Below are 40,585 nucleotides of genomic sequence, written 5' to 3'. Positions count from 1 at the left end.
ATAAAATAGTTGATATAATAATTAGCAAAAATAAACCGGTTATTTAGCTATTAAACATTGCACTAATAATAGCGATTCCTGTTGTTATATATAAGATTATAAAAAACCATACAATGAGGAGAACGTCAATAAATAGTAGGTTATATAATCTAGAAAATAGGGTTAAAGAATTAGAAGATAAATATCAATCTTAAATACGATTCAGTTCACAATGGTATAATGATATACAATAAAGGTTGTTTATGGGGGTATCTATGAAAAAGAAAAGGCTTTGTTCTCTAATATTAATATTTTCTATTATAATGACTTTAGTCGCCTGTTCAAATGAGACAGATTCACCTAAAACCTTAACAAAGGAAGGGGTTATGCCATACGAATTATCAGAAAGTGAGAAACATGTATTACAGTCTTTTGGAATGGAAGGCAATTCACAAATAATTTCTTTCAATGCACCAAGAGAAGCAATAACTTTAAATGTAAACGTGTATAAGCTTGAAAACGGTGAAAATTGGAGCAGTATTGGTGGCGGAGCTATTTCAATAGGTACAGAAAGAGAGCCTATCGAGCAATTAACTGGAACTTTTACAATGCAACTAAAAGAAAATTATGCGATTGATTTCAATATAAATTCTAGTGGAAGAGCTTCATACAAAACAGATGAAATCATACTTGATACAGAAACAATGGCATCTACTAAAGGCTTTTTACAGGAATTCCAGAAGATAGAAATTAATAAGGAAATTCCTATTGCTCTTATGGTCTACGATAGCGGCACAAGTATGAGAAGCTATTCTCCACAAGACTATTTTGTTCCGTCAAAGTTCGACGGAATGGATTTAGTACAGGTAGTCACATTAACCTTTTCTGATAAACAATTGTAAATCCTGCATTAGGAGCATTATTTATTTATTCTGCTTCACTTGTTTACCTAATTTCAAGGCTATATTAAAATATAGCTATAATAAAAAATAGGGGGTAGTTAGTAATGAGATATTATATGAAATCAAAGTTTTTTAAGTTAAAAGAAGATTTTTGGATAAAAAATGAATTTGATGAAGAATGTTTCTTTGTAGATAATAAATTTATTTCATTGGGTTTGCAATTTGACATCCTAAAAAACAATAATATTATATATTCAGCAAAACAAAGACTATTGTCATTTATGGCAAACTATGAGGTTTTTGAAAGTGGAAATATAATAGCAAATGTAAGTCAAAAACTAACTTTTTTCAGTGATAAGCTAAAAGTAGATAGCAAATATGGAGAAATAAAAATCCAAGGAGATATATTTCACTATAACTACACAATAGTTAAGGACGATAGAATAATTGCAAGAGCAACAAGAGAATTATTTGCATTTACAGATAATTATACTGTAGATATAGATTTTGAAGATGAAGCATTTATATTGAGTTTAGTAGTAATAATAGATGATATAATAGATAGACATAAATCTAATTAAGTATAGAATTTTGTATAGAAAAAGGTTGTATCCAAAATGATACAACCTTTGCTTATAAGTAAATTATAATTTATCCGTTCTGTGGATAAGGTATAATTTACTACTGATAAACTTGAGCAACGGACCTGTTTCTCAAGGTCGTTGGCGACATGAGCGAAGCGAATTTTTTGTAGTTTACAGTGTTTGAGTTGCTGAGCTAACATTAATTTTTAGTGCAGCCCTAGCCCAAGGGAATCTTTCTTTAATATCATCAAACTCAGGACCTGATTTTTCAAAACTTGCAGTACCTTCTATTAAAAAACCAGTGCCTGGCCCGTTAAATCCAGCAACTTCTCGACTGCCAACTGTAACTTGCACTTTGTTATCCTTATTAATATTAGCCTCTGTTTCATTCATATAACCAGCTGGAATGGTAAAACAATTGTCAGAGAAAACCTTAATATAGCTGTTCCAACTGTTAACAAGGTGAGGCCCTTTTTCACCTTGGGTAGCTATAGCAACTACACCTTCGTGTTTTAATATCTCTAATAATTTTTCAGGTATCATATAATATCCGCCTTTCAAAAAAATTTTTCTACATTATATATTTCCCCTTATAAAAAGTTTTATTAATGATTCATTTTAAAGAAAACGTATTGACATAATATGTAAAAATATGATATATAAAATATATGGTTAGCACTCGATAAAAGGGAGTGCTAATAACACTGTATACATATAGAGTTTGAAAGGAGATGTTTAAATTGGAAACAAAACAGTTTAAGGCTGAGTCAAAAAGGCTGCTAGACATTGTGGTTAACTCGATTTATACAAACAGGGAGATATTTTTAAGAGAGCTTATTTCTAATGCAAGTGATGCAATGGACAAAATTTACTACAAAGCATTAGTAGATGAATCTATAAACTTTGAAAAAGAAAATTATTATATTAAAGTAATTCCAAATAAAGAAAATAGAACATTAAGAATTATTGATACTGGTATTGGTATGACGAAAGATGAACTTGATGAAAATCTTGGAGTTATAGCAAAGAGTGGATCATTACAATTCAAAAAAGAAAACGAATTAAGAGATGGATACGATATAATAGGTCAGTTTGGTGTAGGGTTTTACTCTGCATTCTTAGTAGCTGATAAGGTTACTGTTATAACTAAAGCTTTTGGTAGCGATGAAGCTTATAAGTGGGAGTCACAAGGGGCAGATGCGTATACTATTGAGTCATGGACAAAAGACTCAGTTGGTACAGAAATAATACTTAATATAAAAACAAACAATGAAGATGAAAACTTTGATGATTATTTAGATGAATATAGACTAAAAAATATTATTAAGAAATACTCTGACTTTATTAGATACCCAATTAAAATGGATATAAGTAAAAGCAGACTTAAAACTGGCAGTGAAAGCGAATACGAAAGTTATACAGAAGAAGAAACTATAAATAGTATGGTTCCGCTATGGAGAAAGAACAAAAAAGAACTTACTGAGGAAGATTATAATAACTTCTATTTTGAAAAGCACTATGGATTTGATAAACCACTAAAGCATATTCACTTAAGCGTTGATGGTGCAGTAAGTTATAATGCTATATTATATATTCCAGAAAAAATGCCATATGATTTTTATACAAAGGACTATGAAAAAGGCTTAGAGCTATATTCAAATGGCGTTTTAATTATGGATAAGTGTGGAGATTTACTTCCTGACTATTTTGGATTTGTTAAAGGTATAGTAGATTCAGAGGATTTATCTCTTAACATATCCAGAGAGATACTACAACACGATAGACAATTAAAGCTTATTGCTAAAAATATAAAAAACAAAATCAAAAAAGAGTTAGAAAATATGTTAAAAAATGAAAGAGAAAAATATGAAACTTTCTACGATTCATTTGGAAGACAATTAAAATTTGGTGTGTATAATGATTTTGGAATGAATAAAGAGGACTTACAAGATCTACTAATGTTCTATTCATCAAAAGAAAAGAAAGTAGTTACTTTAGATGAGTATATTTCTAGAATGCCAGAAGATCAAAAGTATATTTATTATGCTTCAGGAGAATCAGTTGAAAGAATTGAGAAAATGCCACAAACAGAAGGCGTATTAGATAAAGGATATGAAATACTATACTTTACAGATGATGTAGATGAGTTTGCAATAAGAGTTATGATGAACTACAAAGAAAAGGAATTTAAATCTGTATCTAGTGGTGACCTAGGTATAGAAAATGAAGAAGATAAGAAGTCTGAAACTGAAGAAAATGAAAACAAGAATTTATTTGAAAATATTAAGGATATTTTAGGTGGAAAAGTTAAAGCTGTTAGAGCATCAAAGAGACTTAAAAATCATCCAGTATGTTTATCAAATGAAGGTGAACTTACAATTGAAATGGAAAAGATCCTAAGATCTATGCCTAATAACGAAAACATACAAGCTGATAAAGTATTAGAAATAAACGTAAATCACGATGTATTTAATTCATTAAAAGAAGCTTATGATAATGACAAAGAAAAGTTTAAATTATATGCAGATATACTATATAATCAAGCGTTACTTATAGAAGGTCTTACAGTATCTGACCCTATAGAATTTACTAATAATATTTGTAAAATAATGAAATAGATAAAAACCCCTTAGATAAAAACTCTAAGGGATTTTTAAATTTTTTATTGCAATAAAGAGTTGTTGAGCATTAAGCTATTATAAAAATACATATACAGAAATATAAGTCAGTAGATTTAAAATTAAATTGTTGGCTATGGCGTATTTGCTTATGGTTAGAAATACGTTAAGTCTTAACGTAGAGAATATAGCAAATAAATATAATAGAAGTTATTCAAAGAAGATAAAATAGAATTGTTTAATTAATTCTATTTTTTTACATGAAAAAAGACCAGGGTTTCCGTCTGGTCTTTTCTCTTAGGATTATAAATCCTAAATAAGATTTTTAAATATCATCGAGTGAGGCTTAAAACTAAATGAGCAAAAAGTTTCAAGCTTAATTTATAATATGCGGATGTTAAAAAATGATGACATTTTTTTATTACGCTATTTATAGTATTCATATTTCGTATGGTTAGAATTAAGGATATAATATATATATCTAACTTCTCTTTCTTATTATTCGTTTTGGCTATGTGGTGGATTTACTAGATATATGATAAAGTTAAGAAATATTAATAGACAAGGAGAATTTCATAAAAATAAGGTATATTATTGTAGGTTTTATAATTATAGATTTAGGATATGCTTTAAATCATTGTTGAAATTGCTATATTTATAATACTATACAAATATAGTTTATTGCATAGTTGTAGAATATTATACATTTATGTAAGAATATAAAAAAGGGGAGATATTTATGTATTATGCATTTTTTAGTATGTATGTTGACTGGTTTATAAAATTTACAGCCATATATACGATGTATCTAGCTATAAAGGTTTTTAAAATCTATATTAAGAAGAATTCATAGTGTTTATAAACTGTGTAAATTTTTTTCTAAATAAAAAGAGTGTGTTTTTAGTTGAAAAGCACACTCTTTTTGCGTGATTTTTACTGTGATTTGGGTTGATATTCTGAGTAAGATTTAATACTTTGCACCTCAAATGTAAACCATTTATTTTAAGATATAGACTTTGTTTTTTCCTATTAAGATAAAGCATTAATAAAACTATAAATAAATTTAAAGCAAATGCTAAAAATACATATCATAGAAGGTATTTAAGAATACATTGAGGAGAAAAACATGAAAAGAATAATATTAATATTTTGTATGATAAGTATGTTTATTATGCTTGGAGGCTGCTATAATCAACCAAATTTAGAGAATGCTATAAATAAACCAAATCTAGATAATCCAACAGAAGATTCTTCTAAATTAGATTCAAAGGACTTAGTAGACATTTATAAAATTGCATTCGATTCTTTTGTACCTAAAAGAGGAGTTCTAAGTATATATGAGCGAAAGTATGATTATCTCGCAATTGATATGAGAAGTAAATCTTTTGATAAGATTTCACAAGAAGGAAAACAGCAAATCTTAGATTACTTTAAAAATAATTATAAGATAGAGGTTATGAATGAATCTCCTGAGACATTAACAGAAAAAGGATTAGCAACTATGTTTGCTTCTGATTTAACTTTGATAAATGGAGTTCTCTTAGGAATATATAACGAGAAAATTGTGTCTAAGACTGAAGTAGTTATTGAAGGATATTGGCACGTTACTCCAGTAGCAGCAGAATATTTTAGAACTACAATCGTAGTTAAAGATGGACGATGGCAGTTGCAAAAAATAGATTTTATGGGGCTTAGTTAATTATAATTCATTATACTTAAATGCAGGGTAAATACTAAGGAGCCGAAAGGCCCTTTTAAAATTGGCTATGTTTTAGACCAGTGTTGAAATTGTTATATTTATTATATAATAAATATATAGTTTAATACGCAGTTGTATAAAAACCTGAAGCAAAAATCGTATATGGTAATAATTTTGATATACGGTATGTATATACTATATTTTAACAAAAAGAGAGTGTAAAACACTCTCTTTTAATATCAACAGTTAAGCAAGCTGTTCTACCTCATTGCACATAACAGGGGAGTTATTCTTCTTTTTATCATTTAAGAAGAATGATACAACTAAAGCAATTACAGTTATAACTATAACGAATATAAATGTAGTATTCATACCTTTTATTGCAGCATCTAACATTTCTAAATTATAAAGTTCTATATTTGTTTTAGCAAGAGATTTAGCTGGAGCATTAGAAGTTGCAACATTAGACATTATAGTTATTAATATTGCAGATCCGATAGATCCTGATACTTGTTTTGCTGTATTAACAACGGCATTTGCATGTGGCAGAAGTTTATTAGGTAAATCATTCACTCCGGCTGTCTGCATTGGCATTATAACAAGGGCAATTCCAATATATCTAATTGCATATAAAACAGCAATATACATAGCTGAGGTATCATTATGCAATTTTGTAAAAGGGAAAGTTGAAATAATTAATAAAATAATCCCAGGTATTGCTAATTTTTTTACACCATACTTATCAAATAAACGTCCAGATACTACCATCATAACTGCCATTAATAATGCACCTGGTAGAAGTACTAATCCGCTTGTAAAAGCTGATTTTCCAAGTATAGTTTGAAGAAATATTGGCACTATAATACTTGCTCCTACAGATGATATACTCAAAATACTTCCTATTATAGTTGTAAGTGTAAATGTTTTTGATTTAAAAACGTCCATCTCAAGCATTGGATTTTCCATATTAATTTGACGCCATACAAATAAAGCAGTTATAACTGTTCCTAAAATTATAGTTCCAGTAACACTAATATCAGACCAACCTTTACTTCCAGCATTACTAAATCCAAACAACATTGCACCAAAACCTAATGTTGATAAAGCTATAGATAGAAAATCTATCTTAGGGTTTTTTAATGGTACAACATCCTTCATAAAGAAAAATAGAAAAATTGTATCAAAAACTATTATAGGAATTAACATATAAAATAAATAGTGCCAGCTCCATGTATCAATAACCAATCCTGCTAAAGTAGGTCCTATAGCGGGAGCAAAACATACAACTAAACCAAAGATACCCATTACTGAGCCTCTCTTTTCAGGTGGGAAAATCAAAAGAAGTACAGTATTCATCAAAGGCATCATTATTCCTGCACCAATACCTTGAACTATTCTTCCAATAAGAAGAAACTCAAAACTTGGAGAAAATGCACATATAATTGTTCCGATCCCAAACATGAACATAGAAAACATAAATAATTTTTTAGTTGAGATTTTTTCAATTAACAAAGCTGTTAAAGGAATCATTATGGCATTAACAAGCATAAATGATGTTGTTAGCCATTGCACTGTACTTGCAGGTATTTCAAAATATTGCATTATATTTGGTAACGCAGTAGATAGTATAGATTGATTTAAGATTGCAACAAATGATCCAATCATTATTGCAATCATAAGTAAAGTTCTGTTATATTCTTTTCCATAAATATCTTTGTTGGCAAATTTTTGCTGTGAAATTTTTTCTTCCATAGATTTACTTTCCTTTCTTATTTAAAGTCTTCATCCAAAAAACTGAAATCATTTTTCTTATATAGATTTCTAACCCATTCACACCATTTAAGGTTTAATATAGCCTCATTTAATATTCTTTGAGTCAATATATAACCGCCAAATATTGATGGAGGTATATCATCAGAATTCTCACAGGATCTAAGTTTAATTTTTTCTAAAGAGTTTTTGTGTTCTTCAATTTTTCTCCTATATCTTGCCTCAAGTTCATTGAGAAGTTTTTCTGCAGAATCAGAATCCATACATTTTATACAATATAATTTTAACGTCATTTCATCTCTAATAACTGGATCGCTAGTTTCAGATATGAACCATTCATGTAAAAATTCCTTACCTTGAACTGTTAAGTTATATATCTTTTTATCGGGCTTACCACTTTGCTTTTTTAATGTTAATTCAATATGACCCTTTTCCTCTAATTCTGAAAGTAAAGGATATATAGCACTATGAGTAGAGCGCCAAAATTTGTTAATTTTCAAAGTTAAATCATAACCTGACATTGAATCTGTTGATAATAGGCTAAGAAGCCCGAAAGATAACTTATTCATAAATCACAACTCCCTATGTAATATTGCCAATACATTTTATAAATGGCATATGTCAAAAGTGACATATATAAAACAACATTCTATATAATATATTAAATACATATATATGTCAATAATGACATATAAGCAATTTAGAATAATTAAACTATATATTGGTGTAGAATCGTATTTTATTGTATACTAAATTTGTATTAAAGTCTCAGGGCAAATAATGTATTATTAGGGGGAGTTACTGTGGCAAAGGTATATTTTGTACGTCATGCAAAACCAGATTTTTCAATAAAAGATGATTTAATACGTCCACTTACTGAAGAGGGAGTAAATGATTGTAAAAAGGTAACAGAATTCTTATTGAATAGAAATATCACTAAAGTTTTTTCGAGTCCATACAAGAGAGCTATTGATACAATAAATGATTTTGCAAAAATATCAGATTTAGAGATTAATATTATTGATGATTTTAGAGAAAGAAAAGTAGATAATATATGGATAGAAGATTTTGATAAATTTTCAAAAGAACAATGGAATAATTTTGATTATAAATTATCTGATGGAGAAAATTTAAATGAGGTTCAAAAAAGGAATATAACTGCTCTTCAAGAGATATTAAGGGAAAATACAAACGAAAATATTGTTATAGGCACACACGGGACTGCATTAAGTACAATTATAAATTATTTTGATAATAATTTTAATTACAATGAATTTGAGAGAATTAAAAGTTTTATGCCTTTTATTGTTTGTATTAGTTTCGATGGAGAAGATGTTATCAAAATAGAAGAGTATATATTGAAATAAAATTACAAGTAAAAGATTAATAGTTTTTGTTAGAGGAAAGATTACATACCTATGAAATGATTTTGAAGAATCACAGAAGAATACACTTTGTCAGAATATAAAGAATGGGTAAAAGAAAATTATTGACTAATATGAGAATATCAATTAAGCTAATAATAGTAACGATTACTATTATTACATAAAATATATGGGGGTAATAAAATGAATTTAAAAGGAACTAAAACTGAACAAAATTTAATGGCTGCATTTGCTGGTGAATCTCAAGCAAGAAATAAGTATACTTATTATGCATCACAAGCAAAAAAAGAAGGATACAACAAAATAGCAGCAGTATTTGAAGAAACTGCTCATAATGAAATGGCACATGCTAAAATGTGGTTCAAATTATTACATGATGGTGGAGTTCCATCAACTGAGCAAAACTTAAAAGATGCTGCAGCTGGTGAACACGAAGAGTGGACAGATATGTATGAAAACTTTGCAAAAGATGCTGAAGCTGAAGGATTTAAAGATATAGCTTTCTTACTTAGAGCAGTTGGAAAGATAGAAAAACAACATGAAGAAAGATACTTAGAACTTCTTAAAGCAGTACAAGAAGAAAAAGTATTTGAAAAAGAAGAATCAGTAGAGTGGAGATGTATGAACTGTGGACATATACATACAGGTAACAAAGCATTAGAAATGTGTCCAGTATGTGCTCATCCAAAGGCACACTTTGAAATAAAATCTGATAAATTCTAATAAATATACACTATAAAAGCCTTATTAAATAAAATCTTAATTAATAAGGCTTTTATAATATCCAATTGAAAAAGGTCCCACTTTCTCAAGGTCGTTGGAGACATGAGTGAAACGAATTATTATATGTTGATAATTATAACTTATAAATATTGATAAGTTACAATTATGAGTATATAAAGTAGAATAATATTGTATATTCTATAGATAATAAACCATATGAAAATAAAAAAGAGGGATAAATATGAAATTTTCAAAGCAAAGAAAACTAATATTAGATACGGTATTAGAAAACAAAGTACATCCGACAGCTGATTTTATATATGAACATCTTAAAAAGGAAAACCCTAATTTAAGTTTGGGAACAGTATATAGAAATTTATCTCAATTAGTTGAGCATGGGTTTATAACAAAGGTGAGTGTGCCAGGTCACCCAGATAGATTTGATGTATCTACAAAAGACCATTGTCATCTATTATGTGAAAATTGTAATGATATATACGATATAGAATCAGAATTAATAGAGAATATACCAGGTAAATTATCAGAGGAGTTAGATATTAAGATAATATCTAGTAACATTATTTTCAGTGGAATATGTAAAAATTGTAATAAAGATATAGTGTAAAAATTAATTATAAAATGTTCTCTTAAAAAAATATTTAGGGGAACATTTTTTATGTATATATTGTATAATTGTTTAGTGTTTAATAATAATAGGGGGCAGAATTTATGACAGAAGACAAAAGATATTTACCTTATTTAGCGGCTATTGGAATGGCTTTAATATTTGGGTTTTCATTTTTATTTACAAAGGAAGCTTTAAATGAAGTTGCGCCATTTCACTTACTAGCTTTTAGATTTGGTTTAGCAGCAATTGTATTATTAATTTTATATATAACCAAAGTAATTAAAGTTGAATATAAGGGCAAGCCAACTAAGAACTTAATGGCAATTGCACTGGCACAGCCTGTAGCATATTTTATATTTGAAACTTATGGTGTAAAGTTAACAACTACTTCAGAATCTGGAATGATGTTAGCCTTAGTACCTGTTTTAGTGACAATACTAGCAGCAATATTTTTAAAGGAATTTCCAACTAAGATACAGGCATTATTTGTTGGGTTTTCAGTTTTAGGTGTTATTTTTATAGTTGTAATGAAAAGTAGTGAAATAGGGTCTAGTTTTGTTGGAATAATGACACTTTTATTAGCTGTATTGTGTGCATCTATTTTTAATATACTATCTAGAAAATACTCAACGGAATTTACTTCTGTAGAAATTACTTTTGCAATGATGTGGATTGGGGCAATAACATTTAATTCAATTTCAATAATAGAACACTTAATAAATGGAAATATAAATAATTACTTTATTCCTTTGTCAAATCCTAAAGTAGTTGGAGCGTTATTTTATCTAGGAATACTTTCTTCAATTATAGCTTTCTTCTTAGTAAATTACTCTTTATCAAAACTTGAGGCTTCAAGAGCTGCTGTTTTTTCAAATCTTTCAAGTGTAGTATCAATTATAGCTGGAGTTATGATAGCAAATGAGCCATTTTATTGGTATCAAATCGTTGGTGGTATTATGATTTTAGCAGGAGTTTGGGGAACTAATTATTTTGGAAGTAAAGAAAAAATAGAAGAGTATGAAGAATAAAAATTAAACTAGCAAGTTTATTTATTATGCATATATTATATTAATACTTATTTTTAAAAGGAGAATATATATGTATAATAGACAACAACTACAAAATGGCGCACCTGTGCCACCTATATTAGAGGAGCAAGCTACATTTCCTATATCTCAGATAATAATTGCATTAAGACAAGGTAAGACTGTAAAAGTAGCGCTAAAGACAAAAGATGGATACTTTTTATCAGCTGTGAATGGTGGTGGAGGAAATATAATTGCTAATTCAATAGAAATAGGTCCAAACGAGATTTTTTTATTAATTCCACAAGGACAAAACAGAGATAAAGTTGCAATAAGAACTGCTAATGGAAATTTTATAAGTGCTATAAATGGAGGAGGAGACAGAGTAGACGCAAGAGGCACTACAATAGGTCCTAATGAACTATTTGGTCTTGGTGCTATAAGACCTGACCAAGCTAACTTCACCACACAAAGAGGCTTTTACTTGCTAACATTTGATACTGAACCTAGGATTTTAACAGGTTATGGCGTTGTACAAGGGCCTAGAACTATATACACAGTAATTCCACAGGCACAATAAATATATTGTTAAAATTAAACTTACAATTTTATTTATTATACATATATTATATTAATACTTATTTTTAAAAGGAGAATATATATGTATAATAGACAACAACTACAAAATGGAGCACCTATTTCACCTGTTCTACAAGAGCAAGTGGGGCTTCCTATAGTTCAACTATTAATAGGTTTAAGACAAGGCAAAATACAAAAGATTGCACTAAAGACTGAAGACGGATATTTTTTAACCGCTGTAAATGGTGGTGGTCAATATCTAATTGCTAACTCAGTTACAGTAGGCACAAATGAGACTTTTTTATTAATACCACAAGGATTAGATAGAAATAAATTCGCAATAAGAACTGCTAATGGAAATTATGTAAGTGCAGTAAATGGAGGCGGAGACAGAGTAGATGCAAGAAGCACTACAATAGGTCCTAATGAACAGTTTGATTTGGTTCCAATAAGACCTGATAAAGTGAGCTTTGTCACAGTTAAAGACTATTTTTTACTAACCTTAGATATTGAACCTAGGATATTAACAGGTTATGGCATAGTACAAGGGCCAAGAACTATATATACAATAATTCCTCAAGAATAATAATATATTGTTGAAAGTTGAAATAATTTCCTAGGAAATTTTCTGATTTTTTGTAATATATATGAAATAATTAGTCTTAGAAAAAATCTCTATATAATAGAGATTTTTTATTTTGTAAGCATATATATAAGTATTGATTAATATTATCAAAAGTGATAATATTATTTAAAATGATACTATAATAAGGAGGATGCTTATGGTTAGTATAAACTCTATGATAAATATGATAATATCAGCTATAATAGTTGTGATTGCAGTTGTTGGTTTAGTTATATATTTTAGAAAAAATGAAAATATTAGTTATAAACCTATTATATTTGGTGCTATATGTTTCATATTATTTTCCCAAGTATTTGAAAAGGCAATACATTATGTAGTTATAACTAATAATCTAATAAAAAATCCGGTGTTATTTGGAATATATGGAATATTAATGGCCGGAATTTTTGAAGAAGTAGGAAGATATATTGTCTACAAGAAATTCTTGAAGGGATATAGAAAGTGGAAAGATGGAGTAGCTTTTGGCCTTGGACACGGAGGAATAGAGGCTATCTTATTAGGAATACTAATTGTTGTAAACTATATGGTTATTTCTATAATGATAAACTCAGGTAACTTTGACCAATTAATAGGTACGCAAATACCTATAGAAACTGCCAATGAATTAAAACTTATGTTAACGGGACCATCAAGTGGATTTTTGGCTATAGGTTTTGAAAGATTATGTGCTTTAGTTATACAAATAGCTCTTTCAATTTTGGTTCTTTATTCTATTAATATAGAAAATATAAAATATTTATTTGTAGCAATTATTCTTCATGCTATCATTGATATACCAGCCATACTTTATCAAATGAAAGTTATTGGCAATGTATGGATAGTAGAAGGTGTTATCTTATTATTTGCTGTTGTAGCTTTTATGTATATAAAAAAATCAAAAAAAATATACAAAGATAAAAACTTAGATTTGTAATTAAAATAAATAGAAGTTTAGGAAGGGATAAAATGGAAAGTAGAGTATTTAAAAGCATTTTACATCCAATAAGGATGAAAATAATTCAGACATTATTAAAAAATGGTAAATTAACAGTTAAAGAAATATCACAGGAACTAAGTGATGTTCCTAAGGCTAGTTTGTATAGACATATAAACGCTTTAGTTAATGATAATATTATAGATGTATATTCAGAAAAGAAGATAAGGGGTACTCTAGAAAAAACTTATATAATAAAAGAAGATCCATATAGTAAAGTAAATGAAGAAGCAATTGATGGAAGTAAACAGGTAAAACTAGATTTATTTTATAATTATATGATATCTTTGTTATCAGATTTTGAAAATTATATGAGTGGAGAAAGTATTGATTTAGAAAAAGATATAGTTGGATTTAGAAGTGTTCCTATTTATTTAAGTGATGAAGAATGTTTAGATTTTCTTAAAGATTTGTCTAAAGCATTTGAGAAAGTAATAGATAATAAATCTAATGAAGTAAGAAAACTGAGAAAGTTTTCAACTATTATTATGCCAGTTAAGGACAGTAATAATTAATTTTGTATATTAAAAGCTGCATCTAATTTTAGGTGCAGCTATATTTGTGCTATAAACTGAAGTAAATACGAGTAAAATTGAGAGAAAAGAAGCAATAATTATATGAAAAATTAATAATTAAATTTAATTATAACGAATCGACAAAAATCATGAAAAATCGATAGAAAATATATTGAAAACAATAATAAAAAGTGATAAATTATAATATGCAAAATATAAAGATAGTAGTATCATATCAAGACTTACAATCAAACAAGGAGGAGACATAATGGGACAAGCAACAACTGCAAAGCACCCTAAAGGACTATATATATGTGGATTAACATTTACATTTGAAAGATTTGCATATTATGGATCAAAAACTTTACTGTTATTATTCTTAGCAGAAACAATAGCTATGGGTGGATTAGGCATTGACTATGTTGATGCAGCAGCAATAGCAGCAAACTTAACAGCATTTACATATTTAGCCCCAATATTTGGTGGGATGATTTGTGATAGATGGTTAGGAGCTAGATATTGTATAATTATAGGTACATTAATTATGGCAGCTGGCTATGTATTAGGATTCTTTGCCACAAGTATAATATGGATTCATTCAATGATAATTTTAATATCTATAGGTACAGGATTCTTTAAAGGTAACTTAAATGCATTGGTTGGAGAGCTTTATGATGATAATAGCAGAAAAGATGCAGCTTATTCTATATTATATACTTTCGTTAATTTAGGAGCATTTTTAGGTTCATTAATAGTAGGTATATTATATACTCAAACTTTTGCTGTAATAGAAAATGGTGAACTTATACAATATGGATTCAGACAATGTTTCTTATTAGCAGCTGCAATAAACGTAGTTGGAGGAATAATGTTTGCATCATCAATGAAGTATTTAGGTGATGCAGGAAAATATCCTCAAAAAATGCTTGATAAATCAGTTGAAAATAATGATAATAAAAATTCAGATAGACCATTGACTAAGAAGGAAAAAGATAGAGTTAAAGTTATATTCATATTATCGTTCTTCTCTATATTCTTCTGGGTGTTCTATAACCAAGCAGGATCATCTTTAGCATTATATATGAAAGATTTCGTTGATCTTTCAGTTGGTAACTTTGAAATACCAGTAATGTGGATAGAAACTACATTAAATGGTGTATTATGTGTTGTTTTAGGGCCAGTTATGGCTGCAATATGGACAAGATTATCTAAGAGACCACAAGGCGACTTAAGTATGCCTCAAAAAATAGCTTTAGGATTCACATTCTTAGCATTAGCGTTCGTATTTGTAATAGGTGCTGAGGTAACAAGAGGAATAGGTGCCCCTTCAACTGTAAAAGCAAGTGTATTATGGTTAGTATTCTTTGTTGTATTCCAAACAATAGGGGAGATGTGTTTCTCACCTCTTGGAAACTCATTAGTAAGTAAAATAGCACCAGCTAAATATTTATCATTACTTATGGGTGTTTGGGCAGCAGCTACATTCGTTGCAAACAAATCAGCTGGATATGTACAAGCTGTAATAGAGCAAATGGGATTAATACAAGTTTTCATAGCTATACCAATTGTATTAGTTGTTGGAACAGTTGTAATATTAGCTATTAATAAAAAGATTGTTTCAATGATGTCTGATGATGAAGAAAAAGTTGATACTTTAAAAGCAATATAAATTATATAAGATGTTAGTAAGTCTAAAAAAGCGATTGAATAAGTTCAGTCGCTTTTTTATATGCTATAATTTATAAAAAAACTTATTTATATCTGTTGACATTGACGCAACGTAAGGGTGTATAGTTATTTATGAGGAGGCGATAACATGGAATATACAGTGCAAAAGCTAGGTCAACTGGCAGGAGTTAGTACTAGGACATTGAGATATTATGATGAAGTTGGAATTCTTAAGCCGGCAAGAATTAATTCATCTGGATATCGTATTTATGGTCAAAAAGAAGTCGACATGTTGCAGCAGATACTATTTTATAGAGAGTTAGGCGTAGGATTAGATGAGATTAAAAACATAGTAACATCACCTTCTTTTGATGGAGCTAAAGCACTTATAGAACATCGTGAAAAGCTCCTTGAAAAAAGAAAACAGTTAGATATGTTAATTGCAAATGTTGATAAAACAATTGAATGTACAGAAAGGAGTGTTATTATGAGTAATAAAGAAAAATTTGAAGGTTTTAAGAAAAAACTAGTTGATGAAAATGAAAAGAAATACGGAGAAGAAATCCGTGAAAAATACGGAGATGAAGCTGTTAATAAATCAAACAATAAAGTTAAAAATATGACTCAAGAAGAATATGATGAAATTACAAAACTTACAAATGAGGTTAATGAAACTCTTAGTGAAGCATTTAAAACTGGTGACCCTGCAGGTGAATTAGCACAAAGGGCAGTAGATTTACATCGTCAGTGGCTAAGCTTTTACTGGGATAGATACACTAAAGAAGCACATGCAGGAGTTGCTCAGATGTATGTAGATGATGAAAGATTTACAGCGTATTATGACAAAGAACAACCAGGAACAGCAGAGTTTCTAAGGGATGCAGTTTTTATATATACTGGAATGCAAAAGTAAAAATAGTATTAACAAAAAAAGCGATTGGGTAACCAATCGCTTTTTTAGATATATAATCCTTTAAATTAAATGTGATATAATATAATAAATAATATTTACATCGAGGAGTGATCTAAATGAATTTAGAAAATATAAAAGATGAAATCGTTACAAAGGTATATCATATTCCACAAGAAAAGAAAGTACCTTTACATAAACATCCTAAACATGATGAAATATTTTACTGTATTAAGGGTGAAGGGTTTGGTGTTTTAGAAGATAGAGAGATAAAATTAACTGTTGGTGAGGCATTTATAGTTCCTGCAGATACAATGCATGCATTAAGATCAGATAATAATCTTTATGTTAGTTCGTTTTTAATACCTGTTGTTAATGATTAAAAATCAAAATGTAAAATTGTAGAAATACAAAGAAATATGTTGAACATACTATAAGGACATGGTATATTATCTATTATATTAAAAAGAATAAAAAGATAGAGGCGCGAGATTTATTAGTACTAGTAATGAGGTAAGCACAATGATTTACTGGGAAAGGGATGATCGCCGAAGTGTACAACTGATGCTTTAAGGTTGTATTGCTGGGGGTGCATAGAATATATGTATCACTGTCACAAATAATATTTGTGGTGAGCTATCATTTAAGGGAAATTATATTGTGCGTATTTTTTGCGTACTTATAAAAAGCCTTGGGTGAAAAGCTCAAGGCTTTTTATATTATTATTAAAGGAGGAGTAAACACATGAACAATGTAGCACAAGCAACAAAAAAGAAATTATTTATACCTCATACTTATACTATTATATTTTCCCTTATAGTTATAATGTCTGCTCTTACTTGGATAATACCAAGCGGAGAATTCTCTAGAGAAGAAGTAGATGGCAGAATGGTAGTAGTTCCAGGAACCTACCAGTCTGTTGAGAGAAATCCACAAGGAATAGACGATATATTTGTAGCTCCTATAACTGGATTTATAGATGCTGCAGAAGTAGTTGGATTTGTTTTATTTGTTGGAGGATCTTTTGGTATAGTAAATAAAACTGGGGCAATTGAGTCAGGAATAAGATCTGTTATAAGTAAGCTTAAAGGAAAAGAAGTTTTTATAATACCGGTGTCTATGATATTATTCGGACTAGGGGGAACTACATTTGGGATGGCGGAAGAAACACTACCATTTTATATGATACTCATTCCTCTTATGACATCACTAGGATATGATTCATTGACAGCAATAGGAACTGTTTTTTTAGGAGCATTAGTTGGATGTACAGCTTCTACTGTAAATCCTTTCTCAGTAGGTATAGCACAAGCATTATCTCAGATAACACCAGGGTCTGGAATAGAGTATAGAGCAATAATATTCATAGTTCTTATGACAATAGCGATAACATTTATGATGGTTTATGCTAAGAATGTAAAGAAAAATCCTAAGTCATCTATAGTGTATGAAATAGATAAAAGCTTAAATAATGAAGTAGCATTTACATCAGAAACTATAAAGAAAATTACATTAAGAGAAATATCAGTTCTTTTAATATTTGGAGTAGGTATGGGAATTATGGTATGGGGAGTACTTACTCAAGGTTGGTATATAGCAGAAATAGCAATGGTATTTATAGGAATAGGAGTTTTATCTGGTATAGCTGGAGGACTTAAAGAAGATGTAATAGCAATTTCATTTATAGATGGTGCTAAGGATTTAGCTTCAGCAGCATTAGCAATAGCGCTAGCTCGTGGTATAGTTATTGTAGCTCAAAATGGATTTATAATAGATACTATGCTAAACTCAGCAGCAAACTTATTACAAAGTCTACCAAAAGCTGTATTTATAAACTTAACTATGATTATAGAAGGAGCTTTAACTTTCTTGATACCATCTAGTTCAGGTCTTGCATCACTTACAATGCCTGTTTTATCACCCCTTGGTGATTTGGTTGATGTATCAAGTCAATCTATAGTAACTGCTTATCAATTTGGATCAGGACTTATAAATATTATAACTCCAACGTCAGGAGTGTTGATGGGAGCATTGGCTATTGCAAATATTCCATGGTCTAAGTGGGTTAGATTCGTAGCTCCATTATTATCAATATTAACAGTTGCATGTATGACACTTTTAACAATAAGTTTATATATAGGATTTTAAATAAAAAAGTAATAAGACTCATCAAACTAATTATATTTCCGTTTGATGAGTCTTTTATTATATTAATTTATAACAGCTTCAAAAAGTTAAAAACAAAATATACTAAGAATTTTTTTATGTTAATAGTAGATAATAAAATTGTGCCACTAGCATAAAAAAATTACGGAGGTATAACTATGGATATGAATATGAACATTAATATGCCAAATAACCAAAATAAAAATGCAAAACAATATGTTGACGAAGTTTGTGGTCAACTTCAAAATTCTAAAAATTGTTTAAGTAAAGCCTTAGATTCTGTAGAAAAACCAGAAAACAAACAAAAAATACAAACTGCCCTACATGCAGTAGATAATGCTTTAGAAGCTACTGTTAATACACTAACAAATTATAAAGATTAATGTTAAAAGGTTGTATCTAATTAGATACAACCTTTTAACTACTAAATTTGAGCAACGTACCTGCTTTTCGAGGCCGTTGGCGACATGAGCGTAGCGAATTTTTATTTTGAATAAAATTCAAAAGAGCTCCCACTAACTTGTTTTGCAGAATACATAGCCTTATCAGCAAAACGCATAAGATTTTCTATATCATTTGAATCATTTGGAAAAACAGATATCCCTATACTTATGTCTATATGTAAATCAACATTATACCACTTTAATGGTGACTTGAGACTCTCTATGATTTTTTTTGAAAGAATAGAAGAGTCTTCAGTATTATTTATATAAGGCTGAATTATTACAAATTCATCCCCGCCAAGTCTCGCAACAAAATCTCTATGACCTATAGTGTTTTTAACAAGTTGAGCAGTTTCTCTAAGAACAAAATCTCCACAGTCATGTCCATGTACATCGTTAATTCTCTTAAATTTATCTATATCAAATAGCATCAAAGCAAATTTAAAATCTTCTCTATTGGCATCTTCTAATATCAACTTTAGTCGATTCATAAGATATGTCCTGTTTGGTATTCCAGTAAGTGAGTCGTAGTTAGCAAGATAAAGTATTTTTTCTTCAGCAATTTTTCTCTCCGATATATCCCTAACAATATGAATTCTCAATCTTTGTTCATCTACAATTGTACTTTTAACACTAACCTCAATAGGGAAACGGGTACCATCTTTTTTTACATGTTCACCTTCAAATGTAATACCAGTAGTATCAGCTTCTTCCATTTGTTGTTGAAATAAGTGATTAGTTGAATTATGTCTTAGGTCCTGAACATTTAACCTAGTTAACTCGCTTAGAGAATATCCATACTTTAGTATAGCACTAATATTAGCATCTATTATATTACCATCAGCATCTGCATAAAAAATAATATCTTGTGCATTATCAAATAAAAGATGATGTTTTTTCATTATTTCATTAATCTTTTGTAAACCAGTTGTATCAGTAAATAAAGTAATAAATTGATCCTTTATTGGACTAAACACTGAAACTCTAAAGTATTTATCTAGTTTTTCATGATATATATCAAAACTAACAGGTAGAGTAGAATTTGAAATTTTCTCATAAATCTCAATGCCAAACTTATCTAGGTTAGGCAAAATTTCAGATAACGTTTTCCCGACGATGTCATCTCTAGTAAAGCCAGTAATATATGTGAAAGTGTTGTTAATTTCTAAAAATTCATAATCCACATAGTTGTCATTTTCATCGTAAACTAACTTATGAAAGGCAAAACCTTCACTTATTGAATTAAAGAAAGAGTCAAGATAATCGTTACAATTGTTTTTGCAAATACATTTTCTCCACATACAGACAACCCCTTTCTATAATAGTTATATTAATTATATATTATTGTAGCTTAGTAATATATTTATTTTTATTATTTTGATTAAATTTGACAACAAATTATGTCTATAAACAAAAACAAAAAAGAACTAGATATGTACCTAGTTCATCTTAATATATTATAATTTAATATTTGAGTAAAACTCAAAAGAATTTCCTTTAGTTTGCTTTGCAGAATACATAGCCTTATCAGCAAAATCTATAAGTGTATCTATATTAGTTGAATCATCTGGGTAAATAGACACACCTATGCTTAAATTAACAGTTAACTCTAAGTCATCTACTTTCAATGGAGCCTTAAGATTTTCTAAAATTCTTCTTATAAGTACCATAGAGTTTTCATGATTACTTATATATGGCTGAACAATTACAAATTCATCTCCACCAAGTCTTGCAATAAAATCTGCCTGTCTAATGGTATTTTCAACAATTCGAGCAGTTTCTTTAAGAACAAAATCACCAATATTATGTCCATATGTATCATTAAAATTCTTGAATTTATCTATATCAAACAGCATTACAGCAAACTTAAAATTTCTTCTACTTGCATGTTTTAATATTAAATTAAGATGGTTCATAAGGTGGTTTCTATTTGGTATATCAGTTAGAGAATCGTAATTTGCAAGATATAATATTTTCTCTTCTTCAATTTTTCTTTCAGATATGTCTCGAACCACGTGCATTCGTATTCTATAATTATCTACTAGTGTACTTTTAACACTAACTTCAACAGGGAATCTAGTTCCATCTTTTTTTACATGTTCACATTCAAATATAATGCCATTTTTATCAGCTTCTTTCATTTGTTCCTTAAATAAGTTGTTAGTTGAAAAATGCCTTAAATTTTGAACATTTAACTTAGTTAGTTCACTTAGAGAATAGCCATATTTTAATATAGCACTAATATTAGCATCTATTATATTACCGTCAACGTCTGCATATAAAATGATATCTTGTGCATTATCAAATAAAAGATGATGCTTTTTTGTTATTTCATTAGCTTTTTTTAAATCAGTTATATCAGTAATAAAAACAGTGAATTTATCTTGTATTTGACTAGATACATAAACTTTAAAGTGCTTATTTAGTTGCTCATTATAAAGATTAAAATTACTTGGAATTCCTAATGTTGAAATAATGTTATAAATGTAAATCCAAAATTTGTTTAAAGTAGGTTCAAGATCTGAAACTTTTTTTCCAATAATATAATCTTCAGTTAACCCAGTAATCTCTGTAAAACTATTATTAATTTGTAAAAATTTATAGTCAACAATGTTGCCATTATCATCATAAATTAACTCATTAAAGGCAACACCATCACTTAGCGAATTAAAAAAAGAGTCTAGATAGTTATTACAATCATTTCCGCAAATATAATTCTTCCACATATGTATGAATCTCCTTCTGACAAATTATGCTAAATTATGCAGTATATATTAATTATATAATATTATACCTTATTATTGTATTAATTTTTATTATCTCCATATGATTCTAAATATTATTATAAAAATTAAAGTAAGGGGTATGCAGATTTGCATACCCCTTACTTTAGTTTATTTATTCTGTAACTACATGGGTAATATCCATAGGTTGTCCATCACCAGTAATTGTTGCTGTATTTTCTCCTGGAGTAGTACCATCTTCTACAAACCAGTTAAATGTACATTTACCATTTTCGTCTGTAACACGCATTTGTTGAACATTATATGTGTTGTCTCCAAGTTTATATAAAGTACGTATAGTATATGGCGTTTTTGGTTTTCCTTGTATTGTTACATGACCGAAATCTCCTACCTTAAGGTCAGCATCTGATGAGACAATTTTTACAGAATCAGGTACAGTAGCCTGCACTTTAGAAGCGGATGCTCTATAGTTAAAGCCTAAAGTAAATATAAATACAAATAATAATGCTATACAGAAAACTTTAAACTTCATAAAAATTTCCTCCTTTAGTTACATTTAGTTTTTAAAAACTATATATTTATAATTCCCAGGGTTGGTATTAATATTACAAAATTATAAATTAAAGGATTATGTATTTGTTGGATTGCCATATATGATAAAATGTACTTATTGTTAAGAAGTGCGAGGTAACTAATATGAAAAAAGAAGTTAAAATATCTATAAGAAGTTTAGTTGAATTCATAATGAAAAGTGGAAGTATTGATAATAGATATGTAGGCTCTGTTAAAGCTATAGAAGGTATAAGAGGACATCAACAAATTCAAAAATCATATGGTGAAAACTATAGTGCAGAAGTTCATCTAAAACATAGTTTTACATATGAAGGTATAGATATTAAAGTTGAAGGAAGAGCAGATGGAATATTAATTGAAAACGAAATGACTATTATAGATGAAATAAAAACTACAACTAAAGATCTGCTTTTAATAGATGAAGATTTTAACCCGCTACACTGGGCACAGGCAAAGTGTTATGGATATATACATTGTTTTCAAAATAATTTAGAAAATATAGATATACAAATAACTTATTACAATATAGAAACTAAGGCAACGAGAATACTGAGAAGAACATATACATTTGAGGAATTAAAAGAATTTTTCTATTGGCTTATTGATGAATACAAGCATTGGGCTCAAATAGAAAGTAATTGGATAGATAAAAGAAATAAATCTATAAAAAATCTAGAGTTCCCATTTGAAAATTATAGACCAGGACAAAGAGAGTTAGCAGTGAGGGTATATAAAGGTATAACTGACAACAAAAAGTGCTTTGCCCAAGCTCCAACAGGTACAGGAAAAACTATATCAACATTGTTTCCATCTATTAAGGCAATGGGAGAAGAACATACTTCAAAGATATTTTATCTTACAGCAAAAACAATAACTAGGGAAGTAGCACAGGATAGTATTTCTTTAATGAGAAAACAAAACTTAGGTATAAAATCTGTAACTATAACTGCAAAGGATAAGATTTGTAAAATGGATGAAGCTAATTGCAATCCAGATTATTGTCCTTATGCAGATGGATATTATGACCGTATAAATGATTCATTAAAGGAAATTTTAAAAAAATACGACGACTATAGTAGAGAAAATATAGATAAAATTAGTGAAGAATATAAGCTTTGTCCATTTGAACTATCACTAGATTTAACTTTATCATCAGACGTAATAATATGTGATTATAATTATGTTTTTGACCCAAGGGTGTATCTAAAGAGGTTTTTTGATGTTAAAACTACTGATTATACTTTTTTGGTAGTTATGATTACTATAGAGTATGTCTAATAATATAATATTTGATATATTTATATTAGAGCGCTAAACATTAATTTTTTAGACAATAAATAGGGGGAGTAAAATAATAGAAGTAAAGATATTATTAGAGAGTTAATAGCATAGATTCAGAGGCTGATTAAAAAGGGTAAGAGTATACAAAAAGCTATTATTAAGATCAGGAGATAAAAAAGTATTTCAATATGAGAAATTATACTATATAAATAAATATTATTGTGTGATTGTTTTTCATTTCCCAAAATAAGTATAAATGATATTATTAGAAAGAATAGAATATAATATTAATTACATATTTATCAATATAAATAACTTGAATACTTTACAAAGGGAGATTGTGAGATAGGATGAAACGAACATTTGATTTAAATATAGAAACTGTTCTTGAAAATTGGACTGTTGCAGATGCTATAAGAGAGATAATAGCAAATGCTGAAGATGAAACAATAATAACTAATGCTAAACCAGTTGAAATATATAAAGATAACAATGACAAGTGGCATATAAGAGATTATGGAAGAGGTCTTAAGTATTTACATTTTACTCAAAATGAAAGTGAAGAAAAACTGTCTAGAAAAGATTTAATAGGAAAATTTGGTGTAGGACTTAAAGATGCTCTGGCTACATTTCATAGGCACAATGTAATTGTAACTATAAAAACAAAAAGTTCTATTATAAAAACAGTAATGACATCAAAGCATGGATTTAACGATATCGAGACTTTACATGCTGAAATAATGGAAGTAGAGAATACAGATATAGTAGGTACTGATTTTATATTGGAGAATTGCGCTAATGAAGATATGAAAAAGGCACAATCAAATTTTATAAAATACACCAGCTCCGAGCTATTACAGATTACAAGATATGGAGAAATTTATAAGAAAGCAAGATATAATGATATATCGAATATATATGTAAATGGAATGAAAATAGCTCAAGAAGAGAACTTTGTGTTCCATTACAACATAACTAATATAAATGCTTCAATCAAAAAGGCTTTAAATAGAGAAAGAACAAACGTAGGTAGGAGTGCTTATACAGATAGGGTAAAGCAAATATTATTAAATTCATCTAATGAAGAAGTTTTAAATGTTATGATGGAGCAATTAGAAAAAGTTTCTTATGGAAATAGCTGTGATGAAATAGCTTGGTTAGATGTCGCTACTCATATGGCAAAACAGGTAAATAAGCAAGGGAATGTTGTATTTCTTCCTCAGGGAAACTATGTTAGCGAAGATGTAAGAAATACAATAGAATCAGAAGGTAAGAAAATAATATATATTCCTGAAAATATAGCTTCAAAGTTTGAAGGCATGAAAGATGACCATGGAAATGAGATGGGTACGTTATCATCTTTTATGAAATCATACGAAGAAAACTTCAAATTTGATTTTGTTAACTATAAAGATTTAACTAAGGAAGAACAAAAAGTGTATGATTTATGTGAAAACCTAGCTAAAGAGTTAGAATTTAATAATGTGTTAAAGAAAGTAAAAATATCCAATACAATGCATAAAAGCATGGAGGAAGAAATATTGGGAGTGTGTGACCATCAAGCAGATATGATAGTAATTAAAAGGTCTCAACTTAAATCTCCAGAGCAATTTTTAGGCACTTTAGTGCATGAAGTAATACATTATAAAACATATGCATCGGATTGCACTAGAGAGTTTGAGAATGAACTTACAAAGACAATCGGTAGATTAGCTTATAAGGTGATTGCTTCTAGTATAAAATCCAATAATTCAGGAATATTTGGGTTTATGAAAGGTAAAAAGAGCCTATAGGCTCTTTTTTGTTATTTTTATTACCTGTTTATCGCACGATTGCCTAAAAGAGTCATATTATGTTACTCCAATTATATCTATTTTTTATATAGAGATATTTTTATACAAGTCAGCAATTTTTACGTTTAAAACTTTAGAGAAATATAGCAATTCGTAATCATAAACTTCTCTATTAAAAGTTTCAATCCTTGATAAAGAAGTACGATCCAAATCTAAGCCAAGTAGATTTAATTTAGCAATAAATTTTTCTTGTGAAAGTCCATTCAACTTACGAAGTATTTTTAAATTTTCTCCTATTAAATTTCTCTTTTCCATAAAAACAATCCTTTCACAGTAATATATGAATGTATTTTAAATTATTAGGAAAGAATATATTGTGAGCTTATCTCACAATATGGTTATTTTATGAAAAGGAGGTTCAAAATGGCTATGAAATTCTTGCCTGAAGTAAAAGACAGCTCCGTGTTTAGAGAAATAGCACTAAATACAGTTAATCAGCTTGAAATATTACGAGAAGCGATAAGCAATGCAGATGATGCTAATGCAGATCAAGTCTGTATAAGTATTGATAGAGATTCAGAAGGTCAATTTATAATTACAATAGAAGACAACGGGGATGGAATGGGCATAGAAGAAATACATAAATTTTTCAATTTAGGTTTTTCTCATAAATCCTACAACAAAATAGGAGAGAAAGGATTAGGTACAAAGATTTTCTACAAAAGTAATGGCATACACATAGAGACATGTAGAAAAGATGGAACTGCATATATTGCAGATATGAAAAGCCCATGGGAAACATTAAATAATGATAGAATTCCAGAATATGAAGTTAGAAAATATAATCAGAAAATAAGCAAAGGAACGAAAGTAGTAATCATAGGATATAGAATCGATAATCCAGAACAATTGTTTAATATAGAAACTATAAAAGACTATATTAATTGGTTTACAATCGGAGGCAGCTTCAGAAATATATTTGCTAACAACATTAAGGTAAGGGCTCTTATAAATAATATAGATATAGTACCTCAAATAACTATAAACGACAAGATAAATGATGTATCAAAAATTGTAGTTGGCATTCATCAATTTGAAGAACCTAATGAAAATCCAATTGCAGATTCCTCAATAACGATGTATGCGAAATCTAAGTATTATTCTAGAGCATTTGGTCCATTTAATAGAGAAACAAATATAAATGGAGAGTATGTATCAGTTCAGATATATGGAACTGTAAGTGGAGCGAAAGCTAGGGAAAAAGTGTGCGCTTTAGGTAAAGGAGAGAGCCATAAGTCTAGATTTGGAGTATATTTATGTAAAGATTTTATTCCTTGTGTCCGAATGAATGACTTAATTCATAGCGAGGATTACCACCATTATCATATAATGGCTAATTCTCAAAATTTCAAATTAACTTCTGATAGAAATAATATCTCTAATATAGATGATATAAAGGTTAAGTGGGTAATAAGTCAAATTGAAGAAATAATAAACAAACAAATTACTCCAATAGCAGAAAGAGAATATTTCTCTATGATTAGAAAAGAAAAAGAAGAATATGAAATTAAAAAGAAATGTGAAGCAACGAACAGAATAATAAGGAAACTAGATAAATTTGAAAATTTAGGAATAGATGAAATTCCATTGCTAAAAAAACCAAGAAATGAACTTGAGACAGCCATGTTATTTGTAGCCATGATGTCTCAACCTGATATTAATTTATATTTAGATAATCTATGTAAGATAGTATCATACTCTTCTAAATTACCTACAGATATGATTTGTATAGATAATAATGGTTTAAATATATTAGTTGAAATAGAGTATAAACTAAGTAATTTCTTTAAGCATAATCATCCTATAGAAATTGTAGATTGCATTGTATGCTGGATTATAAATATAGAGGAAAATAAACCATATAATACTAATGGTAAAAATTATGTTCTTATAAATAATGAAGGTAGAAAATATTTAGCTTTTAACGAAAAGATTATACAGATAATAGAACTAAAAGATATTGTAGAGAACATATATATAAATGCCTGTTTAGTATAAATAAATATAAGAACCATATAAAAATAATAGTGAGTGAAGTAATATAAGATCTTATATTACTTCACTCACTATTAAATCAATGTTTAAATTTAGAAACGTATAAATAGATTTAATCGAGTTAGAAATAACGATATATTTAATATATAATTTGGCAGTTATTAATGCATAGTAGCAGAACATCGCAAAGTAGAAGAATCTCTGCTTATATTTTCTATTAAGGATTTTTGTAACAGAAGATAAGCTATGTTATAATATTGTCAAGCGATATTCTAGACTTATCACACAATCTTAATTTAGTTAATATAATTTAGTATAATACAAATTTAAGGGGGGTAAACATGGAAACGATGGGAATTATAAGAGTTGTTATAGGGGTAATTTTAATAATTTATGGACTAGGGGTAAATTATTATGAAAAGTTTCATGATATGAAATATATAGACCAAAGAAATGGTGTGTTAAATGGTAAAGTAGCTGTGTTAGCAGGAATTTTTGTCTCAGCTTACACAGTTAAAATAGGTATTATATTAGCTATAATAAGTATCTCATTATTAATAATAGAAGAAATTATTATTAATAGGAAAATTAATAAATCAAAATAAATTTTATAGAATAATAAAAAGGTACTATTTTAAATCCTTTTATTCTATTAAACAATTGTGTGATAAATAAAAATAACTATATCATAGTGTTTATATACAGAGTACTTTATAGGTAAGTTTTTTGTAAATTAAGAACTATATCTTTGATAATATATAATATATATTTATAAGTATAATTCGCAAAAAATCTAGGGGGATAGAGATATGAAAAAAATCAAATATCTTTTTATTACTTTAACATTCATTTTCTTTGCGACAATCATTTATCAAAACTACATTTATTATACTATATCTAATAATTCCTTATCTAAGAGGTCTGTAGAACCAATAACGTGTAGCGTTACAGACTATAATCCCAATCTTTCTGAAAATAATAGTGAGAATTCTAAGTTTGAAAATACTTCAAATTCAAAGGATTGCTCTGCTATTTTTAAATATCTTAAGGATTTAAATTTAAAACCTATGAAATCAAAAGATTTTGATTATAGTACTATGAACCTTAGGTATGACATTCGCCTTGACTCACCTGACAATGATAATCTTACTATTTTAGTGTGGTTAGACGACTTATCAAGTATTTATATAGATTCTGAAAAACCAGATTTGCCTAGAGGATATTATAAAATTATTAACTCTGAGTTTAATTATAAATACATCAATAACTTAATTGCTAATTCCGAAGAATAAAGAAATAAGGGTAGATAAAAAATCATCTACCCTTATTATAACTTCTTGTTAAAATATAAGTTAATGAACAATTGTATAATATTGAGAAATAAAAACATATCTGATACCATATAGATAATTAGGAATTTTTAGGGGGGAATAAGTATGAAAAATTTAAAAAAAGTTAGCACTATAGCATTAATTGGAAGTATAATTTCAATGATTTGGGGTATTGGTGTAGTAACTTATTATGTAGATAATTTGTTTATTCGAGGACTATCGGTATTTATTATAATTGTATCATCTGTATTGGTATCGAATACAGTGAAATTGATATTTAAAGAAACCAAGTAATATAAATCTAATTTATCGACCAGATTTAATGAACAATATTTATATATAATGCTGTAAGGGGGGGAGAATTTTCCCTCCTTTTATTATGTATTTATTTTTAAAATATAGCATTAATACTGAATAAATGACATTTCTTTTTTATCATACTTATATATAAAAAAAGGATATCGGTATATCATTAAAGAAAAAGTATTAAAAATGTATTTGCAATATATTTTAAGGGAGGAATTTCTATTATGAATAAAAAAATCTTGGTACTAGTCATTGTGTTGGTATGCAGCACAGTTATTGGTTGTAGTTCTAATGATGATGAATATACAAGAAGTATAGGTACTACAACAAAGTTTGTTGAGACAAATGAAAATGATGCAGAAGAAATTGTAAAACATAAATTTAACATAGATGAATTTATAGGTGGGGTTAATAAGGTTATTAATAAAACTGGCAATGTCATTGATAGCAAAATTAGTGATAAAGTCCTTGAATTAAGAGTTAAACTATACTCCAAAACTTCATCTAGTATAGATGATGATTGTATACTTATATATAATGTTATTTCTTCAATCCTCTTAGTAGATGCAGATTTCAAAACAATAAGTGTAGAATTTTCTGATTCGAACAATGCAAAAGTAAGAACAATCTCCATGGATACTAGAAATGCCATTGAGGAGAATATTAACGGTTTTAAAATAAAAACTCATTTTGATATAAATGATATACGTAATAATCTAAAAAAGTAACATATTATGATGATCTGTTTATCTAAATATGCAAAAATGTTTATAAATTGAAAATTATTATATATAAAAGGAGGATAAGTAATGAGATTTAAAAAGGGATATATACTCGGATTAGTAATTGTAGGTGGACTAACATTTGTGGGAGTGAAAGGTTTTGAAGAGTCTCAAAAAGAATTATATGCTTTTGCTAGTAGCGATAATGAATTAGAAATTGCAGTTAATGAAAATGGACAAACATATGGAAGTAATATAGCTATAAAAAATTCTAAGATGGATGAAGATGGTAACCCAGATGAGTTAGATTTGATTTTAGTAGAAGCTGACAACGGTAAAGCTGGCTATGCACTAAAAGAGGATTTTTATGATACAGCAAACCAACCTAAAAATCCAGAAGAGGCAATAGCTTACATGGAGAAACTCAAGAGAGAAGGCGATAGAACAATTCCTATTTATGAAAAAGATGGTAAGACTGTAATAGGTTCATTCAAAATAGGTAACAAATAAAAAAATAAAATATCGTGTTAAAGTTTACAACCTTTATATGTAACGCAGTAGTATAATAATACGTATAGAGATGGGGAGGAATATATGGAAGAGTCAAATCAAATTCAAGAATTAAATCAAACTATGCGATCTGGTTTTGATAGTGTTTCAGTAGCAATTGATAATCTTAGACTTAGTAATAATCAACTTGGAAATTCAATTCTTTTGATTATACTCATTGTTGTATTGGTTAGTATAAATATAAATCTAAAGAAACTAGTAGAATTAAATTCTTCTAAAAAGGAGTAGTTTTTATATATAATGTAATATTTCATACTAAAGGGTTTTAAGAACAAATACCGAAAAATAGGATAGTAGGTGTTGTACTTATAGTCATTATTTAGGCTATTGTCCATATACTAATATTAGGCACAATAATTAATTTTTTATTCAATATGAAATAATTTTTATATATTATATAATTTAAAAGGGGTAAATAAACAATATGAAAAAATATAAATTAGGGAGTTTCATACCTATAATAACTATGTTTATAGTATTTATTTTAGCGGATATTTTTAACTGGAAGGATTTATTTATAATTGGACTGTTAGCGATTGTCCCATTATCTTTTTTTATAGAAGGAATGCTATGCTCTATAAAAAATAAAGGCTTTATAATTCCATTGGTTATGTCACTTTCTGCATTTTTAGTAGTAATTTTAGTAATGCTAAATGATTCTGCAAATATATACTTAGGATACTATGCAGTAGCATATATTTTAGGATATGTACTTGAGAAGATGATTTCAATACTAAAAAATAAAATCAATAAAATTTAGATTAGAAGTAAATTAAAAAAAGGGGGGATTAAAATGGAATATACATTACTTGTGGTTTCTGCAATTATAATACCATTAATTCTTTTTATATATAGTCTAATATTATATAAAAACAAAATTATTATATATACTATAAATAATGAGAGTATGAAGGTTACAAAGGATTCTTATTATAGTTTACAGCTATTATTTTGCATAATTATTTGTATTTTACTAATTTTTGAGAGTGTAATGGCTATTAATAGTATAAGTCTTTTTGCATGTTATTATATAGCTACATTTTGGTTGATGAATTATTTATTAAAGTTTATATCAATTAAAATGAAATATGTAAGTATAGGTTGTGAATAATACCAAATTTCAATTTACTGAATAGATTAAATGAATAATGTTTATATATTGTTCGTTTTGGTAGGGAATATATCTCATATCTTAACTATAAATCTAATTTCACAACTTATTTTTTAAAGCCTAATTTGAAACATTTTCCAGGTAGCTAATAATAGTTTTATTAATCAGCTTATAATAGTATTCCTTCTCTTATAGTCCAGGAAAGAGCGCCTGGAACTAACACTCATACATACTATAATAAGCTAGGTTACCTAGAATAAATAGTTAATAGAGTTAACGTAGATATTCATGATCTAGCACCCGATAAAGAGCAATCGGACACAAGCTTCATTCATAAGTACTAAGAGCTTAGTTTATCTAAAAGAATTACAATAAAAAACCATACCAAAGGAAGGTATCATCTCTTGCAGACATGATACCTTTATTTTTATTTTTGAGGGAGAATGCTAAGAGTGCAAAGAGCGCACATTTTGCTAATTTATTTAACTAAACAGATGTTGAAATCATAAAATTAAAAAGCAGAGTTAATAAGATTAAAGATACTACAGTATTTAGTGAATGGCTAATTTATAAATGGATAGTCTTCTTAAATTTGCAAAACTCCTATTATAAAAGGTATAAAAAGTGGGATTATGAACAAAATTATTAATGCATGATTTTTTACACATAAATAGGAGGATATTATATGGATTTTTCAATGTTTTGTTTTCAATGTGAACAGGCAATAGGTGGTAAAGGTTGTACAAAAATGGGTAACTGTACTAAAGATTCTGAACTTGCCAAAGTTATGGACTTGTTCATATATCAATTAAAAGGAATAAGTTATTATGCAATGAAGTTATTAGATAGAGGAGTAAAAGTAGACCAAGACGTATCTGCATTTGTTGCAGATGGAACATTTTATACTCTAACAAATACTAACTTTGATACTAATAGATTCTTTGATTTATTAAAAGAAGCACAAAGTATAAAAGAAGAATTAAGAAAACAAGTAAATAACGATGAAGGTGCTCCAGAGCAAGCTACATATAATTTACCATCAGACAAAAATGAAATATTAAAAGACGCTGTAAAAGCGGGTATAATGTATAATCAATCAATAGATCAAAACATACGTTCATTAAGAGAGACAATAATATATGGACTAAAAGGTATGGGAGCATATGCCCACCATGCAAGAGTTTTAGGATATGTTAGTGAAGAAGTAGACCAATTCTTCTTCAAAGGATTAGCTGCAACTATAAATGATAAATTAACTGTAGAAGAATTAATAAATATGACAATGGAAACTGGTAGGGCAAACTACAAGTGTATAGAATTACTAGACACTGCAAATACAGAAACTTATGGAGATCCAGTTCCAACTCCAGTAAATGTAAATGTTAAAAAAGGTCCGGCAATAATAGTATCAGGACATGATTTAAGAGATTTAAAAATGCTACTTGAACAAACTGAAGGAAAAGGTATAAACATATATACTCATGGTGAGATGTTACCATGCCATGGTTATCCAGAATTAAATAAATACTCTCATTTAGTTGGTAACTTCGGTGATGCATGGCAAGACCAACAAAAACAATTTGATGGAATACCAGCTGCTATACTTATGACTACTAACTGCTTAATGAAGCCTAGAGATTCATACAAAGACAGATTATTTACTACGAGTATAGTTGGATGGCCAGATGTTAACCATATAAACAAAAGTGATGATAAAGGAAATAAAGACTTTACACCTGTAATAGAAAAAGCATTAGAATTAGGCGGATTCCAAAAAGATGAAGAAGAAAAGAAAATAACAGTTGGATTTGGTCACAAGTCTACATTAAGTCACGCAGGGGCAATAGTTGACGCTGTTAAGACAGGGAAAATAAAACACTTCTTCGTAATAGGTGGATGTGATGGAGCAAGACCAGGAAGAAACTATTATACTGACCTTGCTAAACAAACTCCTCAAGATAGTGTTATACTTACTTTAGCTTGCGGAAAATATAGATTTAATAAATTAGATTTAGGTGAAGTAGCAGGACTTCCAAGACTTTTAGATGTTGGTCAATGTAATGACACATACTCAGCAGTAAGAATAGCATTAGCACTTGCAGAAGCTTTTGAATGTGATGTAAATGACTTACCATTATCTATAATGTTATCTTGGTATGAACAAAAAGCTGTTGCAGATTTACTAACATTATTATCATTAGGAATAAAAGGGATATACCTTGGACCATCAATTCCAGCGTTCTTATCTCCAGATGTTCTACAATACTTAATAAATCATTTTGATTTAAAACCTATATCAACGCCAGAAGAAGATCTAAAAGTTATATTAGGATAATAAAAGGTTGATAAACCAATATAATAAATAATAATCAAGTATAGTAAAAGGACTAGGTTTTGTTAAACCTAGTCTTTTTTGGATTAAGTGCATTTATCGAACAAAGTATTTCCATCGACAACTAACGCAACCTGCGATATATTAGCTTGAGTATAAATTGGGGAATCAGGGTTTACACTGGCAAAAAAATACACGGTGTATATTCTACCTGGTTTAAAACTAATTGATATGTTTTTTGTAATTTGATTAAGTGAATTAATTTGCAAGTTATAAATTCCTGGATTTACTTGAATATAATTAGTACCTTGCCCAGGAGCTAAAGCTATAGAGGGCATACCCATAGGTGGATTGGCGATAAATGTTATATTGGTAGAATCTAAATTATAAAATCTAACTTTCGTCCGATCTGGTGCTAAATTTTCATTAATATCATCTAATATAGTTAGAAATTTAAAATTATTTGAACTACCCCAAAATGCATATGTGAATATTTGACCACCTGATATTTCAAACGCTTGATCTTCTAATAAAAGATTATTAGTTTGAGATTGATATATTTTTATATTTCGCTTTCCTGGTATTGTTGGCATATAATCTCTAAGTTCGCTGTAGTTCATGTTTACAATTCTAGGTTTGTCATTTATATAAATATCTACTGATAATCCTGGAACAGTGTTAAACATTCTAACTATTGAAGCTTGATTATCTATACAAGGATTTAAGACATCGTATATTAATTGACGGTTCATAATATCACCACCTTTACATAAAAATGGATTTTGCAAGATAGGTATTCCCATTTATAGGAGGTAACTCAGGCATTGCCAGAAACCCTCTAATAAAAGAATATTCAGGAGAAAATGACTTTATACTTTTTTAAATTATAAGTGGCCTACCAAAATCAGATATACCACTAACTGCATTTTATTCATTAGAGCTTATTTCAAAAGGTTATTAAATTGAAAGTTTTATAATATAGTTTATTGAGAGTAAAATATTTAAAATAAGAGGTAAAAATAATGAACTATATAAAGATATACATAGTACATATATTATTTGGGTTATTTTCTACTGCACCTATAGGATTTACAAACTTTTTAGTAGCTTTATTGTCAGCTGAACAAAAGCCATTAACTATAAATGCAATATCGTCATTAATAGCTCTTTTATCTTGGGGTCTTTATGGATATTTATGTGGAAGATACAAAGACAAGTCGTTTTTGAAATTTAACATTGTATTTTGGACTATAGGAATATTTGTGGTTATATCTAGTATTTGGGTAAATACAGGACCAGATATGATTATGACTATTGTAGGTTTTTTATCTATAGTTTATATCGGCCCTATTTATGGACTATCATATTTTTCTTGGGGAGCAGGTACAAACATATTATTTTTAATAACAGGGATAGTAGTATATTTTAGTATTGGAATTATAGGATATAAAACTGGAGAAATAGAAGACAATGAAAATAAATAATCTTTCATTAGATTATGTCTTAAATCAGCGTTGAATTTAAAAAAAGGGGAGAAATAAGAGTAGGTCTACTATAAGTAATACTATATTTAGTATATAGAGTTATGGTGTACAGTAGTATAAAACTGTGCATTTTTTTATAAATTAAAGCAAAATAAAAAGAGCCTTTAATAGCTCTTAGTCTATACATGGATTATACAAAGTAGTCCCATCAACAGACAGTATAATCTGAGGTATGTTGCCAGTTTTATATCCTGGAGAATTAAAATCCATACTTCCTGTAACATACAGTGTATATATTCTTCCTGGATTAAGGTCAATATTTATATCTATTGGTTGAAGATTTGGATTATTCGAGGCCAATTGAAATCTATGGCTACCTGGATTTATTAAAGTGTATGCAGTACCTTGTAGGTAAGATAACGAATCATTTATTGAACCGTTCGGCGAACTCATTTGAAATGATATAACAGAATTATCTAGATTATAAATTCTAATTTTAGTTTGATCAGTTGTTATCCTTTCATTGATGTTATCTATTATTGGTAGAATATTTATATTATCTACGCTTCCAGTTATCGCCAATGTTATAATTTGACCCAATGGTAATCGTATATCCTTAATATCTGCTAGCGTTTTTTCTCTATTACCTGTTGGAAAGATTGTAATATTATATGATGTAAAACAAAAAGCTTTGTATCTAGCCATGTCTTTATATTGAAGATATCTAGCTCCCCATATACCGTTTATATATATATCTACGGGAGGAAGTTCTGGTAATGCCTGAAATGCTCTAATTAAAGACGTTATAGGCGTAACACAAGGCACTTGTAATTCGTGTGTAGTTATCTGTCTACAACTATACATACACATACCTCCTTTGAATATTTATATTCATATAAATTCCGTATTATAATATATGAATATAAATACTATATTGTCAATAAAATCTAACAATTCTCTAGGATTAATTTTAGAAATTTTTAATATTCGAGATATATAACATATTTTAATATGTAGTTTTTATATACTACGCAGTATAAGGGTGTGAACTACTTAATATCAAACTTAATTAATAGCTGTATCATAGTGTATAAGCTTTAAATGCTATGATACAGCTATTTTTATTCTTTATTTATCACACAATTGTCTGGCAGTCCTAGTAATTTAATCTAGTCTGTTTTTGCTATTCTATAAAATTTATTTGGTTGTATTAGTTTTTCTATTGAGCATAATTTCTTCTGCTATTACTAATGCGACACTTATTATAGCTACTATTATACCTATTTTAACTGTGTAAGCTGAGACTAAAGTTCCTGCAAATACAGCTACTTTACCATTTAGCACACCGTTTCTTTGGTCTATATTTTTCATATCATGGAACTTTTCATAATAATTTACTCCTAATCCATAAGCTATTAAAACAATCCCTATAATAACTCTTATAATCTCTATCATTTCCATGTTTATTTCCCCCTTTAAATCTGGACTATACTAAACTATATTCATTAAATTAAGGTTATGTGATAAATGTAGAACACTGTTTGTTAATAGTATAACATACTTTACTATCTGTTGTTAAAATCCTTTAATATGAAACATAAGCGAGGTTCTTCTGTGTCACAATATTTCTATACTTTCTATTAGAGAAAGAAGAAAGAATATTTCTTTGTTAGTATATATCTTAATTTCAAAACAATATTAAAGCAGAGACTACTTTTAAGGGTTTTTATATATCCAATGGTAGGTTTTTTAATCCGCTTATAATAGTATTCCTTCGCTTATAGTTCAGGAAAGAGCGCCTGGAACTAACACTCATACATACTATAATAAGCTAGTTTACCTAGAATAAATAGTTGGTAGGTAACGTACATATTCATTACGCAGCAACCGATAAAGAGCAATCGGGCACAAGCTTCACCCATAAGTACTAAGAGCCTAGTTTCTCTAAGAACATTTCAATAAAAAACATACTGAAGGTAGGTATCATCTCTTGCAGACATGATACCTTTATTTTATTTTTTGGAGATGTCGCTAAGAGTGCAAAGAACGCACACTTAGCTGGGTTACTTCATAAAATAAAGATACTAGAGAGTAGTTAATGATATTGAAAATAATGTTATATTTAATATATAGTTAAGATGAAAACTAGTACGCAGTTGCATGTAACAAAGTCATTTGTCTAATTTATTATAATAACTTTGTTAATAGAATATAATTAAGTAAAACAAATAAAAAGGAGTTTAATAAAATATGTATGTAGTTAAATATTATAAATGGTTTCGTTGTATAAAAAGTCTACTAATAATACTATTAGTATCTATATCATTAGTTGGATGTACTCAGACTAATACAACTGAAGAAAAACTACCATTAGATAAAGAAGAACAGGATGTAAATTCGGACTCATTAAATGATAATATTTTGAGTGAAAATACAAACAACTTTATTACAAAAGATTTTGTAATGGCTGTTGATGATGCACATTTTAAAGTTACTCTTGAAAAGGTAGATGTTAAGATTGAAGATTCAACTAAAGAAAACTTAAAAACTATATTATCTAGTGTTAGTTTGATTAACAAGACTAACGAAGAAGTTTTCATATCTATAAATCATTCTTGGAGCAATGATGTTATGAAATCTAAAATACCAGCAAATGGTTCTGACAATATAAAAATTTCTACTCAAATGCCTAAGGATCTTAACATAGAGGATATAAGCCTACATGTAGAAATTAAATCAAAAGATAATAAAGTTGTATTTAATCATGCATTTGGTTTAGCAAGTGAAATTAATAAATAGAAAAATTAAATGGTTATCGCATAATGGAAAAATTTTATATATTACACATTAGGATAATATTATGTGCAAGTAAATAAGGTAGGGTAATAGATATTTTTTTTATTTTTAGGGGGAGAAAAGTAATGATAAAAAGGTGTAATAATTGCAATGTAAAAATACCATTTATCGCATTTTATAGACAGTTTTTGAAAAATAGGTACAGTTATACTTGTCTTGAATGTAGTTCCATTCATAAAGTAACTGTTTTTTCAATAATTGTGAGTACAATACTATTTCTTATTGTCCTTGCTTATTTATATACAGAAATATATTCAGAAAAAAATCTACTATTATTTATTGCTTGGATATTGATCCATCATTTGATAGTACAACCTTTTATATTAAAATATAACAAAAAATCTTAGCATAAGTAATTAATAGCTTCTATAAACACAACTAATTGATTGAGTTAAACAATAAAATATTATGTAAATTGGGAGAATTCAAATATGCTGAGAAATACAAAACAAAACATATTACCAAAACTTAAGATAATTTGTTTAAGAATTTTAAGTATTATATTTGTTCCAATTATAAGCCTTATTTCAAAGGATACGAAAAATAATATGTACTATTTATTTCCTAATGAAATTTCAAGGATTTTAACTATAATAATTATTTTAATACTTATGTTTGCATGGTATCTTTTTTTTCAAAAAATGATATATAAAATAAAAAATGATCTATAAATAAGGGGTAGTATTCAAGTATAAATTACTATTTATTATAAAATTAGGGGGAGATAGTATTGAAGAAATATAAATTATTAATAGCGATACTAACAATTTTATGTATATCAATGATAATTATTATAAACAAGCCATATAAAAACACAGATGAATATTTAAAAAGAAATTATTCAGATTTAAATTTAGAAAATGAAGATGATTTCTCAGGACTAGAAATTTTATCTGAAGATATAAAAAATAAAAAAATTATTTTTACAGGTGAACACCATAATTTAGCTCAAAATAATGTTGTAAAATTAAAGCTTTTAAAATATCTCCAAAAAGAAATTGGTGTTAACTATTTATTGCACGAAGTAGGATATGCTGATTCATATTTTTTAAATAAATACCTAGAAAGTGGAGATGAAACTATACTAAAAAACTATTTTGAAATTTATAAAAATCATAAGTACTATACTGAAGAAAACTATAATGAGTTAGTTGAAATTTATAAATTTAATCAAACTTTACCTAAGGATAAACGGATAAAGGTAGTAGGCGCTGATATTCAATCCCAAGCTACTTATGACTATATACTTGATGTAGTAAAGGATGAAGAAAAGCTAACCGATGAGCTAAAAATCTTAATAGATGAATTAAAAGACTTTGACTACTATAATAAAGGTGGATATAAAAATTTATCGAATATTTTAAACAAACTTAATAAAGATATAGATACCAATGAAGAAAAGTACAAAGATATATTTAAAGAAAATCTTAATGAATTTAAACTTGTAATAAAAAATATAACGGATTTGAGCAAATCATATACAAGTGATGAAAAGTATTCTGATAATATAAGAGATAAATATATATATGAGAATTTCAAAATAATAGACTCTCAACTTAAAAACCCAGTGTATTTTGGGCAATGGGGAGGTTTTCATGCATTTCAAGATACAGTTTATAGTAATTTAGACTTACTTGATATGAATTATTTTGCATCATTATTAAATAAGGATGAAAAATACAAAGATAAAGTACTATCAATAGCCTATGGATATTATTTTAAAGAACCGGTACTGCAACATAGTGATTATTTTATAAATGAAGATTTATTTAAAGATTATATAAACTCAAAATCAAAAGCAACTATATTTAGATTAGATAATAGAAAATCACCATTTAAAGAAGACTCTATTAATGTATTTTCAAGAAATTCATATGACTATAAAAATAATCCAACAACCAATTATTTTCAGTATTTAATATTAATAAGAAATAGTGAAGAATCAAAATTCGTATGGAAAAATATTTTTAATGAGTAGGAAGTTAGCAAATAAAATTTAGAGGTGAAATATGAAAAATACAAAAATATGCCCAAAATGTAATTCAAGGGAGATTTTAAGGATTTTAGGTGAGACTGGTGCATATGGTACTGGAAACAATATTTTGGTGGGCGCTACTATATTTGGTGCAGTAAATGTAACTAGATATTTATGCTGTGAGTGTGGATATTCTGAAGAATGGATTGATAGCAAGAAGGATATAGAAAAGCTTCGTC

Annotated in this window: 43 protein-coding genes and 1 riboswitch; of the genes, 33 read left to right on the top strand and 10 right to left on the bottom strand. The window is 28.1% G+C overall.

Features of this window, described 5'->3' with window-relative positions:
* Positions 1-242 precede the first annotated feature (242 nt).
* Both BS62_RS05090 and BS62_RS05085 read left to right on the top strand, forming a co-directional pair.
* Complete coding sequence (locus tag BS62_RS05090; protein WP_496490173.1) at positions 243-881, top strand: YgaN family protein; 639 nt, start codon at positions 243-245, stop codon at positions 879-881.
* A 104-nt stretch (positions 882-985) separates the two neighbouring features.
* Complete coding sequence (locus tag BS62_RS05085) at positions 986-1,462, top strand: LURP-one-related/scramblase family protein (RefSeq protein WP_496490172.1); 477 nt, start codon at positions 986-988, stop codon at positions 1,460-1,462.
* 174 nt (positions 1,463-1,636) lie between these two features.
* On the opposite strand, the gene BS62_RS05080 is transcribed toward BS62_RS05085, so the two are convergent.
* Complete coding sequence (locus tag BS62_RS05080; RefSeq protein ID WP_496490171.1) at positions 1,637-2,008, bottom strand: pyridoxamine 5'-phosphate oxidase family protein; 372 nt, start codon at positions 2,006-2,008, stop codon at positions 1,637-1,639.
* A 197-nt stretch (positions 2,009-2,205) separates the two neighbouring features.
* Here BS62_RS05080 and htpG point away from each other — a divergent pair, with 197 nt between their 5' ends.
* Together htpG and BS62_RS05070 are read left to right on the top strand one after the other, a co-directional pair.
* Positions 2,206-4,083 (top strand): molecular chaperone HtpG, encoded by a 1,878-nt coding sequence (gene htpG / locus BS62_RS05075; protein ID WP_496490170.1) that lies wholly within the window; start codon positions 2,206-2,208, stop codon positions 4,081-4,083.
* A gap of 1,126 nt (positions 4,084-5,209) precedes the next feature.
* Complete coding sequence (locus BS62_RS05070; protein ID WP_496490169.1) at positions 5,210-5,782, top strand: hypothetical protein; 573 nt, start codon at positions 5,210-5,212, stop codon at positions 5,780-5,782.
* A gap of 246 nt (positions 5,783-6,028) precedes the next feature.
* On the opposite strand, the gene BS62_RS05065 is transcribed toward BS62_RS05070, so the two are convergent.
* Together BS62_RS05065 and BS62_RS05060 are read right to left on the bottom strand one after the other, a co-directional pair.
* The gene (locus tag BS62_RS05065) at positions 6,029-7,534 is read right to left on the bottom strand and encodes an MDR family MFS transporter (protein WP_496490168.1); all 1,506 of its coding nucleotides are present in this window, start codon (positions 7,532-7,534) and stop codon (positions 6,029-6,031) included.
* A gap of 17 nt (positions 7,535-7,551) precedes the next feature.
* On the bottom strand, positions 7,552-8,121 hold the full coding sequence (locus tag BS62_RS05060; protein WP_496490167.1) for a PadR family transcriptional regulator: 570 nt from the start codon (positions 8,119-8,121) through the stop codon (positions 7,552-7,554).
* 234 nt (positions 8,122-8,355) lie between these two features.
* Between BS62_RS05060 and BS62_RS05055 the strand changes: the two genes are divergently transcribed.
* From BS62_RS05055 to BS62_RS04995, 13 genes are all read left to right on the top strand, one after another.
* Positions 8,356-8,919: a histidine phosphatase family protein gene (locus BS62_RS05055; protein WP_496490166.1), complete on the top strand. Its 564-nt coding sequence runs from the start codon at positions 8,356-8,358 to the stop codon at positions 8,917-8,919.
* 201 nt (positions 8,920-9,120) lie between these two features.
* The gene (rbr, locus tag BS62_RS05050; protein ID WP_496490165.1) at positions 9,121-9,660 is read left to right on the top strand and encodes a rubrerythrin; all 540 of its coding nucleotides are present in this window, start codon (positions 9,121-9,123) and stop codon (positions 9,658-9,660) included.
* A 241-nt stretch (positions 9,661-9,901) separates the two neighbouring features.
* Entirely contained in the window at positions 9,902-10,285 is a 384-nt protein-coding gene (locus tag BS62_RS05045) for a Fur family transcriptional regulator (RefSeq protein ID WP_496490164.1), read from the top strand.
* Positions 10,286-10,389: 104 nt separating this feature from the next.
* The gene (locus tag BS62_RS05040; protein ID WP_496490163.1) at positions 10,390-11,316 is read left to right on the top strand and encodes a DMT family transporter; all 927 of its coding nucleotides are present in this window, start codon (positions 10,390-10,392) and stop codon (positions 11,314-11,316) included.
* A 70-nt stretch (positions 11,317-11,386) separates the two neighbouring features.
* Positions 11,387-11,893, top strand: a complete 507-nt coding sequence (locus BS62_RS05035; RefSeq protein ID WP_496490162.1) for a fascin domain-containing protein — start codon at positions 11,387-11,389, stop codon at positions 11,891-11,893.
* Positions 11,894-11,974: 81 nt separating this feature from the next.
* Positions 11,975-12,478, top strand: coding sequence for a fascin domain-containing protein (locus BS62_RS05030; protein WP_496490161.1), 504 nt, complete (start codon positions 11,975-11,977; stop codon positions 12,476-12,478).
* 196 nt (positions 12,479-12,674) lie between these two features.
* The gene (locus BS62_RS05025) at positions 12,675-13,451 is read left to right on the top strand and encodes a YhfC family intramembrane metalloprotease (RefSeq protein WP_496490160.1); all 777 of its coding nucleotides are present in this window, start codon (positions 12,675-12,677) and stop codon (positions 13,449-13,451) included.
* 32 nt (positions 13,452-13,483) lie between these two features.
* Entirely contained in the window at positions 13,484-14,026 is a 543-nt protein-coding gene (locus BS62_RS05020) for a helix-turn-helix domain-containing protein (RefSeq protein ID WP_496490159.1), read from the top strand.
* Positions 14,027-14,294: 268 nt separating this feature from the next.
* Complete coding sequence (locus BS62_RS05015; protein ID WP_496490158.1) at positions 14,295-15,695, top strand: peptide MFS transporter; 1,401 nt, start codon at positions 14,295-14,297, stop codon at positions 15,693-15,695.
* Between the two features lie 147 nt (positions 15,696-15,842).
* The gene (locus BS62_RS05010; RefSeq protein WP_496490157.1) at positions 15,843-16,607 is read left to right on the top strand and encodes a MerR family transcriptional regulator; all 765 of its coding nucleotides are present in this window, start codon (positions 15,843-15,845) and stop codon (positions 16,605-16,607) included.
* Positions 16,608-16,723: 116 nt separating this feature from the next.
* A complete protein-coding gene (locus BS62_RS05005; protein ID WP_496490156.1) occupies positions 16,724-16,987 on the top strand; it encodes a cupin domain-containing protein in 264 nt (87 codons plus the stop codon).
* An 88-nt stretch (positions 16,988-17,075) separates the two neighbouring features.
* Positions 17,076-17,251: riboswitch (Lysine riboswitch) on the top strand.
* Between the two features lie 97 nt (positions 17,252-17,348).
* Positions 17,349-18,752, top strand: a complete 1,404-nt coding sequence (locus tag BS62_RS05000) for a YfcC family protein (RefSeq protein ID WP_496490155.1) — start codon at positions 17,349-17,351, stop codon at positions 18,750-18,752.
* 176 nt (positions 18,753-18,928) lie between these two features.
* Positions 18,929-19,153, top strand: coding sequence for a hypothetical protein (locus BS62_RS04995; RefSeq protein WP_496490154.1), 225 nt, complete (start codon positions 18,929-18,931; stop codon positions 19,151-19,153).
* A 101-nt stretch (positions 19,154-19,254) separates the two neighbouring features.
* Here the strand turns inward: BS62_RS04995 and BS62_RS04990 are convergent, their stop codons facing one another.
* From BS62_RS04990 to BS62_RS04980, 3 genes are all read right to left on the bottom strand, one after another.
* The gene (locus tag BS62_RS04990) at positions 19,255-20,514 is read right to left on the bottom strand and encodes a diguanylate cyclase domain-containing protein (protein WP_496490153.1); all 1,260 of its coding nucleotides are present in this window, start codon (positions 20,512-20,514) and stop codon (positions 19,255-19,257) included.
* A 156-nt stretch (positions 20,515-20,670) separates the two neighbouring features.
* Positions 20,671-21,939, bottom strand: a complete 1,269-nt coding sequence (locus BS62_RS04985) for a PAS domain-containing protein (RefSeq protein WP_496490152.1) — start codon at positions 21,937-21,939, stop codon at positions 20,671-20,673.
* A 172-nt stretch (positions 21,940-22,111) separates the two neighbouring features.
* Entirely contained in the window at positions 22,112-22,489 is a 378-nt protein-coding gene (locus BS62_RS04980) for a hypothetical protein (RefSeq protein ID WP_496490151.1), read from the bottom strand.
* Between the two features lie 164 nt (positions 22,490-22,653).
* On the opposite strand from BS62_RS04980, the gene BS62_RS04975 reads away from it, so the two are divergent.
* Together BS62_RS04975 and BS62_RS04970 are read left to right on the top strand one after the other, a co-directional pair.
* Positions 22,654-23,808 (top strand): DEAD/DEAH box helicase, encoded by a 1,155-nt coding sequence (locus tag BS62_RS04975; protein ID WP_496490150.1) that lies wholly within the window; start codon positions 22,654-22,656, stop codon positions 23,806-23,808.
* 353 nt (positions 23,809-24,161) lie between these two features.
* Entirely contained in the window at positions 24,162-25,604 is a 1,443-nt protein-coding gene (locus BS62_RS04970; protein WP_496490149.1) for an ATP-binding protein, read from the top strand.
* Positions 25,605-25,688: 84 nt separating this feature from the next.
* Here the strand turns inward: BS62_RS04970 and BS62_RS04965 are convergent, their stop codons facing one another.
* On the bottom strand, positions 25,689-25,919 hold the full coding sequence (locus BS62_RS04965) for a helix-turn-helix domain-containing protein (protein ID WP_496490148.1): 231 nt from the start codon (positions 25,917-25,919) through the stop codon (positions 25,689-25,691).
* Positions 25,920-26,027: 108 nt separating this feature from the next.
* On the opposite strand from BS62_RS04965, the gene BS62_RS04960 reads away from it, so the two are divergent.
* From BS62_RS04960 to hcp, 10 genes are all read left to right on the top strand, one after another.
* The gene (locus BS62_RS04960; protein WP_496490147.1) at positions 26,028-27,662 is read left to right on the top strand and encodes an ATP-binding protein; all 1,635 of its coding nucleotides are present in this window, start codon (positions 26,028-26,030) and stop codon (positions 27,660-27,662) included.
* 338 nt (positions 27,663-28,000) lie between these two features.
* Positions 28,001-28,264 carry a hypothetical protein gene (locus BS62_RS04955; protein ID WP_496490146.1) on the top strand — a complete coding sequence of 88 codons (264 nt, stop codon included), beginning with the start codon at positions 28,001-28,003 and terminating at the stop codon, positions 28,262-28,264.
* Between the two features lie 204 nt (positions 28,265-28,468).
* The gene (locus BS62_RS04950) at positions 28,469-28,951 is read left to right on the top strand and encodes a hypothetical protein (RefSeq protein WP_496490145.1); all 483 of its coding nucleotides are present in this window, start codon (positions 28,469-28,471) and stop codon (positions 28,949-28,951) included.
* A 144-nt stretch (positions 28,952-29,095) separates the two neighbouring features.
* Positions 29,096-29,284 (top strand): hypothetical protein, encoded by a 189-nt coding sequence (locus BS62_RS04945; RefSeq protein ID WP_496490144.1) that lies wholly within the window; start codon positions 29,096-29,098, stop codon positions 29,282-29,284.
* A gap of 236 nt (positions 29,285-29,520) precedes the next feature.
* Positions 29,521-30,024, top strand: coding sequence for a hypothetical protein (locus BS62_RS04940; RefSeq protein WP_496490143.1), 504 nt, complete (start codon positions 29,521-29,523; stop codon positions 30,022-30,024).
* Positions 30,025-30,105: 81 nt separating this feature from the next.
* Positions 30,106-30,528, top strand: a complete 423-nt coding sequence (locus BS62_RS04935; RefSeq protein ID WP_496490142.1) for a hypothetical protein — start codon at positions 30,106-30,108, stop codon at positions 30,526-30,528.
* Positions 30,529-30,612: 84 nt separating this feature from the next.
* On the top strand, positions 30,613-30,816 hold the full coding sequence (locus tag BS62_RS04930; protein WP_496490141.1) for a hypothetical protein: 204 nt from the start codon (positions 30,613-30,615) through the stop codon (positions 30,814-30,816).
* 196 nt (positions 30,817-31,012) lie between these two features.
* Positions 31,013-31,348 (top strand): hypothetical protein, encoded by a 336-nt coding sequence (locus BS62_RS04925; RefSeq protein ID WP_496490140.1) that lies wholly within the window; start codon positions 31,013-31,015, stop codon positions 31,346-31,348.
* A gap of 33 nt (positions 31,349-31,381) precedes the next feature.
* Positions 31,382-31,699: a hypothetical protein gene (locus BS62_RS04920; RefSeq protein ID WP_496490139.1), complete on the top strand. Its 318-nt coding sequence runs from the start codon at positions 31,382-31,384 to the stop codon at positions 31,697-31,699.
* 685 nt (positions 31,700-32,384) lie between these two features.
* The gene (gene hcp / locus BS62_RS04915) at positions 32,385-34,034 is read left to right on the top strand and encodes a hydroxylamine reductase (RefSeq protein ID WP_496490138.1); all 1,650 of its coding nucleotides are present in this window, start codon (positions 32,385-32,387) and stop codon (positions 34,032-34,034) included.
* Positions 34,035-34,117: 83 nt separating this feature from the next.
* On the opposite strand, the gene BS62_RS04910 is transcribed toward hcp, so the two are convergent.
* Positions 34,118-34,783, bottom strand: a complete 666-nt coding sequence (locus BS62_RS04910; protein WP_496490137.1) for a DUF4397 domain-containing protein — start codon at positions 34,781-34,783, stop codon at positions 34,118-34,120.
* A gap of 270 nt (positions 34,784-35,053) precedes the next feature.
* Here BS62_RS04910 and BS62_RS04905 point away from each other — a divergent pair, with 270 nt between their 5' ends.
* Positions 35,054-35,515 (top strand): hypothetical protein, encoded by a 462-nt coding sequence (locus BS62_RS04905; RefSeq protein ID WP_496490136.1) that lies wholly within the window; start codon positions 35,054-35,056, stop codon positions 35,513-35,515.
* A gap of 174 nt (positions 35,516-35,689) precedes the next feature.
* Here BS62_RS04905 and BS62_RS04900 read toward each other — a convergent pair whose 3' ends face one another.
* Both BS62_RS04900 and BS62_RS04895 read right to left on the bottom strand, forming a co-directional pair.
* Positions 35,690-36,379 (bottom strand): DUF4397 domain-containing protein, encoded by a 690-nt coding sequence (locus tag BS62_RS04900; protein ID WP_496490135.1) that lies wholly within the window; start codon positions 36,377-36,379, stop codon positions 35,690-35,692.
* A gap of 333 nt (positions 36,380-36,712) precedes the next feature.
* Positions 36,713-36,976 carry a hypothetical protein gene (locus BS62_RS04895; RefSeq protein WP_496490134.1) on the bottom strand — a complete coding sequence of 88 codons (264 nt, stop codon included), beginning with the start codon at positions 36,974-36,976 and terminating at the stop codon, positions 36,713-36,715.
* Positions 36,977-37,765: 789 nt separating this feature from the next.
* On the opposite strand from BS62_RS04895, the gene BS62_RS04890 reads away from it, so the two are divergent.
* The 3 genes from BS62_RS04890 to BS62_RS04880 form a co-directional block, all read left to right on the top strand.
* Positions 37,766-38,314, top strand: coding sequence for a hypothetical protein (locus BS62_RS04890; protein WP_496490133.1), 549 nt, complete (start codon positions 37,766-37,768; stop codon positions 38,312-38,314).
* A gap of 787 nt (positions 38,315-39,101) precedes the next feature.
* Entirely contained in the window at positions 39,102-40,349 is a 1,248-nt protein-coding gene (locus tag BS62_RS04885; protein WP_496490132.1) for a TraB/GumN family protein, read from the top strand.
* Between the two features lie 31 nt (positions 40,350-40,380).
* A partial coding sequence (locus BS62_RS04880; RefSeq protein WP_496490131.1) for a hypothetical protein occupies positions 40,381-40,585 on the top strand: 205 nt, incomplete at its 3' end.

The organism is Sporacetigenium mesophilum DSM 16796 (assembly GCF_059569055.1).
Note: the sequence above shows the minus strand (reverse complement) of the source record. Positions and strands in the feature narration are given on the sequence as shown.

Excerpts from the sequence above, each read along its gene's own strand:
- rbr (WP_496490165.1), top strand. The coding sequence starts at position 9,121 with ATGAATTTAAAAGGAACTAAAACTGAACAAAATTTAATGGCTGCATTT.
- BS62_RS04930 (WP_496490141.1), top strand. The coding sequence starts at position 30,613 with ATGGAAGAGTCAAATCAAATTCAAGAATTAAATCAAACTATGCGATCT.
- BS62_RS04895 (WP_496490134.1), bottom strand. The coding sequence starts at position 36,976 with ATGGAAATGATAGAGATTATAAGAGTTATTATAGGGATTGTTTTAATA.
- BS62_RS04950 (WP_496490145.1), top strand. The coding sequence starts at position 28,469 with ATGAAAAAAATCAAATATCTTTTTATTACTTTAACATTCATTTTCTTT.
- BS62_RS05065 (WP_496490168.1), bottom strand. The coding sequence starts at position 7,534 with ATGGAAGAAAAAATTTCACAGCAAAAATTTGCCAACAAAGATATTTAT.
- BS62_RS05085 (WP_496490172.1), top strand. The coding sequence starts at position 986 with ATGAGATATTATATGAAATCAAAGTTTTTTAAGTTAAAAGAAGATTTT.
- BS62_RS04920 (WP_496490139.1), top strand. The coding sequence starts at position 31,382 with ATGGAATATACATTACTTGTGGTTTCTGCAATTATAATACCATTAATT.
- BS62_RS05070 (WP_496490169.1), top strand. The coding sequence starts at position 5,210 with ATGAAAAGAATAATATTAATATTTTGTATGATAAGTATGTTTATTATG.
- BS62_RS05040 (WP_496490163.1), top strand. The coding sequence starts at position 10,390 with ATGACAGAAGACAAAAGATATTTACCTTATTTAGCGGCTATTGGAATG.
- BS62_RS05080 (WP_496490171.1), bottom strand. The coding sequence starts at position 2,008 with ATGATACCTGAAAAATTATTAGAGATATTAAAACACGAAGGTGTAGTT.
- BS62_RS04900 (WP_496490135.1), bottom strand. The coding sequence starts at position 36,379 with ATGTATAGTTGTAGACAGATAACTACACACGAATTACAAGTGCCTTGT.
- BS62_RS04945 (WP_496490144.1), top strand. The coding sequence starts at position 29,096 with ATGAAAAATTTAAAAAAAGTTAGCACTATAGCATTAATTGGAAGTATA.
- BS62_RS05000 (WP_496490155.1), top strand. The coding sequence starts at position 17,349 with ATGAACAATGTAGCACAAGCAACAAAAAAGAAATTATTTATACCTCAT.
- BS62_RS05060 (WP_496490167.1), bottom strand. The coding sequence starts at position 8,121 with ATGAATAAGTTATCTTTCGGGCTTCTTAGCCTATTATCAACAGATTCA.
- BS62_RS05010 (WP_496490157.1), top strand. The coding sequence starts at position 15,843 with ATGGAATATACAGTGCAAAAGCTAGGTCAACTGGCAGGAGTTAGTACT.
- BS62_RS04980 (WP_496490151.1), bottom strand. The coding sequence starts at position 22,489 with ATGAAGTTTAAAGTTTTCTGTATAGCATTATTATTTGTATTTATATTT.
- BS62_RS04995 (WP_496490154.1), top strand. The coding sequence starts at position 18,929 with ATGGATATGAATATGAACATTAATATGCCAAATAACCAAAATAAAAAT.
- BS62_RS04970 (WP_496490149.1), top strand. The coding sequence starts at position 24,162 with ATGAAACGAACATTTGATTTAAATATAGAAACTGTTCTTGAAAATTGG.
- BS62_RS05025 (WP_496490160.1), top strand. The coding sequence starts at position 12,675 with ATGGTTAGTATAAACTCTATGATAAATATGATAATATCAGCTATAATA.
- BS62_RS04985 (WP_496490152.1), bottom strand. The coding sequence starts at position 21,939 with ATGTGGAAGAATTATATTTGCGGAAATGATTGTAATAACTATCTAGAC.
- BS62_RS04925 (WP_496490140.1), top strand. The coding sequence starts at position 31,013 with ATGAAAAAATATAAATTAGGGAGTTTCATACCTATAATAACTATGTTT.
- BS62_RS05020 (WP_496490159.1), top strand. The coding sequence starts at position 13,484 with ATGGAAAGTAGAGTATTTAAAAGCATTTTACATCCAATAAGGATGAAA.
- BS62_RS05005 (WP_496490156.1), top strand. The coding sequence starts at position 16,724 with ATGAATTTAGAAAATATAAAAGATGAAATCGTTACAAAGGTATATCAT.
- BS62_RS04890 (WP_496490133.1), top strand. The coding sequence starts at position 37,766 with ATGTATGTAGTTAAATATTATAAATGGTTTCGTTGTATAAAAAGTCTA.
- BS62_RS05045 (WP_496490164.1), top strand. The coding sequence starts at position 9,902 with ATGAAATTTTCAAAGCAAAGAAAACTAATATTAGATACGGTATTAGAA.
- BS62_RS05090 (WP_496490173.1), top strand. The coding sequence starts at position 243 with ATGGGGGTATCTATGAAAAAGAAAAGGCTTTGTTCTCTAATATTAATA.
- hcp (WP_496490138.1), top strand. The coding sequence starts at position 32,385 with ATGGATTTTTCAATGTTTTGTTTTCAATGTGAACAGGCAATAGGTGGT.
- BS62_RS04975 (WP_496490150.1), top strand. The coding sequence starts at position 22,654 with ATGAAAAAAGAAGTTAAAATATCTATAAGAAGTTTAGTTGAATTCATA.
- BS62_RS04905 (WP_496490136.1), top strand. The coding sequence starts at position 35,054 with ATGAACTATATAAAGATATACATAGTACATATATTATTTGGGTTATTT.
- BS62_RS04960 (WP_496490147.1), top strand. The coding sequence starts at position 26,028 with ATGGCTATGAAATTCTTGCCTGAAGTAAAAGACAGCTCCGTGTTTAGA.
- BS62_RS05015 (WP_496490158.1), top strand. The coding sequence starts at position 14,295 with ATGGGACAAGCAACAACTGCAAAGCACCCTAAAGGACTATATATATGT.
- BS62_RS04955 (WP_496490146.1), top strand. The coding sequence starts at position 28,001 with ATGGAAACGATGGGAATTATAAGAGTTGTTATAGGGGTAATTTTAATA.
- BS62_RS04990 (WP_496490153.1), bottom strand. The coding sequence starts at position 20,514 with ATGTGGAGAAAATGTATTTGCAAAAACAATTGTAACGATTATCTTGAC.
- BS62_RS05030 (WP_496490161.1), top strand. The coding sequence starts at position 11,975 with ATGTATAATAGACAACAACTACAAAATGGAGCACCTATTTCACCTGTT.
- BS62_RS05035 (WP_496490162.1), top strand. The coding sequence starts at position 11,387 with ATGTATAATAGACAACAACTACAAAATGGCGCACCTGTGCCACCTATA.
- BS62_RS04965 (WP_496490148.1), bottom strand. The coding sequence starts at position 25,919 with ATGGAAAAGAGAAATTTAATAGGAGAAAATTTAAAAATACTTCGTAAG.
- BS62_RS04935 (WP_496490142.1), top strand. The coding sequence starts at position 30,106 with ATGAGATTTAAAAAGGGATATATACTCGGATTAGTAATTGTAGGTGGA.
- BS62_RS04910 (WP_496490137.1), bottom strand. The coding sequence starts at position 34,783 with ATGAACCGTCAATTAATATACGATGTCTTAAATCCTTGTATAGATAAT.
- BS62_RS04940 (WP_496490143.1), top strand. The coding sequence starts at position 29,521 with ATGAATAAAAAAATCTTGGTACTAGTCATTGTGTTGGTATGCAGCACA.